The sequence below is a fragment of the Olsenella sp. An270 genome (assembly GCF_002159735.1).
Lineage (GTDB): Bacteria > Actinomycetota > Coriobacteriia > Coriobacteriales > Atopobiaceae > Thermophilibacter.
Map to the genome: position 1 here is coordinate 1 of NZ_NFJF01000006.1, position 57,353 is coordinate 57,353.

The window sequence follows — 57,353 nt, forward strand, 5'->3', positions numbered from 1 at the left end:
GCGCTCATGCAGGACGGGTAGGTGCTCAAAAACCACCGCTCAGGCCGCGAGCTCATACTGCTCAATTCCCGATGCACATTCTGCTCAAAACTACTTGACTAAACACACACGCATCCCCATGCACCTCCGAACATGTCCAGATACCCCGACCTCACCACCAGGCTGTCACCCCGGTCCTGACGGTCCTCGAGGACGGAGGCGGCCTCGTCGGCCACGCTCCGTGCGCTCGCGCGCTCCTCGCGCCGATACGGGACCCCGAGCTCCCCGAGGGTGTCCTCCACGCCGTCTGCCGCGTGCGAGGCGGTTGCGTTTTCGACCGCCCCCCCGGCGCCGGGCGGACCCGTGCCCGCCGAGACCGCGAGCAGCGAGAGGGCCGCGGCGCCGAGCAGCACAAGCGCGACCAGGGCTCCGCGTAGCCTCACAGCGAGTTGATCCCGCTCGCGATGGCGTCCCAGAGCTCCGCCACCCGGTCCCTGAACGCCAGGATCGAGAGGATCGCCAGAACCACCAGGACGCCCACGAGGATCGCGTACTCCGTCGTCCCCTGGCCGGACTCGTCCATGACGAGCCCCCTCACACGCATCCGTCCCATCACCTGCAGAGCCTTTCCCATGTCACGCTCCCCTCTCTCGATCTCCTAACCGGACGCCACCGACCCCAGAAGGGGGCCGAGGATCGCCAGGAACATGGCGGGGACGATGAGCGTCCCCAGCGGAACGAGCATCTTCACCGGAACCCGCTCTATCTCCTCCTCGACCTGGGCGCGCTGCTCGTCGCGAATGACCTGCGCCTGACGCTCGAGCGCCTCCGCGAGCGGCGACCCAAACGCGAGAGACTCCCCGACCACGGCCGCGAACCTCCTGAGCGCAGACACGCCCAGCTCGTCGGCGAGCGACCAGAGCGCCCGCTCCCTATCGACCACGCCGATCCGCCAGCTCAGCATCGCCTCCTCGAACGCTCGCGAGAGCGCTCCGTCCCCGCGCGAGCAGTAGAGCTCGAGCGAGGCGTCGAAGGAGAGCCCCGCGGAGAGCCCGAGCGTCACCACGTCGAGCATCACCGGGAGCTCGGTCAGGCACGCGGAGCGCCTCCTCGCGAGCTCCTCGGCCCTTCTCGCCCGCCCGAGCACCGAGGAGAGGGGGCCGGTCAGCGAGACGAGCCCGGGCGGGACCAGCGGATGCCGTGCCCTCGCACGCCCTCGCGACCGACGGCAACCGACGCCGAGGAGTGCGGCCGCGCCGGCAAGGAGCGCGGAGCATACGACGAGCAGGACGCCGGTCACGCCCATCTCTGCACCCCGCTCATGAGGTGCCTGATGAGCAGCAGCGCCGTGGCGTCGAGCGCCGCGGCGAACGCCACGCAGAGCGCGCCGGTGGGCGTGAGCAGCCCCGACTGAAAGTCCGGCGACACGAGCGCGAGCATCGAGACCAGGACGCCCGGCAGCAGGCAGACGATCCTGACCGACAGCCTCACCTGCGCGGTCTTGACGACGAGCAGGCGCTCGAACTCGCCCTGCCGCTCGGCGAGGGCGGCGGAGCGCATGAGCAGGTCGCGCAGGGGACTCCCCGTCCGATGCGAGATGACGAGGGCGGTCGCCAGAAGCCCGATGCCCGGGACGTCGAGCTCGCGGGCGAGAAGCGCGACCGCGTCCTCGGTCGACGCCCCGCAGCGCAGGCGAAGCGACATCCGCGTGAACGCCTCGGCGACCGGGCCGCGCTCGTGCGCCCCGACGTACGAGACGGCCTGCGCGAGTGTCTGTCCCGACGCGAGCGCGACCGAGAGCGTCCTGTACACCCCGGGCATCGCCGCCGTCACCTCGCGCCGCTCGCGACGGCGACGGGCCGCGTCGCGACCTACCGCGAGCGCCGACGCGACCACGACGGCCGCGACGCCGGCGACCGGGGAGGCCATGAGGAACGCCGAGGCCGTCGCGAGGGCTACGAGACCGCACCCCAGGGCGATCGCCGCCGACCCCTCGTCGAGCTCGACTCCCCGCGACGCGAGCGCAGCGGCCAGGGCGCGCGACCGACCGCGCCAGGGGGCGAGCGAGAGGAGCACCTCGGCGAGGGTCGTCGAGCCGAGACGGCGGAGCAGGCGAAGGGCCCGCATCCCCCACCTCAGCGCGCGCCGCGACGCCAGCCCCCACGAGGGTGCGGCGCCCCCGCTCGCCACGACCGCAGCCGCCCATGCGCTCATGCCGGCGCCTGCGACAAGCAGGACCTCCATGCCTCGACCTCCTCCCCGCTCAGAAGACCGTCCTCGACCGCCCGTCCCACGAACGCCGGCTCGCGCACGAGGAACCACGAGCGGTCGGCGACGTCGAAGCTGACGCACTCGTCGAGCCGGGCGGAGCCGTCGGGCGCCCTCGAGACCTCGGTGAGCGAGGTGACGAGCCTCGTCCCGTCGGCGAGGCGCCTGGTGACCACGATCAGGTCGATGGCCATGGCGACCTGCTCCTCGATGAGGTCGGTCGGCAGGTCCATCCCAAACCGGGCCATGAGCACGAGCCGCATGACCGCCTCCTCGGCGCTGCCGGCGTGCAGGGTCGTCAGCGACCCCGCGTGCCCCGTGGAGAGCGCGTTGAGCATGTCGATGCACTCCCCCGACCTCACCTCGCCCACGACGATTCGGTCGGGCCGCATCCTGAGCGCGTTCTTCACGAGGTCCCTAATCGTCACCTCCCCGGTCCCCTCGATCGAGCTGTCCCTGGCCTCGAGGCGCACGACGTTGGGATGGGAGTCAAAGCGGAGCTCGGCCGAGTCCTCGATCGTCACGATCCTCTCGCCCTTTGATATCTCGCACGAGAGGGCGTTGAGCAGCGTCGTCTTGCCCGATCCCGTCCCCCCTGCCACGGCGATGGAGCGCGAGCAGCGCACCGCCCACGACAGGAGGCCGGCGTACCAGGAGGGGATCGACCCCAGCTCCACAAGGCGCCCGAGGCTCCGGATGCGGTCGGAGAACTTGCGTATCGTCACCGCCGGCCCGTCGATGGCGACCGGGGAGGCGACGGCGTTCACGCGGTCGCCGTTGGGGAGACGGGCGCTCACCAGGGGGCTCGCCCGGTCCAGCCTGCGCCCGAGCGGGGCGAGGATCCTGTCGAGCACGATCATGATCTGCTCGGGGGAGTCAAACACGACGTCCGCCGGGCGGAGCTCCCCGCCCCGCTCGTAGAAGAGGGCGCCCGGGCCGTTGACCATGACCTCCGAGATGCCCTCGTCCTCGAGCAGGGGCTGGATGGGGCCGAGCCCGCATATCTCGTCCGTGACCTGGCGCAGCAGCGTCTCACGGTCCACCGTCAGGACGAGGTCCTCACCGGTGTTGAGGATGGCCTCGAGCACGACGCGCAGCTCCGAGCGCGCGCGGGGCACGTCCTCTCCCGCGAGCAGGGCGGCGATGGTGGCAAGTCCCAGGCGCTCGACGAGGCGGGTCTTGAGGCGCTCCCGCGCCGCCCTCAGCTCGTCGCCCGAGCCGACGGGGCGACCGGCGGCGGCCGATTCCTCGACCTCCCTCACGCGCTCAAGCACGGACATCTAGCTCGCCTCCCTTCGCGAGCCGAACAGCGCCCAGCGGCGGGGCTGCCGGGGCGACTCGTAGGCACGTCGCGCCTCGGCGCAGTCGGGCAGCCTCCCCAGCTCCGCGAGGAGCTGGGCGAGCGTCGCGGAGAGTGAGTCGGAGAAGGGGTAGCCCGGCTCGCAGAGCTCCCCCACGCGGCCCGCCGAGAGGAGCTCGTCGACCTCGTCCCCGCCGTCGACCACCCGATAGGCCCTCGCGGCCTCGAGCCCGACCTCCGAGCGTGCGGGCGCGACCGACCCCCTCCCCCGCGGATCTGACCGGTTCTCGAGCCGGGCGATGCGCGCCCGCGCGACCCCGAGCCTCACGGCGAGCCCACTCATGCGGGCGAGCGAGCCGATCGACCCGGCGCGACCGTCGGTGACGAGCACCAGTCGGTCGGCGAGCTGCACGGCCTGCGCCACCGCATCGGTGAACGTCGTCGACGTGTCCACGACGACCAGGTCGTGCCCACCCCTCGCCCACGAGAGAACACCACCGACGCGGGGCGCGACGAGCTCGGCGAGCTCCGGCCTCCCGCACGGGCCCAGCAGGCTGACGCCCGGCGCGGCGGAGACGGCGAGGCGAGACAGCACCTCGGGAGAGACCTCGTCCGCGTCGAGCGCGGCGAGGTCACCCCCGCCTGGGAGCCCGAACCCCGCATATGCGTTGCCGCAGGAGAGGTCGAGGTCGAGCAGGCACGTCCTGAGGCCCCACCTCGCCGCGACGACCGCGGTCCCGCAGGCGAGCGTCGTCTTGCCCGCCCCGCCCCTGCCGGAGCAGAAGACGAGGGTCGCGGCAGCGCCCGGGTCGTCCGTCGCATCCACTGCCGGCGGCGCTCCGTCAGCACGCTCCACGCGACGGCCGTCGCCTCTCGCAGGGTCTGCCTCGGAGAGGTCGATGACGAGGTCTATCCCCGCGCGGGCCGCCCTCGACCGAAGGGACCCGGTGGCACCGTCGCAGGCGAGCACGACGCATCGAGCGTTCCCGTCGTTGGCGATCGCGGCGGCGAGGTTGACGTCCGAGACCCCCGCGAGCACGGGCCCCACGACGAACCCGAGCTCGCCCGGGGTGGCCGTCTCCGACATTCTCCTCAGCTCGTCGGCGCTCGAAGACGTCTCGACCGCCGCGGTCGGGTCCACCGACCTGATTGCCCGTCCCACGAGGCCCCGATAGCCCTCCGAGCAGTACGTCGCCCACGCGCTCATGACTCGTCGACCCCCTCCGTCGCCCCCTGGCCGGGCGCGACCTCGTCATCCGCCTCCGTCTGGTCGTCCTCCGCCGGGACGCTCGCCGGGGCGCTCTGCTCCCCCTCCGCCACCTCGAGTGCGCGCTCGCCGGGGAGGGCGAGCCGCAGGCTCCCCGCAGCGCTCGCGGCCAGCATCCTCGCGACGTCGTCGGGCGCCACGGCCACTGTGATCGACCCGGCCGAGAGCATTCCCGCACCGCCCTCCGGAGCGGAGAGCACGCGCACGTCGCCGGCGAGGAGCTGGACGCCGTCCTCGTCCACCTCGTAGGCCGCGAGCAGCTCGCCCGCAGAGACGCCCGGGGGGACGCCCAGGTCGTCGTCGACGGTGACGGTGAGCGCGACACGCCCCTCCGGCACCTCCACCGCCTCCGCCGCGTCCCGGAAGTTGAGCCCGGTGAGCGGCACCCCCGCCGCCACCGGGACGCTCACGTCGGACCCGATCACCGAATCGATGCTCGTCACGGCGTCGGCAGGCGCGAGGTCGACGAGCCACTCCCGCTCGGCCGCATTCGCCCGCGAGACGCTTTCGCCCGCCTCGATCCCCTCCGTCGCGACGACGAGTGTCACGACCTCGCCGCCGTAGCGCTCGAGTGCCTCGCTGCGCACGCGCTCCGCCTCCTGGCGGACGTGCGCCCCGTACACAAGGCAGAGCGCAAGCGACGCGAGCGCGCAGGAGCAGGAGACGACCAACCTCAGCCGACGAGTCACAATCCCCTCCCAACGACGCAACCTCTGGTAGGGGAATTCTCCCGCGCCCAGCCGGGAAATCAGGGTCATCCAAAGAAACTCGGTCACGAGTCTCCCGCTGACTGCCGGCAGGCTGACCGGCGCCGTCGTCCGCCCAGCACAACAGGGCCACCTATATTGATTATTTAAATTGATTATCTAACTGGCCGTACACAGGGTCTTCACACGAGCCCTGTAACTGGTTGCATATCCTATCTATATGACGACGTCGGGGTCCAGCGTGCGGGCGCTCTCGCGCATCTCGCGCGCGAGCGAGAGGTAGCAGCGCAGTCGCTCCTCCGAGAATGCGCCCTGCTCGAAGTGGTCCCGCACGGCGCAACCTGGCTCGTGCGTGTGGGTGCAGTCGTTGAAGCGGCACTCGAGCGCCGCCTCCGCGATCTCCGGGAACGCCCTGGCCAGCCCCCGCTCGTGACCCACGAGCGGCAGGCTCCTGAGGCCGGGCACGTCCACGATCACCCCAGCGCCCGGCAGGCTCACCATGACGCGCGACACCGTGGTGTGACGGCCGGCGTCGTCTCTCTCGCGCACCTCTCCCGTGGCGAGCGCCTCGTGGCCGAGAAGGGCGTTGAGCAGCGTTGACTTGCCCGCCCCCGACTCGCCGAGGATCATCGCGCTCGTCCGGGGGGCAACACAGTCTCGGACCGCCTCGATCCCAGCGCCCGTCGCCGACGAGGTCACGACCACGCGCACCCCATCTCCCACGAGGCGACGCACGCTCCCGAGGTCCCGCTCGAGGGCACCGTCGTCGGCGCGGTCCGCCTTGGTGAGCACCACGACGGGCTCGAGACCGCAGTCGCGTGCCAGCACGAGCGAGCGTGCCACGCGCCCGAGCAGCAGCTCGCCGCCGCCGAGCGGCTGGACGACGAGGATGGTGTCGACGTTGGCGGCGAGCACCTGGCGCTCCCCGCGGCTGCGGCCGCGCCAGCGCTCGAACGAGGTCCGTCTCGGCAGAACGCGCTCGATGACGCCCATGTCGTGGCCGGGCGCCCGACGCACCGCCACACAGTCGCCCACCGCGGGCAGAAGCCCCTCGTCCTTCTCGCCGTCCTGCTTGGCAAAGCTCACGGAGTGCTCCGCCCGGAAGACGTCGGACTCCGTGACCACGAGCGGGTAGCCACGGTCGAGGCGCACCACGAACCCCAGGGACATCTCGTCCGCGTTCTCGGCGCCGTCGAGGAACACGTCGAAGGCCGTGCGCTGCGCGTCGTCGAGGCGCAGGTCACTGAAGGCAGGCAGGTCGTGCAGGGCGTCGATCGAGGGCAGCGTGATCTTCTGCTGGCGGTTCGCCCGCCTGTTGACCCGCTTTGCCACGCGCACCTCCCGACCTCGACGTTCTTCTCGGCAATCTTACCGCAAGCCGAACGGACGCCGCCTCGTGTCTGTCGTGTAACGCGTCGAGGACGAGCTGTTTTCGCTTTGCCCACGCCGCATCGGCCACCCGTACACTGGCAGGAACCTTAGGAGCGCACGGATTGGAGCCCCATGCTCGGTATCGCCGGACTCGTTCTCGCCGTCATCGCCATCGTTGCGCTCATCTGGCGCGGCTGGCACATGGTGGTTGTCTCGCTCGCCGCCACGCTGATCGTCATCCTCGCCAACAGGATGGACGTCCTCGCCACCATCAACAGCAGCTACATGGGAGACATGTCCGCCTTTGTGGGCAGCTGGTTTCTGCTCTTTGCCCTGGGCTCCGTCTTTGGGCGAGTCATGGGCGACTCCGGTGCCTCGGCGGGCATCGCGAGCAGCATGCTGCACCTCGTGGGCGAGAGACACGCGCTGCTCGTGATCATGGTCACGGGGCTCGTGCTCTCCTACGGCGGCATCAGCGCGTTCATCATCGCCTTCTCGGTCTACCCCATCGCCGCCGAGCTCTTCGAGCGTGCGGACATCCCCAAGAAGCTCGTCGTGGCAGCCATCATGGTCTGCCCCGCCACGCTCGGCATGGTCATGATGCCGGGCATCCCCTCCACGCAGAACCTCATCCCCGCGAACTTCCTCGGGACGGACGCCTACGCGGGCGCGCTGCTCGGCGTCATCTGCTCCGTGGTGATGTTCGCGCTCTCCTACGTCTACCTGCAGTGGGAGATCGGGCGCTGCCGCAGGCGCGGGGAGCACTTCTCCCCCAGCCCCGGAGAGACGCTCGCCCGTCCGGACGGCGCCGACGCCCCTCCCGTCTGGGCGTGCTTCGCGCCGATCGTCCTCCTCGTTGTGCTGGTCTTTGTGCTGCAGCGCGCGATGGGCATGCAGGCGACCGATGCCGTGACCATTTCGATGCTCGCCGCGGTCATCGCGGCATGTCTGCTCTACCGCCGGCGCCTCGCAGACGTCAGGCGCGCCATCGGAGAGTCCTGCGCGAGCGGCCTGGGTTCGCTCGTCTCTGTGGCTTCCATCATGGGCTTTGGCGGCGTGGTGGTTGCCTCGCCCGCCTACCAGGGCATCATCGAGGCGCTCATGTCCACGAGCCTGAGCCCCCTCTGGCAGGGCTTCATCACAATCTTTGCCATCGCCGGCATCACGGGCTCGGCCATCGGCGCGCTCAACATCTACCTCGGCAGCATGGCGCAGACGCTGCTGGCGACCGGTCTCGATCCGGCGATGATGCATCGCGTGCTCTGCATGGCGTCCGTGGGTCCGGCCACGCTTCTGCCCCACACCTCGGCGATGCTCGCCGCCAACCAGGCCGCCCGCACGGAAGTCCGTGACACGTACCGCTACGTGCTCGTCTCATGCGCGCTGCTGCCGATTCTCGTATCGCTTCTGGGCATGGCGCTCGGCCTCGCGGGCGTGGCGTGACACGACCGGACCGTCCTTCTCGCCCCCCCTGCACAAAAGGGCCGACTTGGCAGAAACGTAAGGCGCGGCGTGCACAAAGATGCCGACTTGGCAGAGAATCGCCTGCCAAGTCGGCACTTTTTTACACGGAACGAGAAGAACGCCCAGTTGACGACTCTCCCGGCAGGCCGGCGCCCTGCCAAGTCGGACCATTTGTGCAACGCATCGACCGAATCTCTGCCAAGTCGGCACTTTTTGTGCATCGCAGCGGCACGCCACACGAAAGGGCCCCGACGGGAAGCCGCCGGGGCCCGGGCAGAACGCTGTCACGAGCGCCTACTTGTCCTTCTCGACCGCGCGCATGACGGCCTTGTAGACCTCCATGATCGGGATGATCAGGAACGCGAGACCAAGGGCCGTGAGCAGCGCCTCGGGGTTGAGCGTCATGAAGCCAAAGACCTCGGCGAGGAAGTCGACCTCAACGACGACCACGGTGAGCAGCAGCGCGAGCACCGCGGCGCCCCACAGCCACTTGTTCTGGCGCCTCATGGTGAACAGCGACGCACGGCGGCTGCGCATGTTGAAGGAGTGGAAGATCTCCACCATGGACAGCGTGATGAACGACATCGTCACGCCCTCGGGGTCGGGGATACCGTCGAGAAGGTCGGTGATGTCGATGCTGCCGTTGTGGAAGTACATGCCCGCGAAGAAGGACGCCAGCACCAGGGCGGTGATCACGATGCCCTGGAAGATGATGTCGACGCCCATGCCGCCGGCGAAGACGCCGTCGGAGGCCTTGCGCGGCTTGCGCCTCATGACGTCGCCCTCGGCCTCCTCCATGCCGAGCGCCAGCGCCGGGAAGCAGTCGGTGATGAGGTTGATCCAGAGCAGCTGGACCGGCTGGAAGATCGTGAAGCCCACCATCGTGGCCACGAAGACCGAGAGCACCTCGGCGATGTTGGCGGAGAGCAGGAACTGGATGACCTTGCGGATGTTGTCGTAGATCCTGCGGCCCTCCTCCACCGCGTTGATGATGGTGGCGAAGTTGTCGTCGGCGAGGACCATGTCGGCGACGTTCTTGGTGACGTCGGTGCCGGTGATGCCCATGCCCACGCCGATGTCGGCACGCTTGATGGACGGGGCGTCGTTCACGCCGTCGCCGGTCATGGCGACGATGTTGCCGCGCTTCTTCCAGGCGTCGACGATGCGGGCCTTGTGCTCGGGCTGGACGCGCGCGTAGACGGAGATCTCGGTGACCTTGTTGTAGAACTCGTCGTCGGAGATCTTGTCCAGCTGGGCGCCGGTGATGGCCTGGGAGGCGTCGGAGACGATGCCGAGCTCCTTGGCGATGGCGACGGCGGTGTCGATGTGGTCGCCGGTGATCATGACCGGGCGGATGCCGGCCTCCTTGGCCTCGACGATGGCCTGGGTGACCTCCGGGCGGACCGGGTCGATCATGCCGGAGAGGCCGCAGAATACGAGGTCGTGCTCGAGGGCGGCGGGGCTGCAGTCGTCGGGAACCGCGTCGTAGCTGCGGCTGGCCAGGGCGAGCACGCGCAGGGCGTCGTCGGCCATGGCCTTGTTGGCGGCGAGGAGCTCGGCCTTGCGCTCGGCCGTCAGCTCGACGACCTCGTCGCCGTCGTAGATCTTGGTGCACAGGTCGAGAACCACGTCGGGCGCGCCCTTGGTGTACTGCTCGAAGGTGCCGTCGGCCTCCTCGACCACGACGGACATCATCTTGCGGCCCGAGTCGAACGGGGCCTCGCCCGCGCGCGGGTGCTCCACGTCGAGGCCGGTCATGCCAGCCTTGGCAGCGTCGTTGACCAGGGCGCACTCGGTGGGCTCGCCCACGGCCTCGCCCTTTTCGGCGTCCCACTTGGCGTCGGAGCAGAGCGCCATGCCGGCGAGGAACTTCTCCTCGGGCGCGGCGAGCTCGTGGCGGACGACCGTCATCTTGTTCTGGGTGAGGGTGCCGGTCTTGTCGGAGCAGATGATCTGCGTGCAGCCCAGGGTCTCGACGGCCGTGAGCTTGCGGATGATGGCCTGACGCTTGGACATCTTGGTGACGCCCATGGAGAGCACGATCGTGACCACGGCCACGAGGCCCTCGGGAATGGCCGCGACGGCCAGCGACACGGCGACCATGAAGGTGTCGAGGATGAGGCTCGGGTTGGCCGTCATCTCGGCGCCGTGGCGGATGAAGTCGACGGCGAAGATGACCACGCAGATCACGATGACCATGATGGTCAGGATCTTGGAGAGCTGCGCGAGCTTGATCTGGAGCGGCGTGAGCTCCTTCTTGGCGGTGGTGAGGGCGTCGGCGATCTTGCCCATCTCGGTCTTCATGCCGGTGCCGGCGACGACCGCCTTTCCGCGGCCGTAGACCACGGTGGAGCCCATGTAGCACATGTTCTTGCGGTCGCCGAGGGGCACGTCGTCGGCGTCGGCGGCTAGCGTGATGGCCTCGGTGTGCTTCTCGACGGGCACGGACTCGCCGGTGAGGGCGGCCTCCTCGATCTTCATGGACGCGCTCTCGAGCACGCGGCAGTCCGCGGGGACGGAGTCGCCGGCCTCGAGCAGGACGATGTCGCCGGGGACGAGCTCGGCGGAGGGCAGGTGCACCATCTTGCCGTCGCGCATGACCTTGGACTGCGCGGCGCTCATCTCCTGCAGGGCCTCGAGCGCCTGCTCGGACTTGGCCTCCTGCACGACGCCGAGGACGGAGTTGATGATGACGACGACCATGATGATGATGACGTCGGCCCACTCGGGCTCGCCCTGCACCATGCCGGTCACGGCCGAGATGACGGCCGCCACGATGAGCATGATGACCATCGGGTCCGCCATCTGCTCGAAGAAGCGCTTCCAGAGCGGCGTCTTCTCCTCCTTGTCGAGCTCGTTGCGCCCGTACTGGGACAGGCGGCTCGAGGCCTCGGCAGAGCTGAGGCCGCTCTCCTCGTTAGAGGACAGCTCGCTCAGCACCTCGTCGGCGGACGAAAGGTACTCTTTCAACGTTTTCCCTCCTGCGATTACGCGTTCCACCCGACAGGTTGACGCCCGATCGTAATTCCCCAGGAGGGGCAAGGGCTCGTCAAGGCTGCCGTGTCGGGCAGCTGACATAACAGTTGCCTATTGTACCCGAAATGTCACGAGACGCGCGTTCTTCTCGCCTTCCAGAAAAAACGCGCGAGCGCAAGCCCTTTTCGGCGGGCGCGGCGCTTACATGTCCCTTGCCTGCGGTAAACTTGGACGCGGTAGGTTAGCTAGCGCGCTCGGCGCGCACACGAAAGGAAGCGTAACGCGATGAACATCCTCTTCTTTGGTACCGCCAGCTATGACAAGGCGTCGTTCACCAGGGAGCTCGCCGACTACCCCGAGATCAAGATCGACTTCACCGAGACCAACCTCACGCCCATGACCGCCGCTCTCGCCCGCGGCTATGACGCCGTCTGTGCCTTCGTCAACGCCGACTGCGGCGCCATGACGCTGGAGATCCTCGCCGGCTTTGGCGTGAAGCTCGTCCTCATGCGCTGCGCCGGCTTTGACGCCGTCAACGTCGAGGTCGCCAAGGACCTCGGCATCACGGTGACCCGCGTCCCGGCCTACTCGCCCGAGGCCATCGCCGAGCACGCCATGGGCCTGGCCCTCGCCGCCAACCGCCGCATCTGCAAGGGCTACATCCGCGTCCGCGAGAACGACTTCTCGCTGAACGGCCTCGTGGGCAACACCCTGCACGGCAAGACCGCCGGCATCATCGGCACCGGCCGCATCGGCGCCGCGCTCTGCCGCATCTGCAAGGGCTTTGGCATGAAGGTCCTGGGCTCCGACCTCTATCCCAACCAGAAGCTCGTGGACGAGGGCGTCGTGGACGAGTACGTGGACTACGACGAGCTCTACCGCCGCTCCGACCTCATCTCGCTGCACGCGTTCCTCAACGACGAGAGCCGCCACATGATCAACGACGACGCGATCGCCAAGATGAAGGACGGCGTGATCTTCATCAACACCGGCCGCGGCGGCCTCGTGGACACGCAGGCGCTCATCCGCGGCATCCTCTCCGGCAAGATCGGCGCCGCGGGCATCGACGTCTACGACGAGGAGGGCCCCAACGTCTACCAGAACCGCGCCGGCGAGGTCATCGACTCCGTCACCGCGCGCCTGTGCTCCTTCCCCAACGTCGTCATGACGAGCCACCAGGCGTTCTTCACCCACGAGGCCCTCGGCGAGATCGCCCGCGTCACGCTCGACAACGCGCGCGCCTACGCCAACGGCACCGACTTCGTGGACCGCAGCGTGGTCTGCTAGCGCGCCCGCTCCCCCGTTTTCCCTGTCCGAGCAGAGAGAGAGGCTCAGATGGCTACTTTCAAGAAGAAGAAGACCAAGATCGTCTGTACCATGGGTCCCGCCGTCGAGGACGAGGAGGTACTGCGCCAGCTCATCCTGCACGGCATGAACGTCGCGCGCTTCAACTTCTCCCACGGCTCCCACGAGTACCACCGCAAGAACATCGAGCGCGTCCGCAAGCTCTCGCGCGAGCTCTCCATCCCGGTGGCCATCCTGCTTGACACCAAGGGCCCGGAGGTCCGCACCGGACTTCTCAAGGACGGCGAGAAGGTCCAGCTCGAGACCGGCAAGACCTGCATCGTCACCACCGACGACGACGTCATCGGCACCGCCGAGCGCTTCTCGCTCGACTACAAGGAGCTGCCCAACGAGGTCGAGAAGGGCTCGGTCATCCTGATCGACGACGGCCTCATCGGCCTCGAGGTCGACCACGTCGAGGGCACCGACATGTACTGCAAGATCACCAACGGCGGTCTGCTCGGCGAGCACAAGGGCGTGAACATCCCCAACGTCAACATCAGCCTGCCCTCCGTCACCGCCCAGGACCGCGCCGACATCATGTTTGGCTGCGAGCTGGGCATCGACGCCATCGCCGCCTCCTTCATCCGCGACGGCAAGGCCGTCCAGGAGATCCGCAAGATCTGCATCGAGATGGGCACGCCCAACATCCTCATCTTCCCCAAGATCGAGAGCGCCCTGGGCGTGAAGAACTTCGACGAGATCCTCCACGAGGCCGACGGCTGCATGGTCGCCCGCGGCGACCTGGGCGTCGAGGTCCCGGCGGCCGAGGTCCCGCACATCCAGAAGACCATCATCCGCAAGTGCAACCAGCACTACAAGCCGGTCATCACCGCCACGCAGATGCTCGACTCCATGCAGCGCAACCCACGCCCCACGCGCGCCGAGGTCACCGACGTCGCCAACGCCATCTACGACGGCACCGACTGCGTCATGCTCTCCGGCGAGACCGCGGCGGGCAAGTACCCGATCGAGGCCGTCAAGACGATGTCCGAGATCTGCAAGGAGACCGAGAAGTACCTGCCCGAGCGCAAGGAGTACCACGACCGCGGCGGCGTGCGCAACGTCAACGGCGCCACGGGCTTCGCGGCGCTCGAGATGGCCGACCGCGTGAACGCCAAGTGCATCCTCGCGCCCACCCACTCCGGCCGCTCCGCGCGCCTCATCTCCACCTTCCGTCCCAAGATGCCGCTCTACGCCACGTCCCCGAGCGAGGAGACCATCCGTCGCACCTGCTTCTACTGGGGCGTCTACGCGTACCGCACCGTGGAGCAGGGCTCGCTCTCCAGCACCCTCTACAACGCGCTGACCACGGCCAAGAACAACGGTCTCGTCGAGGCCGGCGACATCGTGGTCATCACCGCCGGCGACGCGCAGACCTCTCCGCGCCTGGGCGACTACACCACCTCCACCAACATGGCGATGGTGGCGCAGGTCCAGTAGCCGAGAAGGACATCGGATCGCAGCAGGGCCCCGGGCACACACCCGGGGCCCTCTTCTGTGCAACGCCGAGGTTCTTCTCGCCCGCTATTTTGCGATCGGTAACGTTTTGGACGCCAATTCCGTTACCAAACGCAAGGCGACCCTAAGCACAATGCGATCGGTAACGTTTTGGATGCGAGAAACGTTACCAACCGCAAGTAGCCGGAAGCCCCGCCCTACCGCTCGCAGCGCCAGTAATACGCCGAGAAGGGCGCCAGCTCGGAGCCACCGCCAAAGTCGTGCTCCTCGCCGGTGACAAGATCGACGCCGCGTCCGCACTGCGCGTCAAAGTGCACCGTCGCGGGCTCGGCCGAGGCGTTGATCGCCACGATCACGCGGTCGCTCTCGCAGCGACGCTGGAACACCAGCTGCTGCGGCTGGCACTGGAGCTGTGTGTAGTCGCCCCAGACCAGCGCCTCGGACCCGGCACGCGCCTTCGCCAGCGCACAGATCCAGTCCGTGAGCTCGTTCCACTCCGGGGCGTCGAGCGCCGGGCGCAGCTCGTGGTCGCCGGGGAGCTGCTCGCCCTCGACGCCCCACTCGCTGCCGTAGTAGACCGCCGGCACGCCGCACATGCCAAACAGCAGGCCGTAGAGCGGGCGCAGGTGTCGCTCGTCGTCCAGCTTGGTGGCGATTCTCGGCACGTCGTGGTTGTCCACGAAGTCGAGCAGGTGGCGGCCCGTGTAGAGGTCCCACGGGTGACTGCCGCTCTGGCGCTCCAGCGCGTAGGCGATCTCATGCATGTTGGCGGAGTTCATGGACGACCACAGGCCCTTGTAGGCCTCGTAGTTGGTCACCGAGTCGCAGAGGTCGTCGCCCATCCACTGGTTGTAGTCGCCGAACATGGTCTCGCCCACCAGCGGGAACTTCTCGCCCCGCTCCTCGCCGATCCAGTTGGCGAGGTTGCGCAGAAAGCGCAGGAAGCCCTGGTCGAGGCAATACGCCACGTCCAGGCGCAGGCCGTCGATGTCGAAGTCGCGCACCCAGCCGCGGATGACGTCGGCCAGGTAGTCGTTGAGCTCGCCGTTCCAGTGGTTGAGCTTCACCAGGGACTGCGCGCCCTCCCAGCAGCTGTAGGAGAGGCCGTCGTTGAAGCAGTTGTTGCCGCCCCAGTCGATCTCGAACCAGCCGGCGTACGGGCTCTCGCCACGGCGCTGCAGCACGTCCTGGAACGCCCAGAAGCCGCGCCCCACGTGGTTGAACACGCCGTCGAGAAGAACCTTGATGCCGGCGGCGTGACACGCGTCCACCACCGTGCGCAGGTCGTCGTTCGTACCCAGGCGGCAGTCTACCTTGGTGTAGTCGCGCGTGTCGTAGCCGTGCGCGTCGGACTCGAAGACGGGGTTGAGCAGCAGGCACGTGACGCCCATCTTGGCCATGTGGTCGACCCAGCCGTCGTCCACGAGCTTGAGCAGCCGATGCTCGAGCACGCCGTCGTTCTCGTACGGGGCCCCGCAGAGGCCCAGCGGGTAGATCTGATAGACGAAGGACGAATCGAACCAGCTCATGAGGCTCCCCTCCACGACATCGGCGGACCCGTCCATTCTACCCGCGCCCCGCTCGCCTATTTTGCGTGCGGCGAGCGGTCGGGACTCGCCGGAGCCGGCAGCGTCAGAGGCGCGAGCGCAGCCCTGCCACGATCGTGGCGTGGGCCTCCTCGCGGGCCACGTCGAAGAAGTCGGCCGTGAGCAGCTGGTAGTCAGGCGTCTCGCCCAGGTGCTCCGCACGGTTCTTCTCGACGATGCGCCTCGCGGACTCCACGGCGCCCTCCACATCGTGCGGCAGGATCGTGTACGGCGGGAACGCCCTGCACTGGGCGAGAAGCGCCTCGTTCACCTGCGGCACCATCGAGATGTCGAGCGTCCGGCCAAAGAGCGCGAAGTCCCCCTGCTTGCCGATGCGCGCCCGCTCCCCCGCCTCCATGCCGATGCTCGCGAGGTAGGCGCGGGTGTGGGCGTTGTAGACGTGGTCGGCGACGAGGTGGGCCCAGGCGCCGAGCGTCACGTCGGAGACCTTGTCCTGCCCGGCGATGTAGAACTCCCAGAACTCGTCGTAGCGCGGCAGGGGGATGTGCTCGCGGATGGTGTGGTGCGTGAGCTTGTAGTCGATGCGCAGCGAGATGTCGGGCACCATGTAGCCCACGTAGATGTCGGGGACGAGGTTGCCCAGGAGAAACGCGTTTGCGTCGCGCACGCCGAGTCGAGCGGCCCCCTCCTCGCGAAGGAGCCGCTCGACGTGCGCGGTATGTATGTTCCAGCTCGGCATGGGGCTATGCTAGCACGCCCGCGCCCGCGAGGTCCCGCTAGCTGCGGACCTCGCCGCCGGTGGCCTTGCAGACCTTGGCGACGAGCTTGGCGTGGGCCTTCTCGACCTCATCGGAGGTGAGGGTGCGGTCCGCCGCGCGGTAGGTGAGCGAGAAGGCCATGGACTTCTTGCCCGCGCCCACGCGCTCGTCGTCGCGGTAGACGTCGAAGAGGCGCGCGCCCGCGAGCAGCTTGCCGCCTGCGGAGGTGATGCGCTGCATGAGGGTCTCGCAGGTAACGGACTCGTCAACGACAATGGCCAGGTCCACGTCCACGCCGGGCAGCGTGGGCACGTCCTCGTAGGGCAGCTGGTCGGCGGCCATGCGCAGAAGCGCCGCCTGGGAGAGCTCGAAGGCCACCACGGGCGCGTCGACGCCCGTCGTGCGCAGGCCGCGCGGGTGGACGTTGCCCACCCAGCCGATGACCTCGCCGCGGGCCAGGACCTCGGCGGCACGGCCCGGCTGGAGCCACGGGTACTGCTCGGGGTCGGCCGCCTTGAAGCGGACCTTGGTCACGCGCAGGGCGTCCAGCAGCTCCTCCACCACGCCCTTGGCGTCGAAGAAGTCGTACTCGTCGAAGCGCTGGTTCCAGGCGTCGTCGGCGCGCTTGCCGCACAGGACGCCGCAGACGTAGCTCGGCTCGTCGGGGAGGCTCCGGTTCTCGTGGCCAAAGAAGACGCGGCCGATCTCGTAGAGCGCCACGTTGGCGACGCCGTGGTCGAGGTTGTACGCCACGGAGCGCAGCAGCCCCGGCAGCATGGAGCGGCGCATCTCGGACTGCTCGGCCACGAGCGGGCGGATGATCTTCACGGGCACGCCGCGGCCAACGTCGGGGATGCCCAGGCGAGCCAGGTCGTCCGGCGCGGCGAAGTTATACGTGGAGGTCTCGGAGAGGCCGCAGGCACGCAGCACGGCGCCGATCTTGCGGACGCGGCGCTGCTCCACGGTGAGGCCGCCGGCGTGATTGCGCGCGGCGGGCAGGGTGGCCTCGATGTCGCCCTCGCCCCAGAGGCGCACGACCTCCTCGATGAGGTCGACCTCGCGGGTGAGGTCGGGACGGTTAGTGGGGGCGGTCACGGCCAGGGCGTCGTCGCCGACCTTCTCCACCGCGCAGCCCAGGCGGCGCAGGCGGCCGACCATGAACTCCTCGGGGATGTCCGCACCGCCGATGAGACGGGCGCGGCTCGGGCGCAGCGCGATCTGGACCGGCGAGTCGTCGGCCTCGCCGGGGTAGACGTCCACGATGCCCGGGCAGACCTCAGCGCCGCAGCACTCCTCGAAGAGCGCGGCCGCAATCTGGGCCACGTTGGCGCAGTTGGAGCCGTCGACCTTGCGCTCGTAGCGGATGGAGGCCTCGCTCATGAGGTCGAGGTTACGCGAGGTGCGGGACGTGTGGCCGGACGAGAAGTTCGCGCTCTCCAGCAGCACGTCCACGGTCTCCTCCGTGATCTCGGAGTCGAGGCCGCCCATGACGCCGGCAAGCGCGATCGGCGTCGCGCCGTCGTCGGTGATGAGGCACATGTCGTGCGTGAGCTCGCGCTCCTGGCCGTCGAGCGTCACGAGCTTCTCGCCGTCCGTCGCGGCGCGCACCACGATGTGGCGCTTGCCGTCGCGCTCGGTAAGCTTGCCCAGGTCGAAGGCGTGGAGCGGCTGGCCCGTGAGGTACATCACGTAGTTAGTCACATCCACGACGTTGTTGATCGAGCGCCCGCCGGCGGCGGCCACACGCTGGGCGAGCCACTCGGGCGAGGGACCGATCTTCACGTTGCGAACCACGCGCGCGGTGTAGCGCGGGCAGAGCTCGGGGTCGTCGATCGTCACGTCGACGAGGTCGGCGGCGTTCGGGCCCTGCTCGGTCTTCACGGCAGGCAGCTCGATGTGGGTATCCTCGTCGAGGATGGCCGCGACCTCGACCGCCATGCCGGTCATGGAGAGGCAGTCGGGACGGTTGGGCGTGATCTCGCAGTCGATCACGGTGTCGGACATGCCGAGGTAGTCGGTGAAGTCCATGCCCACCGGCGCGTCCTCGGGCAGGATCATGATGCCCTCGTGGTCGGAGCCCAGGCCCAGCTCGCGGGCCGAGCAGTTCATGCCGCAGGACTCCACGCCGCGCAGCTTGCTCTTCTTGATCTTGAAGTCGCCGGGCAGCACCGCGCCGATCATGGCGGTCACGATGTGGTCGCCCTCGTTGAAGTTCTGGGCGCCGCAGACGATCTGCAGGGGCACGGGGTTGCCGTCGGCATCAACGTTCTTGTCGCCCACGGAGACCTGGCAGAGCCACATGTGATCGGAGTCGGGGTGGGGCTTCTTGCTCACGACCTGGGCCGTGACCACGTGCTCGAGGTTGGCGCCGACCTTCTCCACGGCCTCGACCTCGGTGCCGGTGCGGGTGAACTCGGCCACGAGCTCGGCGGGGTCCGCCGGCACGTCGACCATGCTCTTGAGCCACTCATATGAGACGCGCATGTTCTTCTCCTTCTCGCGCGATCAAATCAGACGGTTGGGGCGGACCCTAGAACTGCCTCAGGAAGCGCATGTCGCCGGTCATGAGCATGCGCAGGTCGGGCAGGTCGTAGCGAAGGGCCGCCACGCGCTCGACGCCGATGCCAAAGGCGAAGCCGGTGTACTTCTCGGGGTCGATGCCGCAGAACTCGAAGACGTTGGGGTCGACCATGCCGGCGCCCAGGATCTCGAGCCAACCGGTGTTCTTGCAGAAGCGGCAGCCCTTGCCGCCGCAGACGCCGCAGGAGACGTCGACCTCGCAGCTGGGCTCGGTGAACGGGAAGAAGTGCGGGCGGTAGCGCGTAGCGCGGTCCTTGCCAAAGATCTCGCGCGTGAAGTAGTCGAGCGTGCCCTTGAGGTCGCCGAAGGTGATGCCCTCGTCAACGACGAGGCCCTCGACCTGCGTGAACTGAGGCAGGTGGTTGGCGTCGGCGGTGTCGGGGCGGAAGACCGTGCCCGGGCAGATCATGTAGATGGGCGGCTTCTTGTTCTCCATGACGTGCACCTGGACGCCGGAGGTCTGGGTGCGCAGCAGGATGTCGGACTCGCCCTGGACGTTGGTCTCCTCGGCGTGGAGCATCGTGCCCGGCGCGTTGTCCACCACGTAGAAGGTGTCCTTGGCGGAGCGGCTGGGGTGGTCCTCCGGCGCGTTGAGCGCGGTGAAGTTGTACCAGGTGCTCTCGACGTAGGGGCCGTCCTCGACGGTGTAGCCCAGACCGCAGAAGATGTCCTCGATCTCCTCGCGGATCTGGTTGATGAGGTGCTGGGTACCCTGGGAGAGGCGGCGGCCCGGCAGCGTCACGTCGACGGCGTCGGCGGCCATCTTCTGCTCCAGGAGCGCCGCGGAGAGCTCCTCCTTGCGCGCCTTGAGCGCGGCGTCCACGGTGGCGCGGACGGTGTTTGCGAGCTGGCCCATGGCCGGGCGCTCCTCGGGCGGCACCTGGCCCATCGAGCGCATGATGGCCGTGAGCTGGCCCTTCTTGCCCAGGTAGCTCACTCGTAGGGCCTCGAGGGCCTCCATGGTCTCGGCGGCGGCCAGGCCCTCCTGGAACTGGGCCTCAATCGCCTTGAGGTCGTCGGACATCGACATCGTGCAATCCCTTCTCTACTAAAAAACCGCCCTCGGCAGTGTCTCTGCTGCCCAAGGACGGAAATGATCCGCGGTACCACCTCGGTTGGCGCGACGGGTTGTCTCTCCCGCGCACCCGCTCTTCCACCCCGTTCCGTGGGGCCGACGGCTTCCCTACTGGGACGAGGCGTCCTCGCTTCCGTTCAGGTCGCGGCTGGTGGAGTGAACTCGGGGCATCTGCCTTGGAGGGGGCTCTCAGCCGGTGACCCCCATCTCTGTCCGCTGGCAACGCGACGCCCAGACCTCTCCGTCATCGCCTGCCGGACATGGTAGCACAGGCACCCTCTCGCGCGGCTCACATTCTGCTGCGGGCGCCACCGCCCGCATAAAACCCTCTCTCGTGCAGCATTAACTCCGTCTGGAAATCAAAACTGTCGCTCGTGTAGCGTAGTTTTCGCGCAAATCGGGCACGGCGACATGACCCCTTTTGCGTTTGCCCAGCTCGTAATATCATCTATGGAACTGATTTCTCCAAATGGGGCAAAAGTACGCTACACGAGCGCCGGTTTTGATTTCAAATTCGCTGTAATGCTGCACGAACGAACTTTTTATGCACGGGCGCTACGCAAACGTGAGGTCTGCGGGCGTCGTGACGTCAAGCCAGGCGATGTAGGTGTTGGGATAGTGGCTCGCAAGCAGCTGTCCCAGGTCGACGCCAAGGCAGGCCTGGGCGAGCACGGCGATGCCGAAGGGAGAGACGAGCTCGTCGACGCTCGAGACCCAGGTGGTCACGTTGGCGACAAGGCTCGTCGCCGTGGCGCGGTCGGCCGCCGTCACGGCGCACTCGACTCCCATGGACGCCTCGTAGGACGCGCGCATCGCGTCGGTCAGCGCGTCGGTCCCGGTCTGCGGGAGCGTCACGTCCCGGCCGTAGCGCTGGTAGCCCCAGGCGGTCGGCGGCAGCATCGTCACCACATCGGACGGATTGAGCACGTTGAAGATGTTGTCGTAGCGCGCCGAGCGGGCGTCCGCGGACGAGGTGCAGTTGGGCGTCGCGAAGCCATAGGCGCGCACGTCCTCGGCGCCGGCGAGGACCGGCACGTCGTCCACGTAGCTCGCGAGCAGGTTCGCCACGGCGGCACCGCGGCTGTGCCCACAGAAGAGGTAGCTGCGCTCCACGCCTGGGTCCTCCTGTGCGGCGCGCTCCTCGAGGTCTGCCACGATCTCCTCGGCGGCAAGCGTGAAGCCGAGGTGGTCCCCATCGCCGGCCTCGTCCTCGGCGCTCTCTATCCGGGCGTTGGAGAGCCACTCGGAGCCATACGACCCGCGCACGACCACGACGGTGAGCAGGCGCTCCTCACCCGTCGCGGAACTTCGCACATGCCGCGTGGCGAGCGTGTAGGCGACCACGTCCGTCCCGTCCACGACGCCGAGGACCTCGTCCAGGACCTCGCTGCGGTACCGGTAGGACGTCGTGGAGACCTCCTCGAAGCCGAGCTCGGCGAAGGCGCGCTCGGCATAGGCGGGCGCGGAGGAACCCTGCTGGTAGTACGCGCTCTCGGCGTTGGCGACGGCGGAGAGCACCGCACACGTGTGCGCGAGGTCGTGGTTGTATTCGGTCGAGTCGGCGAAGAACCAGTCGTCGTCCCATCGCACCTCGGAGGAGACCTGATGGCCGTCGGCCGAGAAGAGCGCGGCGTAGTCGATCGTCGCCGAGAAGGGGCCCTCGCGGCGCTCGGCGACCACGTCGGGCGCCGTCACGGCGTTTGTCCCCCCGGCCCGCTCGAGCCTCCGCGCGTGCAGCACGGCGGCACCGGCGAGCGTGGCGGTGTCTGCCAGCACGACGGCGACGAGCAGGCCGAGCAGCGCCCGTCGCATGGGCCGGCGTCGTCCTCCTCGTCGTCTCGGCATGAGAACCCCTCCCGGTCGGTGCGACCATCATACCGGGAGGGAGGCGCGTGCGGACGCTCTTCGCGAAAGGTGACGAAACCCTAAGGCTGGCTCCGTGACGCGAGCTCGCTGTCGAGCTCGCGCTCGAGGCGCTCGAGCTGCGATGCCGTCGCCTCGCGGTCGGCGTCGTCTACCGAGGTGCGCATGCGGCCGGCCAGCGTGTTCACACGGTCCTGGAGCTCCCTCGCGCTCGCGAGGCGCCGCTGAGCGAGCTGGATGCCCTCCTCGTCGTTCGAGACCGTCTTTTTGAGCTGCTTGACCTTCCCCTTCTCCGAGATCGTCTTGATGAAGACCAGCACCATCACAACAAAGACGATGAGAGGGAGGAGCGTTGTCATGGTGAGGCTGCCCTCGTTGTTCATGTCGCCCGTCGCGAGCGCGATCGCCATGCAGCCAACGAGGTCAAGAGCAAACCCAGCCGCCAGCGCAGTGATCATATAAAAGAAAGCTGCAGAAATGACGTGGAACGCATCGTCGAACGGCCAGTCCTTCGCCCTCGTATACTCCGCCTCGTCGTTTTTGCACCTGCCGCGCGCTGCGTCAACCTCCGCGTCACGTTGCTCGACCAGCTTCGTTGCCTTCGCCTCGACGCGCGCGGCGAGCTCGCCGTCAGATTCTGCCACGCCTCATCCCCCTCTCGCGGGACCGGCCTACGCGAGCTCGTGGTCGAGCTCGCGCTCGACGCGCTCGAGCTGGGAGACGGCGGCGGCGCGCTCGTCGTCGGTCGCCGCGGAGCGCAGGCGACCGGTGAGCGTCTTCACGCGGCTCTGCAGCTCGCGCGCATTCTCGAGGCGCTGGCGGGCGACCTCGATGCCCTCGTCGTCGTGGCCGACCTCCGTCTTCAGCCTGTCGGCCTTCGAGTTGGCGCTGAACGTGTAGACGAGCAGGACCACGGCGATGATGATGCCGATAGGGAGCAGCCCCTGCGAGAGATTGGTGCTGGAGTAGAAGCCGACGCCCTTGCCGCTGCAACCGTTCATGAAGCAGCTCCCCAGGTCGAGCACGCCCCCGAGCAGAATCGCCGCGATCGGGATGATGATGCAGCCGCACCCCGCCTCGCTGCGGGAGACCGTCCTGCCGCTGGTGCTGGCACGGGCCGTCTCGTCGCGATTACGCTTGCTCTGCGCGGAGCTCATGGCGTCCGAGCGCCTCTCGACGAGCCTCTGCGCCTTCTTCTCCACGTTGTCGCACAGCTTCTTGTCCTCCGGCAGCATGCTCTCCCCCTATTCCGCGAGACGCACGGCGCCCACGGGAACCTCCGTCAGCACGCGCGTCTCCAACTCGATGCGAGCGGCCCCCTCGGCGTCGGAGGAGCCCGCAAAACCGTCTATGACGACGCAGGATCCCTCGCCCGCGCCCTTGTTCACCAGCATCCTGCCCAGCGGGTCCACCACCGAGCTCTGCAGCAGGTTGACGATGCCGCGACCGCCGCGCTCGGGGTCCGAGCACACGTGCCTCGCGAGCTCGAGCAGGAACGCCTCGGCCACGCAGAGCTCGATCCCGCGCGTGGAGCGCAGGCGGCGCGCGAACGAACGCAGCTTGGACATCATGATCTCATGCGCGACCTCGTCGCTGATGAAGTCGAAGACCACGAAGTTCTCGCCCACGCGGTTCAGGAACTCGGGCCTGAGCGCCCGCTTGATCCTCCGCTCGACCTCCCGGCGGAACTCCTCGCGGGAGGAGAAGCTGTCGGGCGCGATCTCGTTCACGCGCAGGCCCGTCATCGGATCGGTCTCGGACATGCCGAGGTTCGACGTGAACACGATGACCGTCTCGCCAAAGTAGACGGTCTCGCCGTGGGAGTCGGTGAGGCGCCCGTCGTCGAGGATCTGCAGGAACTTGTCGAGGATCGTGCGGTGCGCCTTCTCGATCTCATCGAAGAGGAGCAGGCAGTGGGGCCGCTGCCGCACCGCGCCCGTCAGCTCGCCGCCCTCGTCGTAGCCCACGTATCCCGGAGGGGCGCCGAAGAGTCGCTGGTCGGAGTGGGCCTCCGAGAACTCGGACATGTCAAAGCGGATCATGAGGGACTCGTCTGAGAAGATCGCCTCGGTGAGCGCCTTGGCGAGCTCGGTCTTGCCGGTGCCCGTGGGGCCGGCGAGGAAGAGCACGCCCCTCGGCTTGGCGGACCCCGCCGAGGGCTCGGAGAGCGTGAGCCCGGAGCTCGCGCGGTAGAGGATGTCGATCGCCTTCGAGACGGCGTGGTCCTGCCCCTTGATGCGCTCGCGGATCAGGCGCTCGGCGTCCTCGATCTCGGCGGGGCCGATGTGCGACCAGTAGTCGAGCGAGGTGCCGTAGCGATACCTGTCGACGGCCGCGCGCATGCCGGTGGAGGCGACGCCGCCCTCCCGCGCGCACCCGGCGAGGAAGCCGTCGAGCTCGAGGCAGCTGAACCCCTCGGTCATGTTCGCGAGCGAGCCCTCGGCACGCGCGCGCCCGCGCTCCCCGAGCTCCGCGGCGTCGGCGAGCACGGGTCCCGGGTGCGCCTGGATGTAGGCCAGGCGCTCCTCGCGCGACGGCGTGGTGAGCGTGACGACCTTGACGTAGGGGTTGCCCACGTAGAACCAGCTCGGGACGTCGTTCGGCTTGTCGGCGACGAGCAGCAGGAGGTTGGCGAGGCTCTTGCCCGTCTGCGGGTCGGCGTGGCGCTGCACGCCCTTGGTTGCGACGAGCAGGCGCGCCATCGCCTCGCGCTCCTCCTCCATGAGACGGTCGGGCGCGGAGAGCGAGGACGTGACCAGGTCGAAGACGACGGCGGAGCAACGCGAGACGGACCCCATCGTCGTGGAGATAATCTCCATGGCGGCGGGGAACGTGCAGGCGCCGTCCGCGGACAGCGCATCGGCGGCGCAGGCACGCTCGTCGGCGAGCCAGCGCGAGAAGCTGTCGACCATCGCGGGGTCGACGCTGTTGTGGAAGCCGCGCACACGATCGTAGAAGATCACCTGCGAGAAACCCATCGAGGTGAGCATCGAGTACAGGCACCCGTCGAGGCTGTCGGAGAAGCACGCGTCGTCGTCGAACTCGAGCTGCAGGTCGTGCACGTTGCCCGTCAGCAGGAACGTGGACCGCACGCCCTCGAAGGTCTCGATGTCCTGACGCCACCTCGGCTGCTGGTGGGACATCCGCTCACATCCTCTCCAGGCTGAAGACCAGCCCCGCCATCTCCACGGTCACCGGGGGCCGCGCCGTCGCGACCTCGCCCTCCCCCGAGAGCAGCTCGCCCGCGACCCTCGTGCCAAACTGGCTGAGGTTCCTGATCTCGAGCGACCCGTCGTCCAGATAACGATACGCGAACTGCCGGCGACTCAGCGTCCTTGCGCTGGCGAGCGTTGGGCTCGCGGCGGTGAGACGGCCGAACACGCCCTCGCCCGCCGTCCTCGGCAGCTCCTCGCACACGTCGGCGCCGACGAGGCGCAGGCAGAGCGTGGCGGGGGACTCGGGCGCCGGGGCCTCGGAGCCCGCCGGCCGGGCCACGGCCTCGGGCGAGGCGCCCTCGAGCGGCTCGGCGCACTCCTCGCAGTACCAGAGTGAGCTCAGCCGCTCGGCCGTCCCCTCGTGGCGATGTCCGCAGTGCGGGCACACGAGCACCTGGGGCTCCCCGGCCCCCTCCTCCGTCGCGACGGGGGCCGCCGCGGCATGCACCCGCATGCCCTGCGGCAGCTGGGATCCGCAGCCCTCGCAGACGGTGAGTCTCGCCAGCTCGGCGCGAGAGCCCACGTGCGCATGGCCGCAGACGTTGCACACCCTCTCGAACTCGCTCATCACCCGTCACCCCTCCTCGGCGAGCATCCCGCCCGCGCGCCTCGTCGCCTCCGGGCGCGCCTCTCGACGCTCCCCGGCCAGCTCGGCGAACTCCCTGCAGAAGACGATGTCGCCGAGGTCCACCTCGGTGTCCTCGCGCACGGAGGCGACGAGCCCCTCCGCCTCGAGCTCCTCGAGCAGGCGCCTCTGCTTGGTCGAGCAGAGCCGTCGCGCCGAGGCCTCCATGCGGGCGCGCCGCTCCTTCCCGGCGGTCCCGGGGTCCGAGCTCGCCACGGTGGAGAGCATGAAGCTGCCGGCGCCGTCCTCTGAGAGGGCGAGCGCGCACTCCCGCTCCCGGTCGTCGACGAGCAGTCGCCGGCGCGATCCGCCCAGCACGACCACGCCCCGGTCCCTGAGCCCGGAGCGCTCGAGGGCGGCGGACACCTTGCGCGCGACCACCTCGCGCTCCTTGCGCTCCACGAGCGCCCTCGTCAGCCGCTCGATCTCCTCGAGCATGCGGGCGTAGCTCACGGGGTCGGGTCGCTCCCCCATGACGTTGCAGAGCGCGAGGTAGGTGGCGAGCTCGCCCGCACGGTCCTGTCCGCCCTCGGACAGGTCGCGCTCGAGCGCGGCGAGGCGCCCCTCCATGATCGCGCGCACGCCGTCGGCGTCGAGCGCGGAGGCGGCGAGCTCGTCCACGGCCCTCCTCGTCTCGGCGACGCGGTCGCGCTCGCCCTGCGTGACGGGCACGAGCGCGTCGAGGCGCTCGCGGGCGCGGCGGAGGTAGGGGCCCGCGCCCCCGTCGCCGGACGTCCTCTGTCTCACGAGGAGCCCGGAGAGGTCCGTCGCGCCCACGGCCCCGGGGGTGCCCTCGGCGCGCAGGTTGGCGTCAAGCGCCGCGCGTCGGGCGGCGTCGCCGTCACCCGTGGTCCCGCCCAGCTCGAGCTCGCCCACTCCCTCGTCGTCGACCACGGCCGCGCGCGAGGGCGCCGTGTCGACGACGTGCGCCGCCTGGGCGAGGACCTGCCTGCGCAGGGCGTCGACCTGGTCGATCCCCTCCTGGATCGCGCTCACGTACTCTCGCTCGTAGCGGGAGAGCTCGGCATAGCGTCCCTCGCGCTCGAGGGCCGCGCGAATCTCCATCGCGCTTCTCGCCAGCTCCATCCCCGAGAGCCCCAGGCGGTGATAGATGTCGGGCGGCTCCACGTGCATGACGGTGTGGCTGCTCATCTTATGGAATCGACCTCCCTGTAGACGTCGCCGAGACCGTGCGAGAAGAGCCATCCGCGCAGCTCATCCCCCTCGACGAGCCCCGATATCCGCTCCATGTCCGCCGTTGCGACCCAGCGCGCGAGCTCCTCCACTCCCCCGACGACGCGTCCGTCGACCACGAGGTCGCGCCGCTCGCCCGTGAAGGCGTCGAGCGCGGCGGACGCCACGGCGCCCGGTCCCCCCGGGACACGCACGATGTGCTTCGCGGCCCCCACCACGGGGTCGGCGAGGTGCGCCTCGCGGCAGTAGGCAGCGAGGAGGTCGCCCGAGAAGAACGCCGCCGCCTCCGAGGAGGGGTCCTCCGCGGCCGCGCGCATGAGGGCGATGACGTCATCGTAGCGCGCGCCGCGCCACACGACCGGCCCGAGCCCCGGCCCGTCGAGCTGGCACCTCAGTCCCGCACAGAGGCAGAGGACCTGGGCGTCCGCGCCGGCGCGCTCCTGCGACCTCATGACACGCACGAGCTCGTCCCCGCCCGGGAGGCCCTCGAGGAAGCGCTCGAGCCGACGCGTCCCCATGAGGCGGCGGGCGGCCCCCCAGTTTCGCTCCATGCCGTCGAGCAGCTCGCGCGCGGTCGTCGCGACGGCCACCCCTCCGTCACCGTCGATGAGCTCGACGGTGCGGGGCAGCGCCCTGCCCTCCGGCACGAAGGTCTCGACCGGGCCGCGCGGGGCGTCGCCGCCCGTCACGAAGCGCCCGCAGACGTCCTGCCCGTCCGGGGCGCCGCCCGCGGGGCCCGAGAGCGCGACGCAGAGCTCGCGCAGGCCGGCAGGCACCGACGAGAACGCCGTCCCGTCCGCGAGGGCGCGGTCGGCGGCGCCGCGGTCGAGGTGGGCTATCGGGGAGACGCGCAGGCACGCGTAGGCAACGAGAAGCCCGAGCGAGCCATAGTCGTAGCCCTCGCCGATCTCCATCAGGCCGTCCTGCACGAAGGTCCTCGGGGAGAACGCCGCGGTGCCGCGGCGCCTCACGAGCGTGCCCGGGGACGGCAGGCCGAGCGCCACGCCAAAGTCCGCGAGGCGCACCTCGGCGAGGTCGTCGGAGACGAGGACGTTGTCGGGCGAGAGGTCGGCGTGCACGATGCCGCGCTCGCGGAGGAAGGCGAGGGCGTCGGCCAGCTGCGGCACGAGGACGTCGCGCACGAAACGCTCGTCGGCCCTCCCGCCCTCGACGACCTCCCTCAGCGTGGTGCCCGCGAGGCGCGGGAAGACCTCGAAGTGCCGTCCCTGCCACGTCCCGCTCTCCCACAGCGGCACGAGATGGCGCGCCTCCCCCGCCTGCTGGGCGAGAAGGACGCCCGGCACCGGGCGGAAGGCGGCATGGTAGAGCTTGAGCACGCCCGTGCGCGCACCCGAGCTCGCCTCGTAGAGCTCGGCCTGGGACCCGGGCGGGAGCGCCTCGCCCACGCGCCAGTCCCCCACGAAGGTCCCGGGCGCGACGAGGGCCCGGGGCGACTCGTCCCGCGTGGGGTCGAGCGTCCCCTCGAGCCGGGTCGGGTCGATGGTCGCGGCGCTGCGCCGCTCGTCAAGGTCGTGTGCGCTCATGTCAGACCTGCCATGAAGACGACGTCGTCGAAGACGAAGCTCTGGGTCGCCCGCTCGGCGCCCTCGTAGTCGAAGTCGCCTGCGTTCGCGCTCAGCCTCCAGACGCGCTGGTTGGCCGAGCCGCGGATGCCGCGGCCGTCGTCGAGCCCCCGCTCGTAGGGCCCGTCGATGAGGACGTCGACCCCCTCGAGCGCGGCCGCCCGGGACGCGTCGGCCTCGAGCTCCTCGCGGCGGTAGCCCGTGTAGACGAGGACGTGGTCGGTGAGCTCACGCAGCCCCCGCACGAGCTCCGCGAGCTCGGAGGCCTGATCGAAGGGCTCCCCGCCGGAGATGGTGACGCCGTCGTAGCGGTCCCTTCTCGATCGGACGGCGCCCAGGAGCTCGTCCACGGGGACCTCGTCGGTGGCGACGCTCTCGCGCAGCTCGGGGCTCATGCAGCCGGGGCAGCTCCGCGAACACCCGGAGACCCATATGCCGAGCCGCTCGCCGGGGCCGAGCGTGGTGACGGGATAGCACACGTAGCGGACCCTCACGACCATCGCCTCGCCTCGTGCGTGCGGGCCCTGCGGTCGAGCGCGCGGGCGAGCTGCTCCGGGGACAGGCAGAACGCGGTGCCGCCCAGCGCGTCCACGAGGGACCCCACGGGGTTGGCCAGGTCGAACGGCCTCCCCACCAGGGCCGCCGGTGCGAGGGTCGTCACGACGCCGGCGTTTCGCAGCAAGATCGAGTCGAGCGGCGCCGTCCCCACCACGTTGCCCCTCCCCGCGATGACCACGCCCATCCCGCGAGAGCGCGCGACCGAGAGAAACGGGGAAACGCGTCGCAGGTCGTTGGCCGTGTCGAGCGCATCGAGCGTCGCGGGGGACCAGTCGAGGGCGAACCCCTCCGACACGGGCAGCACCACGCCACCCTCGAGGTAGCGCGTGATCGTCCAGCAGCCCAGCTCCGGGATCCCGGCCACGTGCCCGGCGATCCCGTCCGCCGCCGCGCGCGCCGCGGCGGCCCCCTCGCTCGTCCCCAGCGAGACGCCCGCCAGCGGGGCGAGGGCCGACGTGCCGTAGAGGCAGGCGACCACGTAGCAGAGCGCCGAGAGGTAGTCCCCCTCGAGCCGGGAGGTCGCGCCGCGCCGCTCGCCCGTCATGAGGTCGGCGGCGCCCCCGGGGTCGGCGGTCGCCGGGCGCGGGCGGGCGAGCAGCTCGTCCACCTCGGCGAGGGCACCGTCGAGCTCGGCGAACGCCCGGGCCGCCGGGCGCGAGAAGTCAAGGGCCTCGTGGTACGCCGTGCGCAGGCGCGCGAGCGCGGCCTCCCCGCGCGACGTCTGGGCCCAGAGCGCCCCGGGGCGCAGGAGCTCGGCGGCGCGCGCCACGGAGGCGTCCTCGCCCACCTGCGCGAGCGCCCGCTCGACGAGCGCGCGCTCCTGCGGCACGTGATGCGCGAGGGAGCGCATGAAGGCGAGCGCGCGGCGGCGCCTGGTGTCAGGGCTGCCGGCCATCTATCCCATCGCCCTTCTCACCTCGTCGGTCAGCCGGGCGTACCCGGTCATGGCCTCTATCTCGTCAAGGAGCGCGAGCCCCTCGCGGTTGGTCGCGTCTGCCCCGAGCGCGGCCGAGACGTCGTCCAGCGCCAGCATCGCCAGCTGCGCGGCGGCACCCATGTCTCCGGAGCGGCGCAGGCGACGCCCCTCGCGAACGCGTGCGGCGGCGAGAAGGACGCGCGCCTCGCTCTCGCACCCGTGCTCGGCGGAGAGCGCCCTCACGGCGCTCTCCACGCGCGCGAGGTCGAAGTCGGACGACTCCACCATGACGCGCGCCTCATGAAGCGCGCGCGAGGTGGTCTGCCCTGCGGGCACGGTGACCCCGGGCAGCGAAGGAGCCCCCGTCGCCCGGGCGCGCTCGCGGGCCGCCGTGGCGACGCGCGCGTCATCCGTGGACGAGGCCACCACGTCGTATGCCGCCGCCCGTATCTGGTCCGCCGTCACCATGGGCTCGCCCCCAGGGAGCTCCTCGCCTCACGGGCGGCCCGGCAGGAGCCGCCAAAGCGCTCGAGCCATTCCTGCGGCCCGGCCTGGGGAAGCTCGAGCGGTGCCACGAAGAGGCGGCTGCCGTCCGACCCGTCGTAGAGCGCGAGCGCGCCCCGCGTCCCCGGGGCCACGGAGATGCCCGTGAGGGCGAGCAGGTCCTCCTCCTTCGCGCCGTAGGCGAGACGGGCGGCGAACTGCTTGAGCCCGCACGCCCGGCCGCCGTGGCCGAGCACGCCATTCACCTCACCGGCGGTCGTCGCCCAGACGACCACCTGGATGCCGCAGGCGGGGCCGTCGATGATGAGGTCCTGCACCTTCTCGAGCAGGCTCGGCGCGGCCGCGCCCCCCAGGGCCTGCAGGTCGGCGGAGAGGGCGCTCGAGGCGGCGCCCAGGTTGCAGATCACCAGCACGTAGCAGCCGCGACCGTCGAAGCCCTCCGCCCGTCTCCGCACGAGCGCCTCGTGGAGCTCGTCCACGGCGCACTCGAAGGGCGTGGGGCCCTCCGCCTCCATGACGTCGAGCACCGTGCCGGACACGCGCTCGACGCAGGGCAGCGCGTCGAGGTCGGCGAGGGCGATCGACCTCCCCTCCTCGCGGCGCTTCGCGCGGGCGCGGCTCCTGCGCGACTCGAAGGTCGCCAGGATCACGCGGTTCTCGGCGTAGAGACCGCTCACCTGACGGCCGAGGTCGTCGACGGAGAGGGAGAGTGCGAGGTTGGTCAGGGTGCGCGTCGCCACCGCGGCGTCCGGGCTCACGAGCAGCAGGTTGCGCGCGAGCGGGATCTCGCACGTCTCGCCCGTGAACGCGTACGCGTCCTCCATCCCCGGCTCCGAGAGGATCAGCCCCGGGGACACGAGCGGGCACCGGTCCTCGTGCCGGCGCGGCGCCTCGCCCGCGAGGAGGCGGTTGTAGGGGTGGCGCGGGTTGTCGGTGAGGGAGGAGTAGAACAGGCGCGTGGAGGCCTCCTCCGGCAGGCTCGCGCGGACGCGCGGCGTCGCGTAGATGCCCTGGAGGCTCTCGAGCGTCCGCTCCTCGTCGTCCCCGTCCACGAGCGCCACCTGGACGAGCTGGTTCCCCTCGGAGGAGACGCCCCCGTGCTCGTTGAGGATGGCCGCGCCCGCCTGGGCGTGCATGAGCGCCTCGTCGCCCTCGACGAGGCCCGTGCCGGGACGCAGGGCGATGCGGCACTGCATGTTGTCCGCGAGCTCCATGATCGGCCCCAGGTTGCCAAAGGACTGCGAGGCCAGGAAGAGGTGGATGCCGTGGCTGCGGCCCTGGCGCGAGAGGCGCGCGAGGATCGCGAGGCAGCGGTCGCGGATCTCGGGCGGGGTGGTGAAGTCCGAGAGGATCTCCTGGACCTCGTCGAAGATGACGATAAGGCGGGGCATGAACTCGTCCGGGTGCTCCTCGCGCCACTCGGCGTAGTCGTCCATGCGCAGGCTCGCGCGGTAGTCCCACTCCCGCGAGACGTCCTCGAGGGCCGCGAGGGCCAGCTCCGGCTTGGTGGTCACGGTGACGGAGCGGATCGTGGGGATGTCCCAGCGCGCGAAGGGGGCGAACTCGTCGCCCTCCTTGAAGTCGATGAGGACGAGCTGGACCTCGCTCGCCGGGTACGAGCGCATGATGCTCATGATCATCGTGTGGAAGACCGAGCTCTTGCCGGCGCCCGTCGTGCCTCCCACGAGGCCGTGGTGGACCCCGCCGCCGGCCTGGCCCACTGTGACGCGCGCGAGCTGGTTGCCGCCCGTGAGGCCGATGGGGATCTCCACGCCCTCGAGGGAGCTGCCGTGCAGCCAGGAGCTCTCGTCGTCCTTCTCGCCCGCCATCTCGTCGAAGGAGTAGACCCTGCCGGTCGAGTTGCAGATGCCGCGGCGCAGCGTCTCCAGGACCTGCTCCTCCGCCTGGGTGACCTCGTCGACCTCGCCGATCCTCACGTAGAGGCGCGTCCCCGACCGCTCGAGCCAGTTGCCGCTGCCCGAGAGCGTCCAGACCCCGGGCGAACTCATGATGCTCCTGAAGTCGGGGTTGTCCTCGAAGTCCTTGGTGAAGTTGGGGTTCAGGGCGAGAATGACGACGGTCCCGAGCTTGGGCCCGCTCTGCACGATCTTGGCGAGCTCTGAGAGAGACGCAGCGTCGAAGCCGTACGGGAAGTCGTTGATGACGATGGCCTGGGCGGACTGGTGGGCGAAGAACCCGTCGGCCAGCGGGTCGCTGTAGTTGCCGATGTGCTGCGCCATGCGAAGGCGCAGGCTCTGCAGGCGACGGCCGAGCTCGGCGCCGCTCACCACGACCTCGGGCAGGACGTTCTCGTGCGCCAGGTCCACGATGCCCCGGAGGCCTGCGAAGGTCTCGCCGTTGCGCATCGGGTCGAAGAGGGCGACGTTGAGCGTCGTCGGCGGGTAGGAGAGCAGCAGCCTGAGGGTGAGCGAGCGCAGGATCTTGCGGAGCTCGACCTCGTTGGTCATCTTGAGCACGAGGCACATGCCATCCGCGAGGTCGCGCACGAGGGGCATGCGCACCGCGAGCGATCCGTGCGGGGTGGGGCACACCGAGGACTCCAGGACGCGGTCGAACACGACGTGGCCGCCGTAGGCCGTCTTCCTCTCCGTGGGGACGTAGACGGAGCCCAGCAGGAACAGCGGGGGGCGCCTATATCCCTCGACGTCGGGCATGCTCAGGTTGCCCATGTCGAGCAGCATCCCCCGCTCCGCCTCGAGGGCGAGGGCATACGACCCGTCGGGGACGAGCGCCTTGACGGGCTCCTGGCACATCGAGGAGATCAGGGACTTGAGGCCCTCGCACAGCTGCTGGCACTCCTCCCTCGCCTTGCCCGCCGCGGCCTTGTCGGCGGCGAGCTGCTTGTCGTGCTCGGCGGCGGCCTCCTTCTTGCGCTGCAGACGACGGGACTCCGACGCGGAGATCTCGCGGCTGAGCGCGCCCTTCTCGCCCTCGAAGAACTTGACGTTGCTCTCGGCGGCGGACCTGGCGGAGGAGTCGCCCGTCTTTGCCGCGAGCTCGGCCGCGTCCCGCTCGGTCTCGATCCGCGCCTCGAGGCGACGGATCTCCTGCTCGACCTCCGCCCGGTCGCGGCTGAGGGCGGCGTCGGCGTCGCGCTCGGCGGCGGTGAGGACGTCGTCGATGGCGCGCTGGCTCTGCCTGGCGAGCTCGTCGATGCGCGCGAGGCGGCGGTCGCGCAGCTCGTCCGCGCACCTGAGGTCGTGGTCCGCCGCCTCCGCGAGCTCGTCGAGGGCGGCGAGGGCGGCGGAGGCGGTCGCGGGCGAGAAGCCCTCGCGCGCGATCTTCTCGGCGAGCTCGGAGCAGCCGCTTACGGCGGCCGTGAGCTTGAGGTTGTTGCCCAGGGCGGTGAAGTCCTCCCGTGCTGACCCGTACGGCATCGCTACTCCCCCTCCGCCGTGCGCTCGCACGCCGCGAGCGCGACCTCGTAGAGCGGCCGCAGCCGCCTCGTCCCCGTGCGTGCGAGCGCGTCGTCCAAGCCTGCCGAGCCGTCGGCCACGGCCTCCGCGAGCCAGGCGAGGTAGCCCGGGAGCGTCTCGTCGACCTCGGGCGCGTCGCCGCCCTCGCCCGGGTCGGCGAGAAGGACCTCCTCGCGCACCTCCGCGTGCACGCAGCCGCCGTCGGCGTCGAACAGGCACGCGTCGAAGACCTCGCAGCGCTCGCCCTTCTCGCCCCGGGGGACGTACTGCAGCCAGAGCGCCCGCCAGCGCCCCGCACCGAGCGGGACGGGGAGGGCCTGGTCCAGCGTATTCACGGCGAGCGCGCCCACGCGCTCGATGACGTCCGAGAGTTCCATAGTCAAGTCCTCCCTTACGGCTGGGACGGATGGCCGGAGCCGGGCTGCAGCGCCCACTCCACCGTCATATACAGCGTGCTTCCTCGCATCTTCTCAAATCTCTCGCGCGTGATGGGGATGCGGTTGGTCCTGAGGCCGAGCCCCTGGAGGAACCCACCCGTGTCACTTACCCACATGCACGTGACCTTGCCAGCGGCGTCGAAATCGAAGCCGGCGACGGCGACGCTGTGGTTTACCTCCCACTCTTCTGTGTTGGCACCGGATGGCATCACAAGCGGCCGCGGGGCGATGTCGCGGCCGAGGAGGTCCTCCGCGTGTAGGGACAGAGCGAGGGAGTAGCCGCGCTCGCTCAGCTGGGCGAGCTGCTCCAGGCTCACCTGATCCTGCGCGCGCACGCCGATTCCGAAGGTCCGGGTGCCCGCGGAGAGGCCGTAGGAGCGCAGCACGCTGACCCTCCGCGCTGCACTCGTGCCGCCGTTCTTATCGCGCTCGTCCAGATCAAACTCGTAGTGCATGTTGTGGCTCGAGTAGAAGCGCTCCAGGTAGCGAGGGTAGCCGTTGCGCTCCCCCGTCTGCTGGTTTGCCATGCCACCCGTGGTGGCGACGCCGCAGCAGCCCATCGTGTCGTCGTAGACGTAGCCCTGCGGGACCGTGATGAGACCGTCATAGGCGTGCTCGAAGTCGCGCGTGCCACCGCGGCCGGTGAACGTGGTGCGCCTCGCAGGATCGAGGCCCTGCTCCACCTCGGCACGACGGCTCCTGACGCGCCCGAGCGCCCGCTCGAGTTCGCGCTCGATCTCTCCCGCCTCGTCGCTCGCCGCCTTGAGCCGCGAGAACTCGAGGTACTCGTCGCTCGTGAGCGCCGTGACGTCATGCGCGTCGGAGAAGGCGTAGTAGCTCTGGCGCGCCGCCTCGGCGATCGGGCGCGCACGGTCGAGCCGGGCGGAGAGCTCCTTGTCGGATGTCTCGATGGTCTCGAGATAGCGCCAGGCGGCGGCCTGCGCCTCCGGGGAGTCGGGGCCGTAGGCGTGCGAGCAGAGGACCCAGGACGCCTCGACGTCCGCAGCGGGATGGGGGTTGCAGTGCTCGCTCTGCTCGGGCGGGTCGTTCGGACGGTCGACCGCCATGATGCGCGGGTGCGTCCCGAGCGAGAACGGGGCGAGCTCCTCGTCCGCCACCTGTCGCAGGCGATCCATGACCGCCGGGGCGTACGGGGTGTCCCCGAGCTGGTCCGCATACCCTCTCAGCACCCGTTCCGCAAGCTGTTGCTCGTCATAGCCCATCGGCAGCGGCGCGGGCGAGAAGAGCAGGCCCGGCGGCGGCGCCATCTTGCCGAGCGAGCGCCTGAGGTCGTAGCGGAAGTTTTCGGCGAAATCCTCGAGCCCGGTGCCGAGGACGGGCTCGCCCGCACGTCGGGCGACGTAGCTTGCGGGGACCGACGGGGCGCCCACGGTCGCAAACGACTGGCTCTCGTCGAGACCGCCCGGCGCGCGGGAGGCGACGGCGCCGGCGGAGGGGATCGGGGCCCTGGGGTCCTCGCCCTCGTCGAGTGCGATCGTCTCCATGCCCAGGATCTGGAGCACGCGGTTGCCGGTCCGGGCGTGGCCCGTCGCCTGCTGCCGCAGCCGGGAGAGGTCCTCTCGCCCGTACGGGGCGGCCGCCATGGCCTTGCGGACCTGCGCGACGGCGCGGTTCTGATCCGAGACGTACCTGACCATGCCGCGGCCGAGCTCCTCGCGCGCGGCGCGCGAGGTGCCGAGCTTGCGACGGGCCTGCTCGAGCGCCGTCTCGGCGGCACCCACCGCGGCGTCCGCCTCGCGTGCCTCGTTCCTGGCCTTCTCGGCCGCCCTCCTGTCGGTGCTGGACTGGCGCGAGCGCACGGAGGCGGCGCGCTGCCGTGCCGCAGCGAGCCTCGCCTCGGCGCGACTCACGTCGCGCTCCGCCTCCTCGATCTCCCTCACGAGCCTCTCGGCGCGCTCGAGCTGGTTCTCCACCCCCATGGTCCGTGCCCGTCCCGCGCGCTAGAGGCGCGCCTCGTTCACGGCCGCCTCGCCGAACGCCTCCTCGAGGCCGCGGGCCGCATCCTCGCGCAGGTCCTCCAGCTGGTCGACCGTCTCGCGCGCCCCGGAGGCCGCCGCCTCGATGGCCGAGGCGCCGTAATCGGCGGCGTCCCCGGCCTGGTCGAGCCTGGAGACGCCCTCCTGCGTCTCGCTGGCCTCGGCCTGCGCCGTTGCCTGGATCTCCTGGCTCTCGGCGGCGGCCTCGTCGAGCGGCTCCCTCACGCGGTCCTCGAAGTCCTCCTGCGCCTCCTCATGGGCTGACTCCCTGGCCTCCGCAAGGGCCTCCTCGTCCTTCGCCTCGGCGAAGCTGAATCCCTCGAGCGCACTCTTCTGGCTCTCGCGGTCGTCGGCGATCTCTGCGCCCGTCTCGTTGGCCTCGCGCAGCCGCTCGCCGACCTCGTCCAGTCCCGTCTCAATCTCCCTAATGGGCATCTCCGATCACTCCCTCCATGCTCGAAATCTCATCGTCTTTGCGCATCGCCTCGCGGGAGATGCGGGCGTAGTTGCTCATCTTCCGCCGCATCTCGTCGAACTCCCTGGCCCCACCCGGGTGCGCGTACGCGCCGCCAAAGCGCTCCATCCCCGCGTCCCAGAGCCGCACGGTCCGCTCCGCGAACAGGGCGGCGCAGTCGGTGTACTCCCTGACCGCACGCCTCTCGACCCTCTCCATCCGCGGGCGCAGCAGGGTGCCCGCCGGGAGGTTGCCCGTCTCGGCGAACGTCGGCATGCCCAGGGCCTCCCAGCCGCGCGCGCGCTCGTTGAGGGCGTCCTTCGCGGCGTTGTATGCCTTGGTCACCGGATTGAGGTTGGGGAGCAGGGGCGTTCCGTCCTGCGCCAGGGGCCAGGTCCCGAGCGCCTCGTGCAGCGCGGCGTCGACCTCCTCGAGGAGCGCGCGGTGCGCCTCATCGTCGTCGAGAACGCCCGGCAGCTCGCGCTCCAGCCGCTCGATTGCCTCGAAGACGGGCGCGTAGCGCCGGTCCGCGGCGGCGATCTGCGCGCGGACCGCGTCGGCGTCGTTTCTCGGGACGGCGAGGCGCAGCGCCCGGTACCACGGGGCGTCCTCGGAGACGAGGCGAGCCGCGAGCTCGGACGCGGCAAGAGGCGTCGCCGCGAGCGCGCGTTCCTCTCGGCTCTCCACGTACTCCGGCGTGCCGGGGGTACCGAGCCACTCGGCCATGCGTATCTCGAACGGCCGTTGCAGCCCCTCGTAGAGCACGAGCGCGCAGCCGGGGTCGGCCGTCGCCATGCGCTCGAGCTGGACGCCGCTCGCCGCCATCATCGAACCCAGCAGGCTGCGGTCGTCGGCGGACGTCATGCGCAGGCCGACCTTGAGGCCGGTGTTCTTGAGGACCTCGGGTGCGATGGCCGTCGGCAGCTGGTCCGCGATGACGATGCCCTCGTCGTAGGCGCGCACTTCGCGCAGCATGTCCGAGAGCAGGACCGTCGCCGCCACCTTGGGGTCGGCGTCGTTGCCCGAGACCCGCTCGGCCTTGGGCGCCACGAGGTTGTGCGCCTCCTCCACGAAGATCACGTGGCGGACGGGCAGGTCGCCCTCGTACACCGCGTTGACCATCAGGCACTCCCGCAGGAGCGTGAGCAGCAGCAGCGTGAGGAAGTTCGCCTCGTCGTGCCCGAGCGACTCCAGCTCGACCACGGCGGACATGCGGAGCCACTCGTTGGGCTCGTAGGTGGAGACGGGCACGTCGAGGACCTCGCCGAGCTCTCGGCGCAGCAGCGAGCCTATGCGCACGCGCAGGACCGCCTGGAGGTTCCCGCGAACCTCGCCCGCGTAGCTCTCGCTCTCGACCTCCTTGCCCATCTGCTCGTAGAGCTCCGTGAGCGTGGGCCAGCCGCGGGAGTCCCCGGGCTGCGAGCGGTCCTTGGGAAGCCACCCGTGCCGGCGGTAGATCGTCTCGATGGAGCGGTCCAGGAGGAACGGCAGCGACTCGGTGAGCGGGAACGACGCGCCAAAGACCTCACAGAGGCGGCTGATGTGCTGGCCCACCGTCACGCCGTAGGGAATCTGGAACGGGTTGATGCGGATCGGGAACGCCAGGTCGCCGCCAGGCGAGAAGACCCGCACCTCCTGTGCGAGCCTGACGTTGAGCAGGGCGCGGTACTCGTGCTTGGCCGGCTCCAGGACCAGGATGGGCACGCCGCGGTTCACGAGCGTGGTCGCCAGGTGGAGCATGGTGTTGGTCTTGCCCGATCCGGGCACGCCCGAGATGAACGCGTGCTTGTTCAGCTTGCGCAGCTCGAAGTAGGCGCGCTGGCCAAACGAGTCGGCGCCGAGCAGCAGGTTGTTCTCCCCCGGGACCGGGCTCGGGGCGGTCTCCTTGCGCAGCTGGACCGCCTCGCCCTCGTTGAGGACGGGGAGGCGGAACAGACAGGCGGCGTCCTCGAGCGTGAAGAGGTTGCAGACGTCGCGCTGGGCGTAGGAGCTCGCCCGGGCGTCGACCTGCGTGAAGCCGGGGAGGCAGGGGCCGCCGGACGCGTCGCGGCGGGCGACGAGGACCATCGAGCCGTCGGCGCTGGCACGGACCTCGTTCGGGCCGAGCGGAGCCATGAGCGAGAACACGTCGAACTCCCCCTCGTAGAGGGCGACGTCCAGGCTGCCCTTGCCGACCGCCTCCGAGGCGGCGGCGTCGAGCACGGCGCGCGCGATCTCCGCGTCGCGAGCGAGGGCGACCGCGTTCACGTGGAAGAGCGGCGAGCCCTCGAGCGAGTCCAGGAGGTCCTCGTAGCTCCGCTCGACCTGGTCGAGCGCGTAGTCGTGCGCGGCGAGCGAGCGCTGGGAGCGCTGCCAGACCTCGGCGAGCGGCAGCGAGTCGCGCAGGGTCGTCGCTCGCTCCGTGGGGTGGAGGTCGACGCGCAGCGCCACGGGGAGGTCGAGGTTCTGCATGAGGCGCATCATCGCGTAGAGGCGCGACTCCTCGTTGCCCTCGTAGGGCGGCACGCCGAAGTAGCCGACGGGGTTGTCGGAGGTGCGCATGAACCTCGCCCTCTTGGAGAGGGACGCGAGGTGCGAGAAGCGCATGGGGGGCGCGCCCTTCTCGGCCGACGACCGGGGGCCGAGCAGGCTCACGATCTGTCCGGGACGCAGCGTCTCGTCGCCCCCGAGATGACAGGGGCGAAGGTCGAAGTAGTGCGCGAGCGGGGACGAGAGGACGATCTCCTCCACGTCGTCCAGCCCCACGGCACCCTGCTCGTCGCCCTGCGCGACGGCCAGGTGGACCGACATGCGCTCGCCGTCCGGTCGCGTGGGGTCATAGACGTAGAAGAGGTGGAGGCTCGTGTTGGGCCGGTGCGCGAAGAGCCGGAGGAACGCGAGATGCGCGTCGAGGACCCCGCCCACGCCCCTGGCGCCAAGCGTGGAGTACTTGACCAGGGAGAGGTTCGGGATGCTCTTCAGTTCGAACGTCAGTGCGCGCATGGGGGCGTCCTCCGTTTCGCCGGCGAGCCGACACCATCCGATTCTACGCGCGCGATGTCACCGTTCGGTTACCTGAAAGCCCGGGAATCGGCGGCGCGGCCCATTCTCGCGCCCAGCGTGCCGCGCGCCAGAGAATCGAATCCCGTGCCCGAATTGAGGCGCCGGGCGGCGATGTCCGGGCATACCATGTCGCAAGCAACCCATGGCACCTGGAGGTCCCCATGCCCGACGTCTTCATCAGCTACGAGCACGAGTCGAAGTCAATCGCCGACAACGTCGTCTCCGTCCTCGAGTCCCGAAGGATCCGCTGCTGGTATGCGCCACGAGACGTCATCGGCGACTACGCGACGAGCATCGTCGACGCCATCGAGTCCTCCAAGGTGCTCGTCCTCATCCTCAGCAAGACGGCGTCCGACTCCCCTCACGTCCTGAACGAGGTCGAGATCGCCTATCAGAAGGTCATCGAGGGCAACCTCACGATCGTCCCCTTCAAGATCGACGACGAGTCGATGTCGCGGGCGATGGAGTACTACATCAAGCGCCTCCACTGGATCGACGCGACGTCGAAGTCGCTCGAGGCGGCGATCGACAACCTCTACGAGATGCTCGCCGACATCCTCCAGATCGAGCGCGTGCCCGAGCCCGCGCAGGCGGGGAACCTTCCGGCCTCGGAGTCGGGGAACTTCGAGGGGAGGCGCGTGAGCAACCAGTACCACCGCATCACGGCGCTCGAGAGCGAGCGGCTGCGCGTGCAGAAGGAGCTGCTCGAGGACTTTGACCGGCCGGTCTACGACAAGCTGCTCGCCGGCCGCGAGAACCTCGCGGTGCTCGACCTCGGGTCGAACGACGGCTCGTGCCTCATGGCCCGACTCGGGGACGCGCCCCAGGTCTCGTCCATCCTCGGCCTCGAGTTCAACGAGTCGGCCGTCGAGCAGGCAAACCGCGAGCACGGCCGCGAGGGCGTCGAGTTCGTGCAGTGTGACGTCGAGGATCGCGACCGGCTCAACCAGACGCTCACGACCTACCTCGAGGAGCATGACCTGGCCGGCTTTGACCACGTCAACGTCTCCATGCTCATCCTCCACCTCAAGAAGCCGTTCCAGCTGCTCCAGCGCGTGAAGCGCTTCATGAAGCCGGGGGCCACGCTCTTTGTCCGCGACATCGACGACGGCGAGAACCTCGCGTTCCCCGACGAGGAGGGCGCGTTCGAGCGGGTGTTCCGCATTTGCAGCTACCTCGAGACCTCCGGCTTCCGCGAGAGCGGCCGCCAGATCCCGGGCTTTCTCAAGAAGGCCGGCTTCAAGGACATCACCCTCGAGAAGAACGGGCTCACCACGATCGGCCTCGACCAGGACGAGCGCTCCGCCCTCTTCCAGACGTACTTCTCGTTCATCGTCGAGGACCTGATGACGATGGCGTCACGGCACCCCGACGACGAGGGCGTCAAGGCCGACGTGGAGTGGTACCGCGAGGTCTTCGACGACCTGGAGGAGGCGTTCCACGGGGACGACTTCTTCTTCCAGGTTGGCTTCATGACCTTCACGGCAAGGCGCTGACGCCGAAGAGACGACGAGGGGCGGGAGACCAAGGTCTCCCGCCCCTCTTCTGGTGCGTGTTACGGGTGCTACTTGACGAGGGTGCCGCCCACATAGGTGGCGGCGAGCGTCATGTCGGCGTTGAAGACGGTGAGGTCGGCGTCGCGGCCCGGCTTGATGGAGCCAAAGCGGTCGTCGATGCGCGCGGAGCGGGCAGCGACCTCGGTGGCCATGCGGATGGCCTGCTCGGCGGTCACGATCTGCCAGTCGACCATGTTCTTGACGCCCTCGGCGAGCGTGAGGACGGAGCCGGCGATGGAGTTGCCGTCGCGCAGGTAGCACAGGCCGCCCCTCATGACGACGGGCAGGCCGCCGGACATGTACTCGCCCTCCGGCATGCCGCCGCAGCCCAGGCAGTCGGTGATCAGCACGGTGTGCTCCCAGCCCTTGGCCGAGACGAGCGCCTTGATGGCGGCCGGGACGACGTGCTTGCCGTCGCAGATGATCTCGGCGTAGGTGCCGTTGGTCGTCATGGCCGTCCCCGTGACGCCCGGGTCGCGGTGGTGCAGGCCGCGCTGGCCGTTGTAGGTGTGGACGAAGCAGCTCGCGCCGGCGTTGACGGCGGCCAGGGCCTCGTCGTGATGCGCGTCAGAGTGACCGATCGCGGTGACGACGCCGCGCGCGTCGAGGGCGGCGCAGTACTCGCACGCACCGTCCTTCTCGGCCGCGAGCGCGCTCTTGACGATGCGCCCGCCGGCCTTCTCCTGCCAGGAGTCAAAGACCTCGACGCTCGGGTCGATCAGATAGACCGGGTTCTGGGCACCGACGTGGGCCTCGGTGAAGAACGGGCCCTCTAGGTAGATGCCGCCGATGCGGGCGCCCACGAAAGACTCGTCGCGACCCTCGTCGGCCGCGGCGATGGCCGCGCAGGAATCGGCGATCTGGTCGACCGACTCGGTGAAGGTGGTGGGCAGCCAGCAGGTGGTGCCGCGACGGGCGAGCTCCACGCTCGAGGCGTCGATGCCGGCGGGGTCGCGGTCGGTCGTGGCGTGGTTGTAGAAGCCGTGGATGTGCGTGTCCACGAGACCCGGGCCCACGATGCAGCCGCTGAGGTCGTGGATCTCGCAGTCGGGGGCCTCCTCGGACCAGCCCACGAACTTGCCGTCGGCGATGGTGAGGTAGCCGCCCTGCATGGTGGCACCCGGAAGGACAAAGCTGGCGGCCTTGATGGCGAACGTGCTCATTTCTATTCCCCCTTGGGAAACGGCCCGGGGGCACGCGTCCCCCGGGCCGTCCGAGTCCGTGAGTTTTCCCTACGCCTGGAACGGGTGGATGGTGACGCCCTTGACCACGCGGTTGACCGTGCCGGTGGGGCTCGGCGTGTCGGGCGTGTTGCCCACGCGCACGGAGTTGAGCAGCGAGACCGTCTGGCCGACCATGACGAACGGGAGCGCGAGGTAGCCCTCGGGGACCGCGTCGAAGCCGGAGAAGGTGAAGGACTCGCCGTCAAAGACGGGGCCGCAGTCCTGCTGGACGGCGATCGTCTTCTGCGCGATCTTGTCGCCGCCGATCTCGTTCAGGATGTCGAGGTCGTACTGGCGGGTGTACTCGTCGTTGTTCACGAAGACGAAGACCAGGGTCTTGTCGTCCACGAAGGACTTGGGCCCGTGACGGTAGCCCATGGAGCTGTCCCAGGAGGTGGCCACGAGGCCGTGGGCGAGCTCGAGGATCTTGAGCTGCGCCTCCTGGGCGAGGCCGACGAAGGAGCCGGAGCCGAGGTAGGTCACGCGGGTGTAGTCGCCGGCGAGGAACGCCGCGACCTCGTCCTCGCGCGCGACGACCTGCTCGCCCATCTTGGCGATGGTCTCGACCCAGGCGGCCTTCTGCTCGAGGGAGGCGGTGTCAAAGATGAGGGTGGAGAGCAGCGTCATGCAGCTATAGGAGCCGGTCATGGCGAAGCCCTTGTCGTTGGCGCGCGGGATGAGCAGCGTGAGGGCGTTGGGGTCGTCGGCGGACTCGACGGCGAGGCGTCCCTCGGGCGCGCAGGTGATGTTGAGGAAGCGGACGTTCTTCACGAACGTGCGGGTGACCTCGACGGCCGCGAGCGACTCGGGGCTGTTGCCGGAGCGCGCGAACGAGACGAGCAGCGTGGGCTCGTCGGGGTTCAGGAAGTCGCGCGGCGCGGAGACGATGTCGGTCGTGGCGACGGGCTTGAAGTCGTAGAGCGAGCGGTCACCGGCGCGGCGCAGGTACGGGGCGCAGGTGTCGGAGACGTAGTCGGAGGTGCCGGCGCCGGTGAAGACGACGGAGAGGCGACCCTCGCCCATGGCGCGGGCCTCGGCGAGGAACGCGGTGATGGCGTCGAGGTTGGCCTTGTAGATCTCGAGCGTGTCCCTCCACAGCTCGGGCTGCTGCTTGATCTCCGCGGTGGTGATCTGCGCCCCCATGGAGGTGAGGGTCTCCACGTCCTTCTCGAACATATCCTGCTCCCTTCCCTAGGCTCCCCGCCTAGCTTCTGACATGCGTTACCTTGTATTTGAACTGGTCGGCGCGCGCCACGCTGTGCGTGTACTCGACGACCATGTTCTTCACGTTGTAGGTGGTGCGAACGAGCTCAAGCACCGGCGCGCCCTCGGCGATGCCCAGCTCCGCGGCGTCGGCGCCGCGGGCGATGCTGGCGTAGAACTCCTCCTCGGCGAGCTTGATCTTCTCGTTGAAGTTCTGCTCCATCATGTCGTAGAGGGGCTTGCTCTCCACGACGGCCTTGGTGAGGCCGGCGAACTCGTTCGCGGGGAGATACGTCTGCTCCACCATCATGGGGATCTCGTCGGCGAGGCGCAGGCGGCGCATGCGGAACACCGTCTCGCCCAGGCGCAGGCGCATGTGCTCGGCGACGGTCTTGGTCGCCTCGAGGGCCTTGAAGTCCAGGATGACGGTCCTGGGGACGCGGCCGAGGCTGCGCATCTGCTCGGTGAAGCTGTAGGCGCCCATGAGGTTGGTGGCCTCGCGCGCGGAGTCGGAGACGAAGGTCCCCTTCCCGTGCCGACGCGTGATCAGGCCCATCGTCTCGAGCTCCTTGAGGGCGAGACGAACCGTGGTGCGCGAGAGGCCGTAGCGCTCCGAGAGGTCCCTCTCGGAGGGCAGCAGGTCACCCGGCTCCATGTCGTTCTCGATCTTCTCGCGGAGAAGGTCGACGAGCTGGTCGTAGAGCGGCTGCTTTCTCGTGACGGTTGCCATGCGCCCCCTTTCGCTCGTCGTCGATATGCCCAGAGCGCGAGGCGGACGAGCCCGCTGGGGCATCTGCCCCGCGCATTCCGAACATACCCGGGTGGAACCGGAGAGAAGGGAGGCGCGCGGAAAGACCGCGCGCCTCCCAGGATGGCTAGCTCGCGCTACCAGATGCTCGGCCAGAGGCCGCAGCCGGAGCCCAGGATGCCGATGACCAGGAGCAGGATGATGCCCTTGATCGGGGTGAAGTTGTGCTTCGCGAAGAGGAAGTACAGCAGCATGACGAGGGCGAGCGGGACGAGCTTGGGCATCACGGAGTCGAGGGTGGAAGCCACGGAGTAGCTGACCGGGGACTCGGTGACGGTGCCGTAGGTGACCTGGCTCATGCCGTTGCCAAGGTCGACGATGCCGGTGGTGACGGCGTTGCCGTCGGCGTCAGCGGCGGTGAGGGCGTTGCCCTCCATGTCGGTCATGGCGAGGGTGCCAGCCTCGGCGGTCTCGGTGTCGACGGCGAGGTCGGCGAAGTTCTCGGCCTCCTCGTTGGACACGACCACGGTGGTGGCGGACAGGCCACGGGTGGTGCCGTTCGGGATCGTGAGGTTGATCTGGGTGGCACCCATGGTGACGGTCAGAGCGCCGACGACGAACACGCCGAGGATGGAGGCGGCACGCGTGAACGCCTGCATGTTGGCGGTAAGGGCGTCAATGGCGCTCGTACCGACCTTGTAGGACCAGTTCATCAGGCCGAAGCGGCAGGCGAACTGGGCCGCGTTGAAGATCACCAGGAAGATGATCGGGGCAATGATGTTGCCCTCGAGGGCCATGTTCGAGGTGATGCCGGCCGTGATCGGCACGAGCGTCAGCCAGAACAGGGCGTCGCCGATGCCGCCGAGCGGGGAGGCCGCGGAGATGCGGACGGCGCGGATGGTCTGGGTGTCGACCTTGTTCTGCTCGAGGGAGAGAACAATGCCCATGACGAAGGTCACCAGGAACGGGTGCGTGTTGATGAAGTCCAGGTTGTGGTACATCGACGCGGCGAGGTCGTTCTTGTTGGTGTGGACCTTCTCGAGGCCGGGGATCATGGCGAAGAGCCAGCCGCCGGACTGCATGGTCTCGTAGTTGAACGAGGACTGGAGCCAGCAGGAGCGCAGAGCCATGCGGTTCAGCGTCTTCTGGTCAACGTTGGGAGCCGGAGTCAGGTCCTCGTAGCGCTCCGGGACAACGAACTCGTTAGATGCCATCTTCCATGTCACCTCCGTCAGCGACAGCGCCCTTCAGCTCGGTCTGCTGCTGGAAGTCCCAGAAGGCGATGCCGAAGCCGATGAGGGTCAGGATGAGCAGGGCAGGGCCAGAGATGGCCGGGATGTTGGTCGCGATGAGGGCGAGGCCGAAGCCCATGAAGAAGAAGCCCCACATGTCGCGGCTCATCATGATCTTGAGCAGGATGGCGAAGCCGACGAACTTCATCATGTTGCCCGCCTGGGACAGACCGGTGTTGAGCCACTCGGGGATGGCGTCGACGACCTGCTGGCCGACGGCGAGGCCGGCGATGAAGAACAGGGTCACGATGACGGCGAAGATCAGGCCGAGGATGACCTCGGAGACGATCGTCCACTTGGTGATGCCCTTGGTGTCAGCCTTCTCGGCGCACCCGCGGAAGAACTCGAGGAGCGGAGCACGGAGCGTGAAGAACAGCGTCACGCCGTACTGACCAAGCATCGCGAACGGGATGGCCGTGGCGACAGCGAGGTTGGGATCCATGTTCTCGAGCGTGCAGGCGAAGATGGCCGCCATGATGCCGCCGATGACGGCGTTGGGCGGCTGCGCACCACCAATCGGCATGTTACCGATGGTCATGAGCTGATACGTACCACCGACGACGAGGCCAAGCTCGACGTTGCCGAGAATGGCGCCCACGATGGGACCGGTCACGATCGGCTGATACAGCGACTCCAGGAAGTCGAACTGGTCGATGGCCGCGATGAACGTGACGATGAAGATAAGTGCAATCTGAATGGCACCAACTTCCATCTTATGCCCCTCCTTTCAGATGTCTTTATAAAGACGTTGCGTTTCGTGCGCGGCGTCACCGCGCACCAAGAACCCTGTGGTCGCTTACGAGAAAAGCTTGTTGACGTCCTCGACCGGCGTGCTCGGGACACGCCTGATCTCCAGCTCGACCCCCCTTTCCTGCAGCTCGCGGAAAGCGGCAACATCCTCGTCGCTCACTGCGACCGAAGTGGCGACCTGACGCTTTCCCTCAGCCATGTGCATGTTGCCTATGTTGACCTTCTTGATGGGCACGCCGCCCTTGACGAGCGTGAGCACATCCTCAGGGTTCTCACAGATGATGAAGATCTTCTGCTTGGGCGAGGCCTTGCCGATGATCTCGATCGTGTGCTGGAGCGAGAAGAACCTGGTGGCGACACCGGTGGGGGCGGCCATCTTCATGAGGTTCTGACGCATGGTGTTGGTGGACACCTCGTCGTTGGCGACGAGGATGAGGTTGGCACCGATGGTGGAGTTCCACTGGGTGGCAACCTGGCCGTGGATGAGGCGGTTGTCGATGCGGGTGAGGAGAATGTTGGGCTCTGCCATCTTTATCCCTTTCTCTTGCCGAGTCTGGTAAACGCGAAGGGGACGCTCCCCCTCCGCGACACTGCCTTAGTCGATCTGCTGGATCGCGTAGCGCGAGACGTCGAGCATGGCGCCGGAGCGGACCTTGACCGCCACGCGGTCGCCGTTGACCTCCTTGACGGTGCCAAAGATGCCGCCCCCAAACATGACCTCCTGGCCGGGCGCGAGCTCCTTGTGGACCTTCTCGAAGTACTGGCGCTTCTTGCGCATCTTGACGAACGACCAGATGGTGAACACGAGGCCCATCAGGACGAGGAAGGCGAGAAGGACGACGGAGGACGCCAGGACGTTGTCGAGGAAGTTCTCCGGCATTAGATCCCGTCACCGTCCTCGGGCTCGTCCGCGGCGGCCGTCTCCAGCACGGGGGCGGCGATGCCCATCTGGCCGATCTCGACGGCGGTCTGGCAGAGCTCCTCGGCGGTGGTGGAGTCGGTGCGCATGGACATGCACTCGAGCAGCATGGGCAGGTTGACGCCCGTGACCACGCGAACGCCGGGGATGGAGGCGCCGGCCATCATGGCCTGGTTGAACGGGGTGCCGCCCATGAGGTCGCAGAAGACGACGACATCGCCGCACTTCTCGGCCATCTCGGCGATCGCTCCGGAGATCTTCGCGGGGAACTCGCCCGCCTCGTCCTCGAGGAAGGTGACCTTCGCGAAGTCCTGCTGCGGGCCGCCGACCATCTCCAGCGCTGCGCCGACGCCCTCGGCGAAGACGCCGTGACCCGTGAGAACGCAACCGACCATTGCCTCTCCTTTGTCTGTTGTCTGCCATTAACTGGTTACTACCATACGGCTTGCTAACCCACTCTACCCGATTTCCGTCACTTTCCCTTCACGATTCCTGCAAAAGACTGCCTTGTGCCGCTTATCGGTTCTTTTCTACCGCTCACGGTAGATGGCGTTGTTTAACTGGTCTTTTCCAAACTGTTTTGATTGTGTTTAGTTTGTTTACAGATGGTTTTCGATCCTTATTTCTTTGTTCTCCTTTTCTTTTTGGCATTCGCTTTCTCCATCAACTGGTATTAACTGGACGGTACCTTGCCGAGACGGCATTTCGTTAAGCTGGGGTTTGTTGAGCGCGTTCGCACCACCAGCCGCGTACGCGAAGACCCCCACTCTTTCCGTTCCGAGAAATAACGCCAAAACGTAAGCAATCGAAACCGAGAACGTTCCCGCCCCATTCTCGCGGGCCCGAGCCTCAATTGGACGATAAGATGCAGGGGTGCATCACAGCCGCACGTGAACCCACACGAAGGAGCACCAATGATCTCCACCGTCACCCTCAACGCCTCCATCGACAAGGCCTATCAGCTCGCCTGCCCGCTCGTCGACGGGACGGTCATGCGCGTCGAGACCTGCATCGACAACGCCGGCGGCAAGGGGCTGAACGCCGCCCGCGCCGTTGCCACCTGCGGCGAGAAGGTCGTCGCCACCGGCTTTGTGGGCGGCAACAACGGACGGCTGCTCTGTGAGCTGCTCGACGCCGACGGCATCGAGCACGACTTCGTCCATGTCGAGGCCGAGACGCGCTGCTGCGTGAACGTCCTCGAGCCCGACGGGCGCTCGACCGAGTTCCTCGAGCCGGGACGCCCGGTGGGCAGCGAGGAGGTCGCCGCCATCCGCGCCAAGGTCGCCGAGATCGCCGCGCGCGCCGACGTGGTGACGTTCAACGGGAGCGTCCCGGCCGGCGCCGGCGTGGACATCTACCGCGAGCTCGTGGCCGTCGTGCGCGCTGCGGGCAAGCCCGCGATTCTCGACACCTCGGGCACGCTGCTCGTGAACAGCCTCGAGGCGCGTCCCACGATGATCAAGCCCAACACCGACGAGATCCAGGCCATCCTGGGCCGCAAGCCCGAGTCGATTGACGAGATCGTGGCCGCCGCGCGCGAGGTGCACGAGAAGTGCGGCATAGAGAAGGTCGTGGTCTCGCTCGGTGGCGACGGCTCCGTCATGGCCTGCGCGGAGGGCGTCTTCCGCGGCCGTGCGCCCAAGATCGACGTGGTGAACCCCGTGGGCTCCGGCGACACGATGGTGGGCGCATTCGCCGTCGCGATCGCGCGCGGCATGTCCGTCGAGGAGCAGCTCGCCTACGCCATGAGCTGCGCGAGCGCCAACTGCCTCTCCGCGAGCACGGGCCACTTCGACATGGCCGTCGCCGACGATCTGCGCTCCCAGACCAGCGTGGAGCGCGTGGCGTAGCGGACTCCTCGCCCGGCCACTCTTGCCGACCATACATACCTACCTGTTTTGAGCGGTTCTGCGGTCGAATTCGGGTAGGTATGTATGGTCGGTCCTTTTATACGAAGGGCCACTCCCCGCGCGCCAGCGCCTCGATGGCAGCGGCAACGGCGTCGTCCTCGCAGGCACCGATGTGCCAGCGAGCGGCGGCGGCCGCCTCAGACGAGGCACCTGCCACGGCGACCGAGTTGGGGACGACGGAGAACATGGGCAGGTCATTGTTGGCATCACCGAAGACCACAACTTCGTCCAGGCCCACGCCCAGACGCTCGACGAGCCACCTCACGGCACTTCCCTTATTCCACCCGCGGGGCATGACGTTGGAGTAAGCGGGCATCGCGCGGTCGACATCGAAGGCAGTGACCTCTGCGTTCAGCCGGGCGACCAGATCAGCCATGGCATCGCTCCCAGCACCGGAGAAGACGTTCGCCTTCACCACGGCAAAGTCGGGCAGGCTCCCCAGTTCGACGCACCTCTCGCCATAGGCCGGAAACGCCTTCGCGAGATCGTCGCGCGTACCGGCGGCAACGAGCGGCGTCAGCCCGTCGAAGCAGGCGAGACCCGCATGCGGCGTCTCCACCACGATCGCGCGCAGCCGCTCCAGCGCTCCCCGGTCGAGCGTCTGCTCCATGACCTTCTCGCCGTCCACGTAGACCTGCAGGCCATTGGTCGCGAGCGCTGTCGCGCAGCATGCGGCGTCACCGCCGAAGAAGTCGGGAATCCAGGCGTAGCCTCGGCCACTGGCGGGGCCCACTGCTATCCCGGCGTCGAGGGCGACATGGATCGCCGCTACCGTACGCGCGGAGACGGTCTTCTCGCCTGCGGGGAGAATCGTCCCGTCGATGTCGGTAAGGATGAGCTTCACGGCCATGGGATCCCCTTTCGCAACGCTCCCTAGTATATGATGCGGCAGCCCAGCTCCTCGCCGTCCGCGGAGACGGCCTCGCCGGGGTCCTCGTTGGTGATGAGCGCCTCCACGTCGGCGAGCGTCCCAAACCAGAGCAGGCCGGGCGCCCCCACCTTGGAGGAGTCGAGCAGCACGTAGGTGCGCTCGGCGCACGCCAGGAACGCGCGCTTGAGCTCGGCCATGTCCTGGTTGTTGGTCATGAGGCCGCGACCGGGGACGTAGGACGTGGGAGAGACGAACGCCTTGACGGGGTGCAGCACCTCGAGGGCGCGCAGCGCGAGCGGCCCGGCCGTGTAGCGGTGGCCCTTGCGCAGGCTCCCCCCGAGCATGATGACGTCGAGAGAGGGCGCCGAGCGGTCCACATAGTCGGCGATGGTGAGGTCGTCGGTCACGACGGTCACGCCCGTGCGTCCGGAGATGGCGCGCACGAACTCGAGCGCCGTGGTGCCGGAGTCCACGAGCACGGAGTCGCCGTCCTCGACGAGCGGCGCCGCGAGCCGCGCGATCGTCCGCTTGGCCTCAACGTTGACGTTGATGCGCCGCTCCTGGACGGAGACGGTAAGCGTCTTGGAGAGCGAGACGGCCCCGCCGTGCGTGCGCCGCAGCTTGCCGTCGCGCGCCAGGGCGTCAAGGTCGGCTCGGGCGGTCACGCGGCTCACGCCGAAGGCGTCGGCAAGCTGGGTCACCTGCACGGACGTCGCGCGATCGAGCATGGAGAGGATGGCGGAGCGACGCTCCTCCGAGGACATGTCGGGCATGGAGGGTCCGTTCTTCTCGGCGGATGTGTACGAATTGTGTTTCCTTTGCTTTCTTTAAAGTCAATCTAACACATTGTTTTTGCTTTCCTTTTGACAAGCGGCACCGTCAGACGCAGCCCCTCTCGCGGTTTGGGTTCGTCGTTCCCCTGACGGCATGTCGGCCGTGCACAAAACGCGAGGTAATCAACGCGGCTCTCTCCGCTCGTCGCATCGTGTCCAAAAACTTGAACCCAAACCGGTCCAGGCGTGGTGTGGATGTACCGCGAAATCGTTGCCGTGGTCCTTCCTTTGCTTTCCCTTCCGCCGCACGCGCGGCGCCGCCCGCAGCATATGACGGAGCCCGCCGCCAGCGCGCGAACGTACAATGGCGGCATCAGCAGGTTCTGAGGAAGGGAGTTTTGGATGCTCGTCACCACCAAGGAGATGCTTCTCGACGCCCAGGCCAACCACTATGCGGTCGGCGCCTTCAACATCGAGAGCCTCGAGTTCGTCATGGCCGTGCTCGCGGCCGCCGAGGAGACCAAGTCCCCGGTGATCATGCAGACCACGCCCGGCACCGTGAAGTTTGCCGGCCTGGACTACTTCTACGGCATGGTCAAGGCTGCGGCCGAGCGCGCGAGCGTGCCGGTGGCCCTGCACCTCGACCACGGCGACGGCTACGACCGCTGCATGCAGGCCCTGCGCACGGGCTACACCTCCGTCATGATCGACGGCTCCCACGAGACCTTCGAGGACAACATCGCCCTCACCAAGCTCGTCGCCGACGCCGGCCGCGCCATGGGCGTGCCCGTCGAGGCCGAGCTCGGCAAGGTCGGCGGCAAGGAGGACGACGGCCCGGCGGTCGAGGGCGAGAACCCCTACACCGACCCCGACGAGGCCCGCGAGTTCGTCGAGCGCACCGGCTGCACGTCGCTGGCCATCGGCGTGGGCACCGCGCACGGCGTCTACACCGAGACCCCGCACATCGAGCAGGAGGTCGTGAAGGCCATCCGCGCCGCCGTCGACGTGCCGCTCGTGCTCCACGGCACCTCCGGCGTGCCCGACGAGCAGGTCGCCGAGGCCGTCAAGAACGGCATCTGCAAGGTCAACTACGCCACCGAACTGCGTCAGGCCTACATGCGCGGCTTCATGGGCTACATGGCCGAGAACCCCGGCGCCTTCGATCCCAAGAAGCCGGCCAAGCCGGGCATGGCCGAGATCACCGAGCTGGTCAAGGTCCGCATGAACAACCTCGGCTCCGTGGGTCGCGCGTAGGGCGACATCTCAGGGACCAGGGAGGGCGGCGCGCTTCTGGCGCGCCGCCCTTTTCTATTCGGCGCCCAGGGCCTCGATGACCTGCACCTCGTGCTCGCCCTGGTTGCAGGCCTCTCGGACCATCCCACCGGGGTCCTTCTCCATGATCACGACGTCCACGTCCTCGGGCTTGGCAAAGCGCAGGAAGGAGCGCCCGGCCCCCACCTTGCTCGAGTCCATGAGGATGACCTTGGTGCGCGCGTGCTTGAGAAACTCGACCTTCGCGTAGGTCGTCTGCTCGTACTCGGCGAGGAACCCAAAGCTCGGCTCAAAGCCGTCGGCGCCGAGGAACACCTGGTCAAGATAGACGTCCGCAAGGCTCGCCCCCACGAGCGGGCCGTAGTAGTGGCGGTACTTTCGCGCCAGCACGCCACCCGTGGACATGATCGTGACGTCGGGGAGGTACTGCTCGGCATACTCGATGATGTGGCACGAGTTGGTCACGATCGTGAGGTCGTGCTTGCCACGCAGCGCCTTGACGAACTCCAGCGTGGTGGAGCCGCTGCCCACGAGGATCATCTCGCCGTCGCTCACGCGCTCGGCCGCGCAGCGCGCGATGGCCTGCTTGGCCCGCGCGTTCTTGCGGACGCGCTCGGACACGCGCGGGATCACGTACTCCGAGATGGGGACCGCACCGCCGTGCGTGCGCTTGAGCCTGCCCTCGCCCTCGAGGTAGTCGAGGTCGGCGCGGGCCGTGACCGCGGACACGCCGCACTCGCGGCAGATGTCGGCGATCAGCACCGACGAGTGGTTCTCCAGCATCTCGATGATGCGCTGGCGCCGCTCCACGGCGAGCATGCGCCCCTGGTTCTCATGAGCCATGAAAGCCCCCCTTCCCTGAAAAGCGTACGACGCTCCGGAGAAGGAGGGCTTTCGGAAACCTTCTTTTCTTGCAAAGCGAAAGAATCCGTCGGCGGACGGCGAGGGGGTTCTTCTCGCCCGTCTGCCAAGTCGGCACGTTCGTGCACGGCATCGCTAGGAGAGCTGCGTCACCTCGATGGACTTGGCGATCTCGTCCACCAGGGCGAAGTCGCCGAGGCCGGCGCACATGGCGACGTTGCCGCCCGTGGCCATCGCGCGCACCAGGGCGGGCTCGACCTCGTCACGGGCGCCGAGCCACGCGGAGAGGAAGCTCGCCAGCGTGGCGTCGCCGGCGCAGGCGGTGGAGAGCACGTCGACCTTGGCCGCGCTCGCGCGCCAGACGTGTTCTCCGTTCGAGAAGTACGCACCCTCGCCACCGAGCGTAAGCAGCACGTTCTTGGCGCCGCGCTCGTGGATGTGCGCGAGCGCCGCGAGGATGTCGCCCTCGTCGCTCACGTCCACGCCGAAGATCTCCGCGACCTCCTCGTCGTTGGGCTTGATCAGCAGCGGATGGCGCTCCACGAGCTCGGCGAGGTGCGGGTGGGAGATGTCGAGCACGAACTCAGCGCCCTTCTCCTGGCACACGTCGATCAGCTCGTCGTAGTAGGAGGCGTCCATCTCGGGCGAGAGGCTGCCGGAGACCACGAGGACCTCCAGGTCGTCGAGGTCGCGCAGCAGCTCCAGCATCTCGAGCTGCTTCTCGCGGCTCACGGGCGCGCCCGCGTTGGGGAACTTGTACTCGCCCTCGGGCGTGGTCACGAAGATGTTGACACGGGTGATGCCGTCGATCTGGACGGGACGCACCGGGCAGCGCTTCTCGGCCTCGCGGACGATGTAGTCGCCGGAGAAGCCACCGAAGAAGCCCAGAATCACGGAGTCCACCCCGTAGTGCTTCAGCGTGAACGAGACGTTCAGGCCCTTGCCGTTGGGGGTGTAGACCGCGTCGCGCGTGCGGTTGACCTTCTTGGTGGTGAGGGTGCCCGCGTTGACGTTCATGTCGACGGCGGGGTTGGTGGTGAGGGTGTAGATCACGGCTGCTCCTCCCAGCTCTTCGCGTGGTGACAGAAGGGGCCCGGCATGGCCGGGCCCCGGGACAAGCGCTCGTCCGAGCTACTCGGCGATCTTGCCGCCGTTCTTGTCGTAGTCGTACTTCTTGAAGAGCACGAAGAGGATGCCGCCGATGACCGCGCCGATGAGGATCGCGATCACCCACTGCAGGCCGCCGTCGACGACGGGCAGCACGAGGAAGCCGCCGTGCGGGGCGGGGTCGTGGACGCCCAGGAAGATCGTCAGGATGGCCGCGATGGCGGAGCCGAGCATCATGATCGGCATGACGGGCCAGATGTTCTTGGTCATGAACGGGATGGCGCCCTCGGTGATGTGGGTGCAGCCCAGGATGAAGTTGACCAGGCCGGCGTCGTGGTCCTCCTGCGAGAAGTACTTCTTGCCCACGATGACCGCGAAGGTGGTGATCAGCGGCGGGACGATGCAGGCGGCGGAGACGGCAGCCATGAAGTTGGTGCCGAAGTTGTAGGCCTCGGTGCCCACGCCGGCGGCGATGGCCTCGGTGAGCAGCAGGGTGCCGGTTGTGTAGGCGGCCTTGTTGACGGGGCCGCCCATGTCAAACGCGCACATGCAGCCGATGGCCAGACCCAGCGGCACCGGACCGGCGTTGTAGAGGCCCTGCAGGAAGTCCATCATCGCCTGGTTGATGGCGGCCATGGGGCCGGAGATGCCCAGCATGACGAGGCCGACGATGAAGGTGGAGCACAGCGGGTACAGGAACATGGCCTTGAGGCCGTTGAGGCTCTGGGGCAGCCCGCTGAAGACCTTCTCCAGCGCGACGATCACATAGCCGGCGAGGAAGCCGCCGATGATGCCGCCGAGGAAGCCAAAGCCAACGCCCGCGCCGCCGGCGTCGATGAGGCCGGTCTCGGCGTTGACGGGCAGACCCTGGATGGAGATCATGCCGGCGACGAAGCCGGGGACCAGCGCCGGGCGCTTGCCGATGGACTCGGCGATGTAGGCCGAGAGCACGGGCACCATGAGGTTCATGGCGATGCCGCCGATGATCTTGAGCATCGCGGCGAAGGAGTTGTAGTCGGAGGCCGTGGAGTCGTAGGACGTGATGCCCCAGAGGAACGACAGGGCCGTGAGCACGCCGCCGGCGACGACGAAGACCAGCATGTGGCTGACGCCGTTCATGAGGTGGCGGTAGATCTGGTGGCCGATGGACTCCTTCTCGACGACCTCGTCGGCCGACGCGTTGGCGACCTCGGCGGAGAGCTCGCCCTCGGCCTTGGCGGCGAGGGCCTTGTCGATCAGGCCATCCGGGTCCTTGATGGCGGCGGTCACGCCGACGCTGATGAGGGGCTTGCCCTCAAAGCGCTCGGGCTGGACGTCCTTGTCGGCGGCGATGATGACGGCCTTGCACGCACGGATCTCGGCGGGCGTCACCTCGTTCTCCGCGCCGACCTGGCCCTGGGTCTCCACCTTGATGGTGAGGCCCTTGGCAGCGGCGGCCTTCTCCAGGGCCTCCTTGGCCATGTAGGTGTGGGCGATGCCCGTCGGACAGCCCGTCACGGCCAGGAGGTCGTAGGTGGTCTTCTCTGCCATGCTCGCTCCTTTCTCTTGCATCAAAACGCTTCGTGTTCTTCACGTGAACACCACATATCTGCATTATGCCGCAGCATTTCGCAGAAAAGAGAAAGGAATCGAAAGAAAGGCCAAGTGCTTACCGTTTGGTCCACTTGCCGGCCAATCCCCGCCGGTGGTGGTTTCCCTTATCGCAGACCAGTGCAAAACGAAAGCCCTCCGAGCGCCGCCCGACCGGGCGCGAGCCGCACGAAAGAGGCGCCCGCAGGCCGTCTTGCGGACCTGCGGGCGCCCCAGGGACGCAGGGCTCAGCGCGCGGGCGAGAAGGACGTGCCCTACTGCTCGTCGCGGAGGCGCAGGGCCTCGTAGGCGCAGCCGTACATGGCCGCCTGGTTGCCGAGGCCGGCGGCCTCGATCTTGACGTCGCGGCACGGCGAGAGCGCGAGCTCCTGGAAGCGCTCGCGCAGCTTGGGCGCGAAGGTGGAGAAGCCGCCCGCCACGCCGCCGCCGATCAGGTACATGCCCGGGTCCACGATGCAGGAGATCTGGGACATGGCGAGGGCGAGGTAGTCGCACATCTTGTCGATGGCGATGGCCGCGCACTCGTCGCCGGCGGAGAGCGCCTGGAAGACGGAGAGGGTGTCGGTGGCGTGCTCCACGTCGACGGGCTTCACGCCGCGACGCTCGCACTCCTCGAGGTAGAGGCGCACCACGCCCTTGGCGGAGGCGTACTGCTCCAGGCAGCCGTGGCGACCGCAGCCGCAGGTGAGCGGCTCGTCTCGCTCGACGGTGATGTGGCCGACCTCGCCGCCCGCGCCAAAGGCGCCCGCGATGAGACGACCGCCCACGACCACGCCGGCGCCCACGCCGGTCCCCAGGGCGATGAGGACGAAGCTCTGGACGCCGCGCGCCGAGCCCGCCCACATCTCGCCGAGGGCGGCGGCGTTGGCGTCGTTGACGAAGGCGACCGTGGCGCGCGGGAAGGTTGCGGTGATGGCGCCGACGAGGCCCTCGGGGTCGAGCTCGATGTTGGGGAGGAATCCCACGGTGCCGTCCTCGGCCACGGGGCCGGGGATGTCCAGGCCGCAGGCGATGACGTCCGCCGGGGCGCTGTCGTGCGCGGCGAGGACGCGCGTGATGCCCGAGGTCACGACCGCGTAGGCATCCTCGGTGGTGAGCGCCGGCGTGGGGATCTTGCGCTCCTCCAGCAGCTCGCCCTCGGGCGTGAAGAGGCCAACCTTGATGCTCGTGCCGCCCACGTCGATGCCCAGTACCCTGTCCATTGCGACCTCCTTCGTCAGGCGCGCCGGCGCCGGTCCGTTCCAATCCCCTCGATGATACGGGCCGCGACGCCGCGACGGCCGGACGACTTCGTGGCCGGTCGGTGCCGTCGGTAACGGGCTGGGGGCGGGCCGCGCCAGCCTCGCCCCCGAGGTT

The 57,353-nt window shown here is 68.7% G+C and carries 48 protein-coding genes; 6 read left to right on the plus strand and 42 right to left on the minus strand.

The window, feature by feature from the left end; all coding sequences use genetic code 11:
• Positions 1 to 98: 98 nt before the first annotated feature.
• From B5F73_RS07190 to rsgA, 8 genes are all read right to left on the minus strand, one after another.
• The gene (locus tag B5F73_RS07190) at positions 99 to 422 is read right to left on the minus strand and encodes a hypothetical protein (protein WP_143803164.1); all 324 of its coding nucleotides are present in this window, start codon (positions 420 to 422) and stop codon (positions 99 to 101) included.
• Complete coding sequence (locus B5F73_RS07195) at positions 419 to 613, minus strand: hypothetical protein (RefSeq protein ID WP_087227576.1); 195 nt, start codon at positions 611 to 613, stop codon at positions 419 to 421. Before B5F73_RS07195 ends, B5F73_RS07190 begins: the two co-directional genes overlap by 4 nt.
• A 24-nt stretch (positions 614 to 637) precedes the next feature.
• Entirely contained in the window at positions 638 to 1,285 is a 648-nt protein-coding gene (locus B5F73_RS07200; protein WP_087227577.1) for a type II secretion system F family protein, read from the minus strand.
• Entirely contained in the window at positions 1,276 to 2,223 is a 948-nt protein-coding gene (locus tag B5F73_RS07205; RefSeq protein WP_239379837.1) for a type II secretion system F family protein, read from the minus strand. The genes B5F73_RS07200 and B5F73_RS07205 overlap by 10 nt, the downstream gene beginning before the upstream one ends.
• Positions 2,190 to 3,527 (minus strand): CpaF family protein, encoded by a 1,338-nt coding sequence (locus B5F73_RS07210; RefSeq protein ID WP_087227578.1) that lies wholly within the window; start codon positions 3,525 to 3,527, stop codon positions 2,190 to 2,192. Before B5F73_RS07210 ends, B5F73_RS07205 begins: the two co-directional genes overlap by 34 nt.
• Positions 3,528 to 4,754 (minus strand): hypothetical protein, encoded by a 1,227-nt coding sequence (locus B5F73_RS07215; RefSeq protein WP_087227579.1) that lies wholly within the window; start codon positions 4,752 to 4,754, stop codon positions 3,528 to 3,530.
• A complete protein-coding gene (locus tag B5F73_RS07220) occupies positions 4,751 to 5,503 on the minus strand; it encodes an SAF domain-containing protein (RefSeq protein ID WP_143803165.1) in 753 nt (250 codons plus the stop codon). The genes B5F73_RS07215 and B5F73_RS07220 overlap by 4 nt, the downstream gene beginning before the upstream one ends.
• A 234-nt stretch (positions 5,504 to 5,737) precedes the next feature.
• Positions 5,738 to 6,853, minus strand: a complete 1,116-nt coding sequence (rsgA, locus tag B5F73_RS07225; protein ID WP_239379838.1) for a ribosome small subunit-dependent GTPase A — start codon at positions 6,851 to 6,853, stop codon at positions 5,738 to 5,740.
• Between the two features lie 171 nt (positions 6,854 to 7,024).
• Here rsgA and B5F73_RS07230 point away from each other — a divergent pair, with 171 nt between their 5' ends.
• Positions 7,025 to 8,335, plus strand: a complete 1,311-nt coding sequence (locus B5F73_RS07230; protein ID WP_087227581.1) for a GntP family permease — start codon at positions 7,025 to 7,027, stop codon at positions 8,333 to 8,335.
• 315 nt (positions 8,336 to 8,650) lie between these two features.
• On the opposite strand, the gene B5F73_RS07235 is transcribed toward B5F73_RS07230, so the two are convergent.
• Positions 8,651 to 11,326 carry a cation-translocating P-type ATPase gene (locus B5F73_RS07235; protein ID WP_087227582.1) on the minus strand — a complete coding sequence of 892 codons (2,676 nt, stop codon included), beginning with the start codon at positions 11,324 to 11,326 and terminating at the stop codon, positions 8,651 to 8,653.
• A gap of 291 nt (positions 11,327 to 11,617) precedes the next feature.
• Here B5F73_RS07235 and B5F73_RS07240 point away from each other — a divergent pair, with 291 nt between their 5' ends.
• Both B5F73_RS07240 and pyk read left to right on the plus strand, forming a co-directional pair.
• Positions 11,618 to 12,619 carry a 2-hydroxyacid dehydrogenase gene (locus B5F73_RS07240; RefSeq protein WP_087227583.1) on the plus strand — a complete coding sequence of 334 codons (1,002 nt, stop codon included), beginning with the start codon at positions 11,618 to 11,620 and terminating at the stop codon, positions 12,617 to 12,619.
• Positions 12,620 to 12,667: 48 nt separating this feature from the next.
• Positions 12,668 to 14,119 carry a pyruvate kinase gene (pyk, locus tag B5F73_RS07245; RefSeq protein WP_087227584.1) on the plus strand — a complete coding sequence of 484 codons (1,452 nt, stop codon included), beginning with the start codon at positions 12,668 to 12,670 and terminating at the stop codon, positions 14,117 to 14,119.
• A gap of 215 nt (positions 14,120 to 14,334) precedes the next feature.
• Here pyk and B5F73_RS07250 read toward each other — a convergent pair whose 3' ends face one another.
• The 19 genes from B5F73_RS07250 to B5F73_RS07340 all read right to left on the minus strand — a co-directional run bounded on the left by B5F73_RS07250 (position 14,335) and on the right by B5F73_RS07340 (position 39,862).
• The gene (locus tag B5F73_RS07250) at positions 14,335 to 15,666 is read right to left on the minus strand and encodes an alpha-amylase family glycosyl hydrolase (RefSeq protein ID WP_087227710.1); all 1,332 of its coding nucleotides are present in this window, start codon (positions 15,664 to 15,666) and stop codon (positions 14,335 to 14,337) included.
• A gap of 103 nt (positions 15,667 to 15,769) precedes the next feature.
• Positions 15,770 to 16,423, minus strand: a complete 654-nt coding sequence (locus B5F73_RS07255; RefSeq protein ID WP_143803166.1) for a zinc dependent phospholipase C family protein — start codon at positions 16,421 to 16,423, stop codon at positions 15,770 to 15,772.
• Between the two features lie 37 nt (positions 16,424 to 16,460).
• Complete coding sequence (gene pheT, locus B5F73_RS07260; protein WP_087227586.1) at positions 16,461 to 18,926, minus strand: phenylalanine--tRNA ligase subunit beta; 2,466 nt, start codon at positions 18,924 to 18,926, stop codon at positions 16,461 to 16,463.
• Between the two features lie 46 nt (positions 18,927 to 18,972).
• Entirely contained in the window at positions 18,973 to 20,052 is a 1,080-nt protein-coding gene (pheS, locus tag B5F73_RS07265) for a phenylalanine--tRNA ligase subunit alpha (RefSeq protein WP_087227587.1), read from the minus strand.
• A gap of 600 nt (positions 20,053 to 20,652) precedes the next feature.
• Positions 20,653 to 21,909: a hypothetical protein gene (locus tag B5F73_RS07270; RefSeq protein ID WP_087227588.1), complete on the minus strand. Its 1,257-nt coding sequence runs from the start codon at positions 21,907 to 21,909 to the stop codon at positions 20,653 to 20,655.
• Between the two features lie 113 nt (positions 21,910 to 22,022).
• Entirely contained in the window at positions 22,023 to 22,604 is a 582-nt protein-coding gene (locus B5F73_RS07275) for a hypothetical protein (RefSeq protein WP_087227589.1), read from the minus strand.
• A gap of 27 nt (positions 22,605 to 22,631) precedes the next feature.
• Entirely contained in the window at positions 22,632 to 23,195 is a 564-nt protein-coding gene (locus B5F73_RS07280; protein WP_087227590.1) for a hypothetical protein, read from the minus strand.
• A 9-nt stretch (positions 23,196 to 23,204) separates the two neighbouring features.
• On the minus strand, positions 23,205 to 25,103 hold the full coding sequence (locus tag B5F73_RS07285) for an AAA family ATPase (RefSeq protein ID WP_087227591.1): 1,899 nt from the start codon (positions 25,101 to 25,103) through the stop codon (positions 23,205 to 23,207).
• A 4-nt stretch (positions 25,104 to 25,107) separates the two neighbouring features.
• Positions 25,108 to 25,743, minus strand: a complete 636-nt coding sequence (locus B5F73_RS07290; RefSeq protein ID WP_143803167.1) for a hypothetical protein — start codon at positions 25,741 to 25,743, stop codon at positions 25,108 to 25,110.
• Between the two features lie 6 nt (positions 25,744 to 25,749).
• A complete protein-coding gene (locus B5F73_RS07295; protein ID WP_087227593.1) occupies positions 25,750 to 26,952 on the minus strand; it encodes a hypothetical protein in 1,203 nt (400 codons plus the stop codon).
• Positions 26,949 to 28,538 (minus strand): protein kinase, encoded by a 1,590-nt coding sequence (locus tag B5F73_RS07300; protein ID WP_087227594.1) that lies wholly within the window; start codon positions 28,536 to 28,538, stop codon positions 26,949 to 26,951. The genes B5F73_RS07295 and B5F73_RS07300 overlap by 4 nt, the downstream gene beginning before the upstream one ends.
• Positions 28,535 to 29,077, minus strand: a complete 543-nt coding sequence (locus B5F73_RS07305; protein WP_087227595.1) for a 4Fe-4S single cluster domain-containing protein — start codon at positions 29,075 to 29,077, stop codon at positions 28,535 to 28,537. Before B5F73_RS07305 ends, B5F73_RS07300 begins: the two co-directional genes overlap by 4 nt.
• Positions 29,068 to 30,030 carry a hypothetical protein gene (locus B5F73_RS07310; RefSeq protein ID WP_087227596.1) on the minus strand — a complete coding sequence of 321 codons (963 nt, stop codon included), beginning with the start codon at positions 30,028 to 30,030 and terminating at the stop codon, positions 29,068 to 29,070. Before B5F73_RS07310 ends, B5F73_RS07305 begins: the two co-directional genes overlap by 10 nt.
• The gene (locus B5F73_RS07315; protein ID WP_087227597.1) at positions 30,031 to 30,519 is read right to left on the minus strand and encodes a hypothetical protein; all 489 of its coding nucleotides are present in this window, start codon (positions 30,517 to 30,519) and stop codon (positions 30,031 to 30,033) included.
• The gene (locus B5F73_RS07320) at positions 30,513 to 33,953 is read right to left on the minus strand and encodes an FtsK/SpoIIIE domain-containing protein (protein ID WP_087227598.1); all 3,441 of its coding nucleotides are present in this window, start codon (positions 33,951 to 33,953) and stop codon (positions 30,513 to 30,515) included. Before B5F73_RS07320 ends, B5F73_RS07315 begins: the two co-directional genes overlap by 7 nt.
• A 2-nt stretch (positions 33,954 to 33,955) precedes the next feature.
• Positions 33,956 to 34,369, minus strand: coding sequence for a hypothetical protein (locus B5F73_RS07325; protein WP_087227599.1), 414 nt, complete (start codon positions 34,367 to 34,369; stop codon positions 33,956 to 33,958).
• 14 nt (positions 34,370 to 34,383) lie between these two features.
• Entirely contained in the window at positions 34,384 to 36,369 is a 1,986-nt protein-coding gene (locus B5F73_RS07330) for a hypothetical protein (RefSeq protein ID WP_087227600.1), read from the minus strand.
• A gap of 21 nt (positions 36,370 to 36,390) precedes the next feature.
• Positions 36,391 to 36,861, minus strand: coding sequence for a hypothetical protein (locus B5F73_RS07335; RefSeq protein ID WP_087227601.1), 471 nt, complete (start codon positions 36,859 to 36,861; stop codon positions 36,391 to 36,393).
• Entirely contained in the window at positions 36,851 to 39,862 is a 3,012-nt protein-coding gene (locus B5F73_RS07340) for a DUF87 domain-containing protein (RefSeq protein ID WP_087227602.1), read from the minus strand. Before B5F73_RS07340 ends, B5F73_RS07335 begins: the two co-directional genes overlap by 11 nt.
• 221 nt (positions 39,863 to 40,083) lie before the next feature.
• Between B5F73_RS07340 and B5F73_RS07345 the strand changes: the two genes are divergently transcribed.
• Positions 40,084 to 41,418 (plus strand): TIR domain-containing protein, encoded by a 1,335-nt coding sequence (locus tag B5F73_RS07345; RefSeq protein ID WP_087227603.1) that lies wholly within the window; start codon positions 40,084 to 40,086, stop codon positions 41,416 to 41,418.
• A 68-nt stretch (positions 41,419 to 41,486) separates the two neighbouring features.
• On the opposite strand, the gene nagA is transcribed toward B5F73_RS07345, so the two are convergent.
• The 8 genes from nagA to B5F73_RS07385 form a co-directional block, all read right to left on the minus strand.
• Positions 41,487 to 42,641 (minus strand): N-acetylglucosamine-6-phosphate deacetylase, encoded by a 1,155-nt coding sequence (nagA, locus tag B5F73_RS07350; protein ID WP_087227604.1) that lies wholly within the window; start codon positions 42,639 to 42,641, stop codon positions 41,487 to 41,489.
• A 69-nt stretch (positions 42,642 to 42,710) separates the two neighbouring features.
• Entirely contained in the window at positions 42,711 to 43,877 is a 1,167-nt protein-coding gene (gene agaS, locus B5F73_RS07355) for a tagatose-6-phosphate ketose isomerase (RefSeq protein ID WP_087227605.1), read from the minus strand.
• Positions 43,878 to 43,905: 28 nt separating this feature from the next.
• Positions 43,906 to 44,634, minus strand: coding sequence for a GntR family transcriptional regulator (locus B5F73_RS07360; RefSeq protein WP_087227606.1), 729 nt, complete (start codon positions 44,632 to 44,634; stop codon positions 43,906 to 43,908).
• A gap of 155 nt (positions 44,635 to 44,789) precedes the next feature.
• Positions 44,790 to 45,866 (minus strand): PTS system mannose/fructose/sorbose family transporter subunit IID, encoded by a 1,077-nt coding sequence (locus tag B5F73_RS07365; protein ID WP_087227607.1) that lies wholly within the window; start codon positions 45,864 to 45,866, stop codon positions 44,790 to 44,792.
• The gene (locus B5F73_RS07370; RefSeq protein ID WP_087227608.1) at positions 45,856 to 46,656 is read right to left on the minus strand and encodes a PTS sugar transporter subunit IIC; all 801 of its coding nucleotides are present in this window, start codon (positions 46,654 to 46,656) and stop codon (positions 45,856 to 45,858) included. Before B5F73_RS07370 ends, B5F73_RS07365 begins: the two co-directional genes overlap by 11 nt.
• A gap of 84 nt (positions 46,657 to 46,740) precedes the next feature.
• Positions 46,741 to 47,223, minus strand: a complete 483-nt coding sequence (gene agaV, locus B5F73_RS07375; protein WP_075577111.1) for a PTS N-acetylgalactosamine transporter subunit IIB — start codon at positions 47,221 to 47,223, stop codon at positions 46,741 to 46,743.
• A gap of 66 nt (positions 47,224 to 47,289) precedes the next feature.
• A complete protein-coding gene (gene yajC, locus B5F73_RS07380) occupies positions 47,290 to 47,574 on the minus strand; it encodes a preprotein translocase subunit YajC (protein ID WP_087227609.1) in 285 nt (94 codons plus the stop codon).
• Positions 47,574 to 48,008 (minus strand): hypothetical protein, encoded by a 435-nt coding sequence (locus tag B5F73_RS07385; protein ID WP_087227610.1) that lies wholly within the window; start codon positions 48,006 to 48,008, stop codon positions 47,574 to 47,576. The genes yajC and B5F73_RS07385 overlap by 1 nt, the downstream gene beginning before the upstream one ends.
• A 519-nt stretch (positions 48,009 to 48,527) precedes the next feature.
• Here B5F73_RS07385 and B5F73_RS07390 point away from each other — a divergent pair.
• Positions 48,528 to 49,463, plus strand: a complete 936-nt coding sequence (locus B5F73_RS07390; protein WP_087227611.1) for a 1-phosphofructokinase family hexose kinase — start codon at positions 48,528 to 48,530, stop codon at positions 49,461 to 49,463.
• A gap of 97 nt (positions 49,464 to 49,560) precedes the next feature.
• Here the strand turns inward: B5F73_RS07390 and B5F73_RS07395 are convergent, their stop codons facing one another.
• Together B5F73_RS07395 and B5F73_RS07400 are read right to left on the minus strand one after the other, a co-directional pair.
• A complete protein-coding gene (locus tag B5F73_RS07395) occupies positions 49,561 to 50,373 on the minus strand; it encodes an HAD family hydrolase (protein ID WP_087227612.1) in 813 nt (270 codons plus the stop codon).
• A gap of 23 nt (positions 50,374 to 50,396) precedes the next feature.
• On the minus strand, positions 50,397 to 51,167 hold the full coding sequence (locus B5F73_RS07400; protein ID WP_087227613.1) for a DeoR/GlpR family DNA-binding transcription regulator: 771 nt from the start codon (positions 51,165 to 51,167) through the stop codon (positions 50,397 to 50,399).
• A 402-nt stretch (positions 51,168 to 51,569) separates the two neighbouring features.
• Between B5F73_RS07400 and B5F73_RS07405 the strand changes: the two genes are divergently transcribed.
• Positions 51,570 to 52,421 (plus strand): class II fructose-bisphosphate aldolase, encoded by an 852-nt coding sequence (locus B5F73_RS07405; RefSeq protein ID WP_087227614.1) that lies wholly within the window; start codon positions 51,570 to 51,572, stop codon positions 52,419 to 52,421.
• Between the two features lie 54 nt (positions 52,422 to 52,475).
• Here the strand turns inward: B5F73_RS07405 and B5F73_RS07410 are convergent, their stop codons facing one another.
• The 4 genes from B5F73_RS07410 to B5F73_RS07425 all read right to left on the minus strand — a co-directional run bounded on the left by B5F73_RS07410 (position 52,476) and on the right by B5F73_RS07425 (position 57,199).
• On the minus strand, positions 52,476 to 53,282 hold the full coding sequence (locus B5F73_RS07410) for a DeoR/GlpR family DNA-binding transcription regulator (protein ID WP_087227615.1): 807 nt from the start codon (positions 53,280 to 53,282) through the stop codon (positions 52,476 to 52,478).
• A gap of 153 nt (positions 53,283 to 53,435) precedes the next feature.
• A complete protein-coding gene (locus B5F73_RS07415) occupies positions 53,436 to 54,353 on the minus strand; it encodes a 1-phosphofructokinase (protein WP_087227616.1) in 918 nt (305 codons plus the stop codon).
• A 78-nt stretch (positions 54,354 to 54,431) separates the two neighbouring features.
• Positions 54,432 to 55,937: a PTS fructose transporter subunit IIBC gene (locus B5F73_RS07420; protein WP_087227617.1), complete on the minus strand. Its 1,506-nt coding sequence runs from the start codon at positions 55,935 to 55,937 to the stop codon at positions 54,432 to 54,434.
• Between the two features lie 314 nt (positions 55,938 to 56,251).
• Positions 56,252 to 57,199, minus strand: a complete 948-nt coding sequence (locus B5F73_RS07425; RefSeq protein WP_087227618.1) for an ROK family protein — start codon at positions 57,197 to 57,199, stop codon at positions 56,252 to 56,254.
• Positions 57,200 to 57,353 lie beyond the last annotated feature (154 nt).

Bases quoted from the DNA above. Each gene is read 5' to 3' on its own strand.
- B5F73_RS07200 (WP_087227577.1), bottom strand. From the start codon at position 1,285: ATGGGCGTGACCGGCGTCCTGCTCGTCGTATGCTCCGCGCTCCTTGCC.
- B5F73_RS07390 (WP_087227611.1), top strand. From the start codon at position 48,528: ATGATCTCCACCGTCACCCTCAACGCCTCCATCGACAAGGCCTATCAG.
- B5F73_RS07295 (WP_087227593.1), bottom strand. From the start codon at position 26,952: ATGAGCAGCCACACCGTCATGCACGTGGAGCCGCCCGACATCTATCAC.
- B5F73_RS07310 (WP_087227596.1), bottom strand. From the start codon at position 30,030: ATGGCCGGCAGCCCTGACACCAGGCGCCGCCGCGCGCTCGCCTTCATG.
- B5F73_RS07365 (WP_087227607.1), bottom strand. From the start codon at position 45,866: ATGGCATCTAACGAGTTCGTTGTCCCGGAGCGCTACGAGGACCTGACT.
- B5F73_RS07320 (WP_087227598.1), bottom strand. From the start codon at position 33,953: ATGCCGTACGGGTCAGCACGGGAGGACTTCACCGCCCTGGGCAACAAC.
- B5F73_RS07395 (WP_087227612.1), bottom strand. From the start codon at position 50,373: ATGGCCGTGAAGCTCATCCTTACCGACATCGACGGGACGATTCTCCCC.
- B5F73_RS07290 (WP_143803167.1), bottom strand. From the start codon at position 25,743: ATGAGCGAGTTCGAGAGGGTGTGCAACGTCTGCGGCCATGCGCACGTG.
- B5F73_RS07425 (WP_087227618.1), bottom strand. From the start codon at position 57,199: ATGGACAGGGTACTGGGCATCGACGTGGGCGGCACGAGCATCAAGGTT.
- pyk (WP_087227584.1), top strand. From the start codon at position 12,668: ATGGCTACTTTCAAGAAGAAGAAGACCAAGATCGTCTGTACCATGGGT.
- yajC (WP_087227609.1), bottom strand. From the start codon at position 47,574: ATGCCGGAGAACTTCCTCGACAACGTCCTGGCGTCCTCCGTCGTCCTT.
- B5F73_RS07210 (WP_087227578.1), bottom strand. From the start codon at position 3,527: ATGTCCGTGCTTGAGCGCGTGAGGGAGGTCGAGGAATCGGCCGCCGCC.
- B5F73_RS07255 (WP_143803166.1), bottom strand. From the start codon at position 16,423: ATGCCGAGCTGGAACATACATACCGCGCACGTCGAGCGGCTCCTTCGC.
- B5F73_RS07195 (WP_087227576.1), bottom strand. From the start codon at position 613: ATGGGAAAGGCTCTGCAGGTGATGGGACGGATGCGTGTGAGGGGGCTC.
- B5F73_RS07420 (WP_087227617.1), bottom strand. From the start codon at position 55,937: ATGGCAGAGAAGACCACCTACGACCTCCTGGCCGTGACGGGCTGTCCG.
- agaV (WP_075577111.1), bottom strand. From the start codon at position 47,223: ATGGCAGAGCCCAACATTCTCCTCACCCGCATCGACAACCGCCTCATC.
- B5F73_RS07335 (WP_087227601.1), bottom strand. From the start codon at position 36,861: ATGCCCATTAGGGAGATTGAGACGGGACTGGACGAGGTCGGCGAGCGG.
- pheT (WP_087227586.1), bottom strand. From the start codon at position 18,926: ATGCGCGTCTCATATGAGTGGCTCAAGAGCATGGTCGACGTGCCGGCG.
- B5F73_RS07360 (WP_087227606.1), bottom strand. From the start codon at position 44,634: ATGGCAACCGTCACGAGAAAGCAGCCGCTCTACGACCAGCTCGTCGAC.
- B5F73_RS07305 (WP_087227595.1), bottom strand. From the start codon at position 29,077: ATGGTCGTGAGGGTCCGCTACGTGTGCTATCCCGTCACCACGCTCGGC.
- pheS (WP_087227587.1), bottom strand. From the start codon at position 20,052: ATGTCGATGTCCGACGACCTCAAGGCGATTGAGGCCCAGTTCCAGGAG.
- B5F73_RS07215 (WP_087227579.1), bottom strand. From the start codon at position 4,754: ATGAGCGCGTGGGCGACGTACTGCTCGGAGGGCTATCGGGGCCTCGTG.
- B5F73_RS07250 (WP_087227710.1), bottom strand. From the start codon at position 15,666: ATGAGCTGGTTCGATTCGTCCTTCGTCTATCAGATCTACCCGCTGGGC.
- B5F73_RS07205 (WP_239379837.1), bottom strand. From the start codon at position 2,223: ATGGAGGTCCTGCTTGTCGCAGGCGCCGGCATGAGCGCATGGGCGGCT.
- B5F73_RS07410 (WP_087227615.1), bottom strand. From the start codon at position 53,282: ATGGCTCATGAGAACCAGGGGCGCATGCTCGCCGTGGAGCGGCGCCAG.
- B5F73_RS07400 (WP_087227613.1), bottom strand. From the start codon at position 51,167: ATGCCCGACATGTCCTCGGAGGAGCGTCGCTCCGCCATCCTCTCCATG.
- B5F73_RS07385 (WP_087227610.1), bottom strand. From the start codon at position 48,008: ATGGTCGGTTGCGTTCTCACGGGTCACGGCGTCTTCGCCGAGGGCGTC.
- B5F73_RS07325 (WP_087227599.1), bottom strand. From the start codon at position 34,369: ATGGAACTCTCGGACGTCATCGAGCGCGTGGGCGCGCTCGCCGTGAAT.
- B5F73_RS07330 (WP_087227600.1), bottom strand. From the start codon at position 36,369: ATGGGGGTGGAGAACCAGCTCGAGCGCGCCGAGAGGCTCGTGAGGGAG.
- B5F73_RS07230 (WP_087227581.1), top strand. From the start codon at position 7,025: ATGCTCGGTATCGCCGGACTCGTTCTCGCCGTCATCGCCATCGTTGCG.
- B5F73_RS07280 (WP_087227590.1), bottom strand. From the start codon at position 23,195: ATGCTGCCGGAGGACAAGAAGCTGTGCGACAACGTGGAGAAGAAGGCG.
- B5F73_RS07300 (WP_087227594.1), bottom strand. From the start codon at position 28,538: ATGAGCGCACACGACCTTGACGAGCGGCGCAGCGCCGCGACCATCGAC.
- B5F73_RS07270 (WP_087227588.1), bottom strand. From the start codon at position 21,909: ATGCGACGGGCGCTGCTCGGCCTGCTCGTCGCCGTCGTGCTGGCAGAC.
- B5F73_RS07370 (WP_087227608.1), bottom strand. From the start codon at position 46,656: ATGGAAGTTGGTGCCATTCAGATTGCACTTATCTTCATCGTCACGTTC.
- B5F73_RS07345 (WP_087227603.1), top strand. From the start codon at position 40,084: ATGCCCGACGTCTTCATCAGCTACGAGCACGAGTCGAAGTCAATCGCC.
- B5F73_RS07240 (WP_087227583.1), top strand. From the start codon at position 11,618: ATGAACATCCTCTTCTTTGGTACCGCCAGCTATGACAAGGCGTCGTTC.
- nagA (WP_087227604.1), bottom strand. From the start codon at position 42,641: ATGAGCACGTTCGCCATCAAGGCCGCCAGCTTTGTCCTTCCGGGTGCC.
- B5F73_RS07315 (WP_087227597.1), bottom strand. From the start codon at position 30,519: ATGGTGACGGCGGACCAGATACGGGCGGCGGCATACGACGTGGTGGCC.
- B5F73_RS07340 (WP_087227602.1), bottom strand. From the start codon at position 39,862: ATGCGCGCACTGACGTTCGAACTGAAGAGCATCCCGAACCTCTCCCTG.
- B5F73_RS07405 (WP_087227614.1), top strand. From the start codon at position 51,570: ATGCTCGTCACCACCAAGGAGATGCTTCTCGACGCCCAGGCCAACCAC.
- B5F73_RS07285 (WP_087227591.1), bottom strand. From the start codon at position 25,103: ATGTCCCACCAGCAGCCGAGGTGGCGTCAGGACATCGAGACCTTCGAG.
- agaS (WP_087227605.1), bottom strand. From the start codon at position 43,877: ATGTTCGAGAAGGACGTGGAGACCCTCACCTCCATGGGGGCGCAGATC.